Consider the following 56,698-nt stretch of genomic DNA (forward strand, 5'->3'; position numbering starts at 1 on the left):
CGCCTACCCTTCGGATATGAACAGAGTCCTGTCCCCTGAGCCTGAGGTGGACCCGACCGGCGAAGCAGCAGTCGAAGCAGCCCTGCTGGGCGTGGTTCCCGAGCTGCCCGGAAGACTTCCCGACGCGCTTCGCGAGGAACTGGTCGCATTCAGACGCGACCTGCACATGCATCCGGAACTGGGCAACCAGGAGTTCCGCACCACCGCAGCGATCAAGGCCCGCCTGGAGCAGGCAGGGCTGCGCCCCCGCACCCTGCCGATGGGCACCGGTCTCGTCTGCGACATACACCCCGGCCTCGCCGAGCGCTGGGACGGTGTCCGGCCGATGCTGGCGCTGCGCGCGGACATCGACGCGCTCCCCATCCCCGACACCAAGTCGGTGCCCTACCGTTCGACGGTTCCGGACCGGGCGCACGCCTGCGGACACGACGTGCACACCACCGTGGTGCTCGGCGCCGGGCTCGTTCTCGCCGATCTGGCCCGAGCGGGTCATCTCACGCGTTCCGTAAGGCTCCTCTTCCAGCCCGCGGAGGAGGTGCTGCCCGGCGGTGCCACCGACGCCATCGACGGCGGCGCGCTCGACGGCGTCGGCCGTATCGTCGCCGTCCACTGCGACCCCCGCGTCGACGCGGGACGCATCGGGCTGCGTCCCGGCCCCATCACCTCCGCTTGCGACCGCGTCGAGGTGAAGCTCAGCGGCCCCGGCGGCCACACCGCACGTCCCCATCTGACGACCGACCTGGTCACGGCCGCGGCGAAGCTCGTGACCGAGGTCCCCGCACTGCTCTCCCGCCGGGTGGACGCCCGCGCCGGAATGGCCCTCACCTGGGGGCGCATCGAATCCGGTCACGCGTGCAACGTCGTCCCGCAGCGCGCCGAACTCTCCGGCACGCTCCGCTGCCTCGACCTCACGGCATGGCGCGAGGCGCCCGACCTGGTGCACGCCGCCATCGACGAGACGGCCACGCTGCACCGGGCCAAGTCGGAGATCACATACGTCCGTGGCGTGCCGCCGGTCGTCAACGAGGCGGAGACGACAGAGCTGTTGCGTACGGCGATGACGGCACGCCGTGGCACGCCCACCGTCGAGGACACCGAACAGAGCCTCGGCGGTGAGGACTTCTCCTGGTACCTGGAGCATGTGCCGGGCGCGATGGCCCGCCTCGGCGTCCGCAGGCCGGGCGACCGGCACGCACGCGACCTGCACCAGGGCGACTTCGACGTGGACGAGACGGCGATCACGGTCGGGGTCGAGCTCTTCACGGCGGTGGCACTGCTGGACACGCCCGCGCCTTCGGAGCCGGGGGCCTAGCGCACGGGCCGAGGCCCGTCTCACGTCCGATGCCCCTGATGGGCCCGCCCGTTCGACGGCCGGGCCCATCAACCGTCTCCCGGTCTACGGCTGTTGAGCGCCCGCGCCTGTGCGCGTACCCGAACCGTCGCGCCCGTCGAGCCGTACGGACGGTTCACCGGTCGCCTCAGCGGACGGTTCAATGACGTCCATGACGAAGACGCGCGAAGTCCGCGCCCTGCTGCTGGGGGCGTGGAGCCTGGCGAGCTGGGAGGCGTCCGGCACGGACACGACCGTCTTCCGTCCGCTGGGCGACGACGGCATAGGACAGCTCATCTACGACGGCAGCGGGCGGATGTCCGTCCAACTCTCCGGCGTGGGCCGCCCCTTGTTCGCCGACGAGGACTGGCTGCGTGCCCGCCCGGACGAGATCGTGGCGGCGTGGCCGGCCTACTTCGCCTACTTCGGCACGTTCACCGTGGACACGGAGAGCGACCCGGCGACGGTGACCCATCACATCGCCTCCGGCACCTTCCCCAACCTCGCCGGCACCGACCAGGTGCGCACCTGCCGCTTCGCCGACGGCGACCGTCGGCTGACCCTCGGCGCCGAGAGCGCGTGGGGCAGCGTGCGCATCGTCTGGGAACGCGTCCGCTGACGCCGGACCGGGCTGTTCGCACCGATCCGATAACGGCATTCCCCGCTCCCCTTTACGTGAAATCTACGCGCGTTAATGTGTGCCCGAAGCCAGCGCCGGAAGAGGCGCTTCCATGAGCCGAAGGGGACGTCCTCTTGCGTCGGGTAACCAAGCTTGCAGCCGCGGTCACCACCACCGCGGCCCTCGCCCTGACCGCCACCGCGTGCGGTGAGAGTTCGACAGAGTCGGCCGCCAAGAAAGACAAGGGAGTCGGCCTGGCCTTCGACGTCGGCGGTCGTGACGACCACTCCTTCAACCAGGCGGCGGCGCGCGGCGTCGACAAGGCGAAGAAGGATCTGGGCGTCAAGTTCAAGGAGATGACGGCCAGCAACGACGAGACCGAGGCCGACCGCGAGCAGCGCATAACCTCGCTCGCGGAGGCCGGGTTCAACCCGGTCATCGGCGTCGGCTTCGACTACGGCAAGTCCGTCAACAAGGTCGCGAAGAAGTTCCCCAAGACCACCTTCGGCGTCGTCGACTCCCCGTCGGAGCAGAAGAACGTCGCCGGTCTGGTCTTCGCGGAGCACGAGGCGTCCTACCTCGCCGGTGTCGCCGCCGCGAAGAAGACCAAGACCAAGGAGGTCGGCTTCATAGGCGGCGTCAACAACGCGCTGATCCAGAAGTTCCAGGCGGGCTTCGAGCAGGGCGTGAAGGAGACCGACCCGAAGGTCAAGGTCACTTCGCAGTACCTGTACCCGACCAACACCAAGGGCTTCAACGACCCGGCCGCCGCCAAGGACAAGGCCAAGGGCATGCTCGACGCCGGCAACGACGTGATCTACTCCGCGGCCGGCCAGTCCGGTGTCGGCTCGATCGAGGAGATCAGCAAGAAGAAGGGCACCTGGGCGATCGGGGTCGACTCCGACCAGTACACCCAGCCCGGTCTCGCCAAGTACAAGGACGCGATCCTCACCTCCGCCGTCAAGAACGTGGACGTGGCCGTCTACGACCTGATCAAGAGCGTGGAGGACAAGAAGCCGATGAAGGGCACCACGTCCTTCGACCTCAAGGAGGACGGCGTCTCGCTCGCGACCTCCGGCGGCTTCATCGACGACATCCAGAAGGACATCGACAAGGCCAAGAAGGAGATCGTCGACGGCAAGATCAAGGTCAAGGACACCCCCGGCAAGTGAGCGCTCCCGCCGGCCGGGACTTCGAGTTCCGGCCGGCGGCGGCGGTTCCGTCCGCGGGGCGGGCGGTGCACCGGAGTCCGGGCTCGGGCGTATCCACAGGCGGCCACCTGCGGATACGCCCGTGAACGTCCCGTACGGCCCTCGGGCGGCACTCGTGTACGGAGTCCAGGGGCGGCGTCCAATGGGCGCGGCGCCCACGAACGGCGTCCACGGGCACCGAGTTCACGGGTACGGCACGGGCACCGGGCGAGGCCACCGGGCCCGCGTTCATGGGCGGTCCGGAGCGGCACCGGCCTGAGTGCGGCAGCGTCCGTACGGCCGGGGCGCGCACGGAGCGACGGGGGCTTCCAAAAGAGCCCAACCCCCCCACCGAGCAGCGGCGTTTCAGGAGAGTGCGTCATTACAACGTCCAGCAGCAGCCCCCCGGCCGCGGCCGGTGCGGCGGACCCGGAGAGCGGAGCGGCCTCCCGGCCGGCCGTCGAACTGCGCGGCATCACCAAGCGGTTTCCGGGCGTCGTCGCCAACCACGACATCGACTTCGCCGTCGGCCGTGGCACCGTGCACGCCCTCGTCGGTGAGAACGGCGCGGGCAAGTCGACCCTGATGAAGATCCTCTACGGCATGCAGAAGCCGGACGAGGGCACCATCACCGTCGACGGCGAGAAGGTCTCCTTCACCACGCCCGCCGACGCCATCGCCCGCGGAATCGGCATGGTGCACCAGCACTTCATGCTCGCCGACAACCTCACCGTTCTCGAGAACACCGTGCTGGGCGCCGAGGGGCTGTACGGCATCGGCACCCGCGCCCGTAAGAGGATCAAGGAGCTGTCGGACGCGTACCGGCTGGGCATACGTCCCGACGTGCTCGTCGAGGACCTGGGCGTCGCCGACCGGCAGCGCGTGGAGATCCTCAAGGTCCTCTACCGGGGCGCCCGTACGCTGATCCTCGACGAGCCGACGGCGGTGCTCGTACCGCAGGAGGTCGACGCGCTCTTCGAGAACCTCCGGGAGCTGAAGGCCGAGGGCCTCACGGTGCTGTTCATCTCGCACAAGCTGGGCGAGGTGCTCTCCGTCGCCGACGACATCACCGTCGTACGGCGGGGCACGACCGTCGCCTCGGTGAAGCCGGGGGAGACCACGCCGAAGCAGCTCGCCGAGCTGATGGTCGGCAGCGAACTGCCCTCTCCCGAGACCCGCGAGTCGACGGTGACGACCACGCCGATGCTGACCGTCGACGGGCTGCGGCTGTCCGCGACGGACGGCGACGGGCAGGCGCGATCGGTGCTCGACGGCATCGGGTTCACCATCCACAAGGGCGAAGTCCTCGGCGTCGCTGGCGTGGAGGGAAACGGGCAGGCCGAACTCGTCGAGGCCGTCATGGGGATGCGCGAGCCCGACGAGGGCACCGTCACCCTCGACGGCGAGGACGTCACCGCACGCTCCACACGTGAGCGCCGCGAGGGCGGCATCGGCTACATCCCCGAGGACCGCCACCGGCACGGGCTGCTGCTGGAGGGCACCCTCTGGGAGAACCGCATGCTCGGTCACGTCACCGAACGGCCCAACAGCAAGGGCAAGTTGCTGGACATCGCGGGCGCACGCACGGACACCAAGCGCATCGTCGCCGACTACGACGTCCGTACGCCCGGCATCGAGGTCACCGCGGCCTCGCTCTCCGGCGGCAACCAGCAGAAGCTGATCGTCGGCCGCGAGATGAGCCACCATCCCAAGCTGCTGATCGCCTCACACCCCACGCGTGGCGTGGACGTGGGCGCACAGGCGCAGATCTGGGACCAGATCCGGGAGGCGCGTCGCGAGGGCCTGGCCGTGCTGCTGATCTCCGCCGACCTCGACGAGCTGATCGGGCTGTCCGACACGCTGCGCGTGATGTACCGCGGGCGGCTCGTCGCGGACGCCGATCCGGCCACGGTCACCCCTGAGGAGCTGGGTTCCGCGATGACGGGCGCCGCACGCGGCCATCTCGAACACACCGAGGACGGCGACGTTCAGGACTCGGTGCGCGACGCCGTTCCGGGACAGCGGGAAGGAGGCGATGAGCGGTGAAGAAGTTCGACAAGGACCGGCTGCTTCTGGCGCTCGGCGCGCCCCTGCTGGCGATCGTCGCCGCGCTCGTGATCACGTCGGGCGTCATCATGACGACCGGCAAGGACCCGTTCCACGCGTTCTACGTGATGCTCGACTTCGGCTCGAAGAGCGACAGCCAGGTCTGGATCATCAACAAGGCCATTCCGTACTACCTTTCGGCGGTCGCCGTCGCCATCGGCTTCCGCATGAACCTCTTCAACATCGGGGTCGACGGCCAGTACCGCATCGGGGCCTTCTTCGCCGCGGTCGTCGGCGGCTCGCTGACGCTGCCCGGCATCATCCAGATCCCGCTCGTCATCGCCGTGGCGATGGTGGTCGGCGGAGTCTGGTCCAGCATCGCGGGGCTGTTGAAGATCACGCGGGGCATCCACGAGGTCGTCACCACGATCATGCTGAACTTCATCGCGGCCTCCACCATCGGCTTCTTCCTCCAGGACGGCAGGCTCGCGGAGAAGGACGGCAACCTCTTCCACACCCCCGACCTCCCGTCCTCCAGCCACTTCTTCACCATTCCGACCGACCCGGACCCGATCTACGGGACGATCGTCATCGGCGTACTCGTGGGCGCCGCCTACTGGTTCGTCCTCGGCCGCACCCGCTTCGGCTTCGACCTGCGGGCCGTGGGCCGCTCGGAGTCGGCGGCGTCCGCCAGCGGCGTCAGCGTGAAGCGGATGGTCGTCACGTCGATGGTGCTCTCGGGCGTCGTCGCCGGCCTGGTCGGCATGCCCACGCTGCTCAACGCCTCGTACAACTACGGCACCGACTTCCCCGCGGGCATCGGCTTCACCGGCATCGCCATCGCGCTGCTCGGACGCAACCACCCGGTGGGCATGGCGCTCGGCGCCCTGCTGTGGGGCTTCCTCGAACGCACGGGCACACAGCTGGAGTTCGAGGAGTACGCCCAGGAGATCGTCGGCGTGATGCAGGGCGTCATCGTCCTGTGCGTCGTCATCGCATACGAGGTCGTACGACGCTACGGGCTCCGCATGCAGCAGCGTCAGGTCGGCGAGGAGCTGGCCGCCCAGGCCCGTAAGAGCGAGAAGAAGGCGGAGGTGTCCGCGTGAGCACGAACATCACTGCCAAGGCCGACGGCGAAGGGACCGGACCCGGAGCCGGGGCCCGGGGCGCCGCGGGCGCGAACGGCAAGGGCGACGGCCGCAGTGCCGGGAACGGCAACGGCACCGCTGCCGGCCGTAAGCCGGGCGACGCCAAGCGCAAGCTCTCCTATCCGGTGGTGCTGCTGATCATCGCCGGTGGGCTGGTGGCGCTGTCGCTGCTGCGCATCGTCACGGGCGCCGACGAAGTCACCTCCAGCGGCCAGTATTCGAGCGCGCTGGCGGCGGCCGTGCCCATCGGCCTCGCGGGGCTCGGCGGGCTGTGGTCGGAACGAGCCGGCGTCATCAACATCGGCCTCGAAGGCATGATGATGCTCGGCACCTTCGCCGCGGGCTGGATGGGCTGGCAGCACGGCCCGTTGGTCGCGGCGCTCGCGGGCATCGTCGGCGGAGCGCTCGGCGGCCTGATACACGCCATCGCGACCGTCACCTTCGGCGTGGACCACATCGTCTCCGGTGTCGCGGTGAACATCCTGGCGCTGGGCGTAGTGCAGTTCCTCGCGAAGCTCTGGTTCGGAGCGGAGGGCAGCGCCGCCGCGGAGGCGGGCGGCAACGACAAGCAGTCGCCGCCGATGGAGGACATGCCGGTCTTCACCGTGCCGGGTCTGGCGGACGGACTTCAGGCGGTGGAGAAGCACCACTGGTTCCTCGTCTCCGACCTGGCAGGCATCCTCGGCGCCTTCGTCAGCAACGTGTCGTGGCTGACGGTGCTGGCCGTGGCGCTCTTCGCGGGCAGCTTCTTCGCGCTGTGGAGGTCGTCGTTCGGGCTGCGGCTGCGCTCCTGCGGCGAGAGCCCCGTAGCCGCCGAGACCCTCGGGGTCAACGTACTGAAGTACAAGTACGCGGCGGTCACGGTCTCCGGTGCGCTGGCCGGACTCGGCGGGGCCTTCCTCGCGATCGGCGTGCACATCTACCAGGACCAGCAGACGGGCGGACGCGGCTACATCGGCCTCGCCACCATGATCTTCGGCAACTGGCGTCCGGGAGGCGTCGCCATGGGCGCGGGCCTCTTCGGCTTCATGGACGCGCTCCAACTGCGCGCCGGAGGGCCGACGGTGCACGCCCTGCTGCTGCTCGTCGCCGTGCTGCTGGCGGCGCTCGCGCTGTGGAAGCTGCGCAAGGGCGGCATCGTGCAGGCGGCGCTCAGCGGCGTGATCGCCGTGGGCCTGCTGGTGTGGTATCTGATGACGGACACCGTCCCCCTGGAGTTCGTCGAGATGAGCCCGTACATCACCACCCTGCTGGTGCTCTCGCTCGCCGCGCAGCGGCTGCGACCGCCCAAGGCCATCGGCAAGTCCTACCGCCGGGGGCAAGGCACATGACGACTGCCCCGGTCGGCTCCGCGGATGTCGACTGGGCGTCGCTTCGGGCCGTGGCCCGGGACGCGATGTCCCGGGCCTACGTCCCCTACTCCGGATTCCCGGTCGGCGCGGCGGCGCTGGTCGACGACGGGCGCACGGTCCACGGCTGCAACGTGGAGAACGCCGCGTTCGGCGTGACGCTGTGCGCCGAGTGCGGCCTGGTCTCGTCGCTGATCGCATCGGGTGGCGGCAGGCTCACCGCGTTCACCTGCGTCGACCGGCACGGCGATGTGCTGATGCCGTGCGGACGCTGCCGTCAACTGCTGTGGGAACACGGCGGCCCCAAGCTGCTGATGGAGACCGCGAGCGGCGTCCGTACGCTGAACGACCTGCTGCCGGACGCCTTCGGCCAGGCCGATCTGCAACGCTGAGACTGCCGCACCGGGCACCGCACCGGGCAGCACCGCGCCGTGCCGCAAGAGCCCGGCGCATCACGCTCGTGGGCACCACCGTCCGCGCATCCGACCCCGCCCTACGGCCTGTCCTTACCCGCAGGGCGCTTCGCATGAAGGAGACTTCCGCTCTATGTCCATGGACGTCATCTCCGTCATCCGTACGAAACGGGACCGCGGCACGCTCACCGACGAGCAGATCGACTGGGTCGTCGACGCCTACACCAGGGGCGAGGTCGCCGACGAGCAGATGTCGGCGCTGGCGATGGCGATTCTCCTCAACGGCATGTCACGCCCCGAGATCGCCCGCTGGACCGGGGCGATGATCGCCTCCGGCGAGCGGATGGACTTCTCCGGCCTCGACCGGCCCACCGTCGACAAGCACTCCACGGGCGGCGTCGGCGACAAGATCACCTTGCCGCTGGCGCCGCTGGTGGCCGCCTGCGGTGCCGCGGTTCCGCAGCTCTCGGGCCGCGGTCTGGGGCACACCGGCGGCACCCTCGACAAGCTGGAGTCCCTGCGGGGCTGGCGCGCGTCGCTCGGCAACGACGAGATGCTGCGCGTCCTGACGGACGTGGGCGCGGTCGTCTGCGCGGCGGGCAGCGGGCTGGCACCCGCGGACCGGAAGCTCTACGCACTGCGCGACGTCACCGGGACCGTCGAGTCGATCCCGCTGATCGCCAGCTCCATCATGAGCAAGAAGATCGCCGAGGGCACAGACTCGCTGGTGCTCGATGTGAAGACCGGCTCCGGGGCCTTCATGAAGTCCGTGGACGACGCACGCGAACTGGCCTCCACCATGGTCGAGTTGGGCAACGACCACGGAGTGCGCACCCGTGCGCTGATCACCGACATGGCCACGCCTCTCGGCGGCACCGTCGGCCACGCCCTCGAAGTACGCGAATCCGTCGAGGTACTGGAGGGCGGCGGCCCCGCCGACGTCGTCGAACTCACCCTCGCCCTCGCCCAGGAGATGCTCACCGCCGCCGGACTGCCGGACGCCGACCCGGGCAAGGCCCTCGCCGACGGCACCGCCATGGACCACTGGCGCCGCATGATCGCCGCCCAGGGAGGCGACCCGGACGCCGAACTGCCCACCGCGCGGGAGCAGCAGCCCGTCATGGTCCCGGCGTCCGGCACCCTCACCAGGCTCGACGCCTACGCGGTGGGCGTCGCCGCCTGGCGCCTCGGCGCGGGCCGCGCCCGCAAGGAGGACCCCGTACAGGCGGGCGCGGGCATCGAACTCCACGCCAAGCCCGGCGACCCCGTCACGGCGGGACGCCCGCTGATGACGCTGCACTCGGACACCCCGGAGACGTTCCAGTACGCACTGGAGGCGCTGGCGGGCGCGTTCGACATCGCCCCGCAGGGCACGGAGTTCGCGATCACACCGATCGTGCTGGAGCGTGTGACGGGGTGACGGTGCGGGTGCGGTGCTCGTGCCGCTGACGGCGGGTGCCGGTGCCGGTGCCGTCAAGCCGCGCGACGTTCACTTTCGGGTGAGGGTGGCCGGTAGCGCCCTGCTCGTCCCTTTCGGCATGCTGGAGTCGGTGACGTACTGATGAAGGAGACCGCCATGAGCGCACTCACCGTCGACCACGGCCCGGCCGGAGGCCAGGAGTGGGACGACCTGGTCCAGGTCTGGGAGCAGACCGACGGGCCCGAGGGCAGCAGGGTGGAGATCATCGAGGGGATCGTCACCGTGTCGCCCGCGCCCGCCAACAGCCACAACAGCATCGCGTGGAAGATCCAGCGCCGTCTGACGGCCGCAATCCCCGAGGACTGGGGCATCTACCAGACGCTCGGCGTCGCCGTCCCCTCGCGCAGCGGTCTGTTCATTCCGGACCTGGCGGTTGTCCCGGAGGCCGCGCTGAACGAACCCGGCAACTACGTCCCCGCCGCCGCGGCCGAGTTGATCGTGGAGATCACCTCCCCCTCCAACGCGGGCCACGACCGGATCAGCAAGCCCGCCGCCTACGCACAGGCCGGAGTGCCGCTCTACCTGCTTGTGGACGGCCACGCCCCCGCAGGGCCGACCGTCACCCTCTACGGGGAGCCGACGGGCGACGTCTACCGCGTTCACACGGCGGTCAAGACCGGCGAGGAGATCAGGCTGCCCGCGCCGTTCGAACTCACCCTGGACACCGGGGACTTCCCCGCCGAGTGACATCCGGCCCGACCCGCCGGGGACCGCGCTCCTCAAGCGCGTACCGCGTCGTGCTGTGACCCATAACCCGCAACCCGTGACCCCTCAGGCCCGTGCCTCCCGAAGGCGCCGCCGGTGGACGGCCGCCGCGCTGCGGGTGCCGTAGAACGTCACGCCCGTGGCGAGGACCATCGCGGCCAGCGTCATCGTCACCGTCGCCGCCCAGCCCCCGGCCGCGAAGGCCGCCGCACCCAGGGCGCCGCCCAGTGAACTGCCCGTGTAGTACGTCATCTGGTACAGCGCCGACGCCTGTGCGCGCCCGCTTGTGGCCGTGCGGCTGACCGAGCCGGAGGCCACCGTGTGCCCCGCGAAGAAGCCCGCCGTGATCAGCACGAGCCCGGCGACGACCGCCGCCAGGCTGTCCATGAGGCTCAGCAGCAGTCCCGACGAGGCAGTGACGATGCCCGCGTAGATCGTGCCCCGACGTCCCAGTCGGGCGTTGAGGCGGCCCGCCGCGGCCGAAGTCGCCGTGCCCACCAGGTAGATGACGAACACGGAGCCCACGAGGCCCTGTGAGAGACCGAAGGGCTCGGCCGTCAGGCGGTAGCCGATCACCGTGTAGACGCCGCCGAAGACGACCATGAACAGCAGGCCGATGGCGTAGAGACGTGCCAGCAGCGGGTCGCGCAGATGTGCCGAGACCGTACGGGCCAGGCCCCGTGCGTTCAGCGCGCTCGGCCGGAAGTGGCGGGCCCTGGGCGCCAGCAGCCGGAACGCCGCCACGCACAGCAGCGATGACACCGCGACGGCGGCCAGTCCCATGCGCCAGCCCCACGCCTCGGTGACCCAGCCGGTGAGGACGCGTCCGCTCATGCCGCCGACGCTGTTGCCCGCGACGAACAGGCCGGTGGCGCCGACCAGATGTCTGCCGCGCACCTCGTCGGCGAGATACGCCATGGCCGAGGCCGGTACGCCCGCTATCGCCGCGCCCTGGAGGGTGCGCAGCGCGATCAGCGTGCCCATGTCCGGTGCGAAGGGCACGGCCAGGGCGAGCGCCACGGCGACCGACATCGACGCCGTCAGCATCCGGCGCCGCCCGAAGCGCTCGGAGAGGGCCGCCAGCGGCAGCACCGCCAGCGCCAGGCCGATCGTCGCGCCGGAGACCGTCCAACTGGCAAGGCCCGGATCGGCGTCGAGATCGCGGGAGATCTCCGGAAGCAGGGCCTGCGTGGAGTACAGCAGCGCGAAGGTCGCCAGCCCCGCGGCGAAGAGGGCGAGCCGCATCCTGCCGTGGCCGGGGTCGCCGGGGCTCAGCTTCGTCGCGTCGCCGTCGTCGCAGTGGTCGGAGCCTTCGGCGCGGGTGTCGCGGTCGGCCCGCTCTGCGCGGGCAGCGCGATCGTCACGGCGGTCGCGGTGGCGGTGGCGGTCGCGGTCGTCGCCAGAGTTGTGGCCCGGGGCCGGGCGGAAGTCGGGGGCGTTTGCGTCGGTGGCGGCGCCCGTATGGACGGACGCCCCGGTATCGGCGGATGGCATGCTTCGACGCTACGATTCCTCCACTGATGCGTCCAATGCACAGAACCAGCTCAACCGTTCCCCTCGTGCATCACTACTGCTGAGGCGGTCATGTCACCGGCACGCAACGAGAAAGACATCTCTGTCACATCGGACTGGGGAGCCTCGCTCACCCCGCGGCTGGCACAGTTCGCCGCCGTCGCCCGGCACGAGCACGTCACCCGTGCCGCGGCCGAACTCGGCGTCCCCCAGTCCACGTTGAGCCGCGCGATCACCCGGCTTGAGCACGATCTGGGCGTCGCGCTCTTCGCCCGCCACGGCCGCACCGTCTCCCTGACGCCCGCCGGGCGCACCTTCCTGGCCTCCGCGGAGCGGGCCCTCGCGGCGGTCGAGCAGGCCGCCGAGTCCGTACGGGCGGACGCCGACCCCGCGAAGGGCAAGGTCGCCTTCGGCTTCCTGCACACGCTCGGCTGGGAGACCGTCCCCGTGCTCATCCGTGCCTTCCGTGCCGAACACCCGCGAGTCCGCTTCGCACTCGTGCAGAACTACGGGGAGGCCATGCTGGAGCGGCTTCGCGCGGGCGAGCTCGACCTGTGCCTCACCTCGCCCGTACCGGAGGCGCCCGACCTGGTGGCACGCCGCCTCGACGAGCAGCGGCTGCGCCTCGTCGTACCCGACGACCACCCTCTCGCCGGCCGCCGCCGCGTACGTCTCGCCGAGGCCGCGGACGAGCACTTCGTCACCCTGGAACGCGGCTACGGAATGCGCCGCATCCTGGAATCCCTGTGCGCCGAGGCGGGATTCACCCCGCGGGTCGCCTTCGAGGGGGAGGAGGCCGAGACGATCAGGGGACTGGTCGCCGCGGGCCTCGGCGTCGCCCTGCTGCCCCCGCCGACCGTGCCGCGTCCCGGCGTGCGCGAACTGACCGTGACCGCGCCGCGCGCCGTGCGCGAGATCGGTGTCGCCTGGCTCGCGGGGCGCCCCGACACGCCGCCGGTAGCCGCGTTCAAGGGCTTTCTGCTCAGCCGTCGCGGGAGGCTTCTCCCGGGGTGACGACCGGCATACGTACCAGGAGGAGAACGTGAGCGCACACAACGGCCAGGATCGTGTCCATGCCGACGACCACGGCCGCGACCCTGGCCTCGGCCAGGACCACCACCACGAGGAACACGGCCACGACGACATCGACTGGGACGCCATGGCCGCCCACCTCGAACGGGAAGCCGAACTGCGCGTCCCCTTCGTGGAGGAGGCGCTCGCCTGGCTGCGCGGCCTGATGCTCGAAGGCGGCTGCGGACCGGACACGGCGGAGCGCGTGATGGACCTCGGCAGCGGCCCCGGGGTCTTCACGGTCCTGCTGGCACGTGCCTTCCCGCAGGCCGAAGTCGTCGCCGTCGACGGCGAACCGGGGCTGCTGCGGCGGGTGCGCGACCGTGCGGAGCGCGAGGGCGCCGCCTCGAACATCACCGTGCGGGAGGCCCGATTCCCGCAGGAACTGGGCGGGTTGGGCAGCGCCGACCTCATCTGGACGAGCAACGTCGTACACCACATCGGCGACCAGCAGGCCGCGCTCGACTCGCTGGCGGCAGCGGTCCGTACGGGCGGCCTGCTCGCCGTCGTCGAACGGGGCCTGTCGCCCCGCTATCTGCCCCGCGACATCGGACTCGGCCGCCCCGGGCTGCTGGCACGACTGGAGGCGGCGAACGAGGAGCGCTACACCGCCATGCGCGAGGCCCTGCCGGGTCATACGCGTGTCGTCGAGGACTGGGCGGCGATGCTGGCCCGCGCGGGCATGGCGCCTGCCGGGACGCGTACCTTCCTCACGGACCTGCCCGCGCCCCCTGCCGTCGGGGGCGCGTGCGCATCTCTACGACAGGCTGGCCCGCGCCAGGGACACGCTGGGCGAATGGCTGGACCCGGACGACGCCCGCGTACTGGAGGTCCTGCTCGATGAGGACTCACCGCAGGGCGTCCTCCACCGGCCGGACGCGTTCTATCTGACGGCCACGACGGTGCACGCGGCTCGCGCTGTGTGACAGGCGCGGGCAGGGGAGCGGGCGGGGGCCGAACTGGGGCCGCCCGTTTGGGAGTCCGCGCGCATGCCCACCCGCGCCGCTCCGCCCGAACGCGCCCCTAGCGCCGCAGGCTCTGTCCGAATCCCGTCGCAAGCGGCATACGCAGCCCGAGCGGCGGCGGTGCCGCCATCGCGTCGACGAGGGGGCGGGCGAAGTCGCGCCCGCAGACCGTGCCGAGGACGAAGTTCTCGGCCAGCGCCCTGACTTCCGCGTTGTGCTGGTGCAACCCGTGCCCGTCGGTGTGGACTTCGAAGCGGCACACGTCCGCGTTGGCCTTCTTCGCCCGCTCCGCGAGCCGGTAGGACAGTTCGGGATCGGTGTGCTCGTCGTCGGTGCCGTGCACGAACATCACCTGGCGGCCGAGGAGTTGGCGTACGGGCTCCCGTTCAGGACTGTCGGGGTCGTTCTCGGGGAGCCACAGCGACAGCGCCAGCACCGAGGAGACCATGGGGTGTCCGGCCGCGCGGAGTGCCGCACGCGCGCCGACATCGATGCCAACCAGGCAGACCGGGACGTCGCCGTAGCGCTTGACCACCTCCTCCACGGCCCACTCCGCGTCGCAGGCGGGGTGCGCCGCCTCGCCGTTCCAGCCGCGGTAGCGGTAGTGGACGACGTGTGCCACGAGCGACGTGTCCGGTTCGCCGTGGTGAGCGCCGCGTACGAGCCGCCGTGCGAGAGGCCGCACCACGGCCGCGGCGAACGCGGACCGCCGGCGGGCGCTGTGCTCCACGCCGCCGCCGGGCAGCAGCAGGACCACCGCGTGCGGGGCCGCCCCCGAGGCGTCCGCGCCCATCGCCCGCCCCAGCCGGGCCTCCCGCTCGGGCAAAGCTTGCTGAGCCATAGGGAAGACGATGGCAGAAGCCGGAGTGCACGTAGGGTGTCGCCGGATCACCATTGCGTATCGAAGCGCATGACGCTGCTCGTCGACGGCACAACTCCCGTACGCGAAACGGAAGTTAGGGTGCAGATGCCATCTACGCGCGTAGGAGCTAGAGTACGTGGATGACGAGCCAGACCCTCAACACGATTCCCACCCCGCAGCAGATCCGCCGCGCTCCCAAGGCGCTGCTCCACGACCACCTCGACGGTGGTCTGCGACCCGCCACCATCGTCGAACTGGCCGCCGAGACCGACTACGACGCGCTGCCCGCGACCGACGCGGAGAGCCTTGAGCGCTGGTTCCGGCAGGCCGCGGACTCCGGTTCGCTGGAGCGCTATCTGGAGACGTTCTCCCACACCGTGGGCATCATGCAGACCCGCGAGGCACTGACCCGGGTCGCCGCCGAATGCGCCGAGGACCTCGCGGCGGACGGCGTCGTCTACGCCGAGGTCCGCTTCGCCCCGGAGCAGCACCTGGAGAAGGGCCTCACCCTCGAAGAGGCGGTGGAGGCCGTCAACGAGGGCTTCCGCGAGGGCGAACGACGAGCCCGCGCCGCGGGCGCCCGCATCCGGGTCGGTGCGCTGCTCACCGCGATGCGGCACGCGGCACGTGCCCTGGAGATCGCCGAACTCGCCAACCGCTACCGCGAGTTGGGCGTCGTCGGCTTCGACATCGCCGGTGCCGAGGCGGGCCACCCGCCCACTCGCCACCTGGACGCCTTCGAATTTCTCAAGCGTGAGAACAACCACTTCACGATCCACGCGGGCGAGGCGTTCGGCCTGCCGTCCATCTGGCAGGCACTCCAGTGGTGCGGCGCGGACCGGCTGGGCCACGGCGTGCGCATCATCGACGACATCCAGGAGGACGGCACGGGGTCGGTGAAGCTGGGCCGTCTAGCGTCCTACGTGAGGGACAAGCGCATCCCGCTGGAGCTGTGCCCGTCGTCCAACTTGCAGACGGGCGCGGCCCCTTCGTACGAGGAGCACCCCATCGGGCTGCTGCGCAGGCTGCACTTCCGTGCCACGGTGAACACCGACAACAGGCTGATGAGCGGTACGAGCATGAGCCAGGAGTTCGAGCACCTGGTGAGGACGTTCCACTACACGCTCGACGACATGCAGTGGTTCACGGTCAATGCTCTGAAGTCCTCGTTCATCCCGTTCGACGAACGTCTCGCGATGATCAACGACGTGGTCAAGCCCGGCTATGCCGAGCTTAAGTCGGAGTGGCTCTTCCGCGAGTGACCTCGGGGCTTCACGGGCCCTGCGACGGCGGGGCCGCCCCGGTTGTCGCCGGGTGCGGCCCCGCTCGGTTCGTACGGGCTCGTGACCCGGCCGACGGGCCTGCGGCTCGACGACCTCATCCGCGGAGGCGGACCGTGGGCCGAGCCCGTAGACCGGTGTGTGCGGCTACCAGGCGGTGCGTTCGTCGCCGTTCGGCAGCAGGATCCACAGCGCCAGATAGATCAGGAACTGCGGGCCGGGCAGCAGGCAGGACACTATGAAGATCAGGCGCATCGTGTTGGGCTTCATCCCGAAGCGGTGTGCCAGTCCGGCGCAGACACCGCCGATCCAGCGGTCCTCGCGCGGGCGTACAAGTGCGGGCATGACGCGACTCCTTCACTGGGCGTCGTTCCTCGACGTCCGGTTTCCACGCTAGGAGGCACGCACACCCCGCGGCGTCGGTCTACGGTGCGATTCCGACCCTGGCCGCTCTCGGGGGAGCGCCCCCGGAGGTCTCGTCCCGCAGGGGGAGCGCGTCGTGCGCACCCGTACCGTGGACGGAGCCGCCCCACCCGGGCGTCCGCGCGGAACGGCGCCGCAGCCACGCCCGTATGAGCGGGAAGAGCAGCAGGGACGCCAGGCCCGCTCCGGCGGAGTTCAGCAGCACGGCGTCGACGTTCACGGAACGGCCCGGCACTCCCGACTGCAACAGCACCGTCGCGGACGAGATCAGCGCACCGGCGCCGACCGTACGGGCGCACACCACGGCGAGCGGGCGGTCCAGGTGCCCGCACGCCAGCGGCAGCAGCACACCCAGCGGAGCCAGCCGCGCCAGCCCACGGCCCAGGCGGGCGAGCGCCTCCAGAGAGCCCTCGTCGAGGTCGGCGCGGATCGTGGCGAACGGCTGGAGGTTCGCGGGCGCCACCCACGGCACCGGAAGGGGACGCAGCGCCAGCCATCCGACGACGGCCAGATACGCGACCAGCAGAACGAGCCCTGCTACGCGGAATCGGGGAGCGTGAGCGGCGGTACCGCCGCCACGGCCATGACGCTGCACATCACCAAGGACGCCGTGCTCCGGCGCGCGGTTCCGGTGCCCGTTCACAGCGGCGTACCGGCGTTGTCGGCCGCGTCGGGGCGCGTACGCAGATCGGTGTCGCACCTGAACCGGCGCAGCGGCTCGGCCTCTTGGGAGCCCCCAGGGCCCGCGCCGTCCTCGGCCTTCGCAGGACCGCCCATGATCACCGAACGGTCGGAACCGGCGGCGGCCGTGTCCGCGTAGGTGCAGACGATCTGCGCGAGCGCGAACGCCGGCAGGTCGCGCAGCGGTTCGCTCAGGCGCAGTGCCGCCGCGGGGTCGCCCTCGGACGGGCCGTGCACCTTCAGGGCGCGTGGCACGGCCGTCTTGAACCCGGCTGCCTCCTCCTCCGAGTCCGGCTGTTTACGCAGGGCGTCCAGCAGCCCGCGGGCGACGGGCAGCCGCTCCGAGTCGTCGCCGTCGGGCAGCGCCACGCGCCGGTCCACGGGGGAGACGCGCGAGCCGCACGCGAGATAGACCCGCACGGGAAGGTTGCCGCCGTCGCCGCTGTCGGAGCTCTCCCGGCCGCCTGGAAGCACACAGCTCACACGGGAGGGCGCCGCGCCCGCGTCGACGGGAACGGACGTCGAGCGGATACCGCACCCCGTGGTGAGCGTGCCGAGCAGTGCCAGCGCTGCGAGCACGAGGACGGGACGGCGGAGGGCGGTGGCAGCGGCGGTGGTGCTGTGTGGTGCGGTGCTTCTCAACGGTCCCCCCTCTTCCCCTCGCCGTTTCCGAAGCCTCTGCCCTTGCCGCGGCCTCTGTCGCCGCCGCCCTTGCCCTTGCTCTTGTCCGCCCCGCCCGGGCCTGTCGCGCCGCCGTCGCCCGGTCTGCCGGGCTCCGCCTCCCGTGCCTGACGCTCCTGGGACTCCCGTGGCAGCCGGAGGGTGAAGACGGCGCCGCCTCCGTGCTCGGTGTCGTTGCGTACGGAGATCGAGCCGCCGTGGATCTGAGCGTTCTCCTGGGCGATGGACAGCCCGAGGCCGCTGCCCTCCGATCTCGGCCTGGAGGCGCTGGCCTTGAAGAAGCGGTCGAAGACGTGCGGAAGCATCTCCTCGGGGATGCCGGGCCCCTGGTCGGCGACCTCGATCACCAGCTCGCCGGGGCCTCCCGCCGGGGGCTCCTCCGTACGCACCGAGACGCGGACCGGGGAACCGCCGTGCTTGAGGGCGTTGCCGATGAGGTTGGCCAGGATGACGTCGAGCCGCCGCGGGTCGAGGCGCGCCATCTGGCCCCGGTCGGCGTCGAGTTCGACGGCGTCGAGCCATGCGCGGGCGTCGATGCAGGCGGTGACCTGGTCCGCCACGTCGACGTCGTCGAGGACGAGCTTCGCCGTGCCCGCGTCGAAGCGCGTGACCTCCATCAGATTCTCCACCAGGTCGTTCAGCCGCCGGGTCTCGCTGACCACGAGCTGCACGGCAGGGGCGATCATCGGGTCGAGGTTTTCCTGCTCCTCCTCCAGCACCTCGGTGACCGCGGAGATCGCCGTCATCGGCGTACGCAGCTCGTGCGACATGTCTGCGACGAAGCGCCGCGAGGACTCCTCCCTGGCGCTGAGATCGGCGACCCGGTGCTCCAGCGACTCCGCGGTCCGGTTGAACGTGCGGGACAGCTCTGCCAGTTCGTCCGTGCCGGACACCTTCAGCCGGGTGTCGAGCTTCCCCTCGCCCAGCCGCCTCGCGGCGTCGGCGAGCCGGCGTACGGGCCGCAGCACTGTCGTGGCCGCCGCCTGCGCGAGCAGCATCGCGCCCACCAGCGCCAGCCCGGTGGCGATGCCCAGCGACCAGGCCAGGGAGTTGAGATCGTCCCGTTCCGGCGAGAGGGACTTGCGCATATAGCCCGACGGCGTGGGCCCCTCGCCGATCATCTTCGCGCCGCCCACCAGGAAGGGTTCGTTGCCGCCCTCCTCGGTGGTCCGCTGCCAGTACAGGTGGTACGGGTAGGAGTTGCCCGCGTCCACGGGGCGGCGCTTGGCGACCGCCGTACGCAGCCGCACCGGCACGTCCTTCATGGTGAAGCTGCCCGGGTCGGAGGCGACGGCGCAGCGGGTGCCGTCGGCGTTCCGCCCGGTGAGGAGAACCTCGTAGTTCTGCGACGTGCCGCTCATCTTCTCGGCGGCGTCCCGCAGTTGGCCGCAGTCGTAGCGGCGGGGAAGACTTCCGGCGCTGTCCTCCATGGACTTGCGGAAGTCGTTGAGCGCGGCGTTCTGCGTGCGGGTGAGCACGGCGTCCCTGTTGAGCCAGTAGGCGATCCCCGAGGCCGAGACCGCGGCGGTCAGCGCCACCAGCGCGAAGACGACGACGAGCCGCAGCCGCAGCGTCGGCAGCACCCCGGCGACCCAGCCGCGTATGCGCTCCTCGCGCTCCTGCTCCCGCTCGCTGTTCCGCTCGTGCCCCAGGTCCAGCGTCGGCTGCGCCGGCTCCGTCACTGCGGAGCGTCCAGCCGGTATCCGACGCCGCGCACCGTACGGATCAGGGTCGGCGACGACGGCACGTCCTCGACCTTCGCGCGCAGCCGCTGCACGCACGCGTCGACGAGACGCGAGTCGCCGAGATAGTCGTGCTCCCACACGAGCCGAAGAAGCTGCTGCCGCGACAGCGCCTGCCCCGGTCTCCTGCTCAGCTCCAGCAGCAACCGCAGCTCCGTGGGCGTCAGTTGAAGGTCCTCGCCGTTCTTCGTCACCGTCATCGCGGAACGGTCGATGACGAGACTGCCGAAGGTCGCCGCATCGTTGGACTCCCGCTCCCCGCGCCTCATCACCGCACGGATACGCGCGTCCAGCACCCTGCCCTGCACGGGTTTGACCACGTAGTCGTCCGCGCCCGACTCCAGCCCGACCACGACGTCGATGTCGTCGCTGCGCGCGGTGAGCAGGATGATCGGCAACTGGTCGGTGCGGCGGATACGGCGGCACACCTCGAAGCCGTCGATGCCGGGCAGCATCACGTCCAGCACGATCAGGTCCGGCCGCTGCTCGCGCAGCAGTTTGAGGCCGTCCTCGCCGGACGCGGCGGTCAGCACGCGGTGACCCTGCCGCGTCAGGCTCATCTCAAGAGCCGTACGGACAGCGTCGTCGTCCTCGATCAGCAACAGGAAAGGCACGCGGGCCATTCTGTCCCATGCCCCCCTCACACTTCGACCGTACGTAGCTGCCCGACCGGCAGTCCCGGCCCCGCCCCCACGCTCCGTCACCGGCGGGTCACCGCAGCTCACGCGGCGGGACACGGGCACCCGAGTCCTTGTGACACCGCTGTGACAGTCGGGGGACCTCTCGATGAAATCGACGGGGCAATGTGTACGTCATCAGCGAGCGACCAGGTTTGCCCGAGGGGGGCGCAAGATGAACACACTGCACAGCGACAACGTCAGCGCAGTAATTCACACGCGCCTGCACACCCCGTCGGTTCCCGCGAACCAGACGAACAAGGTCGCCGAGAAGTCCGGAATGACAGGGCGAGGGTGCGTCCGTTCTTCCGGGCGTGTACGGCCGCCGCACATCACCGCGGTGGAGGGCCTTCGAGGGGAGGCCCGCAGCACGGGGGACGGTGAGTACAGGGAGGAGCCGGGAGCACGGCAAGAGGCCGCGTCGGAGGCGGAGTTCACAGCCTACGTACGCGAGCGCCGCGCCTCCCTGTACGCCACCGCCTACCACCTCACGGGCGACCGCTTCGAAGCGGAGGACCTGCTTCAGAGCGCGCTGTTCTCCACGTACCGTGCGTGGCACCGGATCAGCGACAAGGCGGCGCTCGGCGGCTACCTGCGCCGCACCATGACGAACCTGCACATCAGCGCGTGGCGCCGCCGCAAGCTCAACGAGTACCCGACGGAGGAGCTTCCGGAGACCGCCGGCGACCAGGACGCCATGCGCGGCACCGAACTGCGCACCGTGCTCTGGCAGGCGCTCGCCCGGCTGCCCGAACTCCAGCGCACCATGCTGGTGTTGCGCTACTACGAGGGCCGTACGGACCCGGAGATCGCGGACATACTGAACATCAGCGTCGGCACGGTGAAGAGCAGCATCTGGCGCTCGCTGCGCCGCCTGCGCGACGACGAGGTTCTCAGCTTCGGCAGGGACCAGGAGGAGTGCTTCGGCGAACTGGTCGCCTGACCGCGAGGACCACTGAACACCTGAGGAACGAGGGCCGGGGGATGGGCCCTTGACGGGGGCCTCGGGAAGAGGGGCAGGGGAGCCCCTCGGGGGTGGAACGGGGGACACGGGGGAACAGAGGGGAAACACGGGGAAACCCCGTCCGGGGGGGACGGGACGAGAGAGCGGGGACGGGCAACCGGGGGGTCTGCCCGAACCCGCTCTCTCCCTTTCTGCGGTGTGCCTTCCGTGGTCTGTCTCTTCTACGGACTCTCCTCCCGCGCCCGGAGCCGGACGGCTCCGCCGCCGGCTCCAAGTCCGCCCGTAGCAGCGGCAGTTCGGTTTCGTGGCGCCCGGCTTCTCCGCGCTCCGCGCTCACATCGCCGTACGTGCCGTACGGGCCTCGCGCAGCCGCCTGATCCGTTCCGCCGCCTCGTCCCGTGCACACGGGTGCGCTCCCAGCTCCCGGTGCCGCGCCACGATCGCCTCTTCCGCCCGCAGCAGGCGCCAGCCCCGGCGCAGCAGGAACGGCGCGGACTTACGCCCCTCACGCAGATCGCGCAGCAGCCGTCGCCGGAACGTCGTCGACGGACGCCCCCGCAGACAGATCGCGTCGGCCAGCAGCCCCAGTTCGCGACAGCGGGCCGCTATGTCCGCCGCGAAGATGCCCTCGGCGATGAACAGCCGCGCGCCGTCCAGCGTGAGCGTCTCCTTGCCGACGCGGGCGCTCAGCGAGATGTCGTACAACGGCACCGTCGTACGCCCGCTCGCACACAACTCACGCACCGCGGCCACGGCCGCCTCCGCGTCCCACGACGCGGGCGAGTCCCAGTCCACGCCGTGGCCGTGGGGCAGCGGGGGCAACGTGGGGTCGCCGGCCTCCTTGTAGAAGTCGTCGAGCCGCATGACGGGCAGCCCGCTGCGCGCCGAGAGACGGGACTTCCCGGAGCCGGAGGGCCCGGTGAGCAGAATGACGCGCGGCCGGCGCGATATGTCGTGGGGGTCGGTCACGAGAGACCATTGTCGGTCATCGCGCGCCTGTGTGACCCCGCCGGACCGGGCAATGCCTCAGCCCTCTTCCCCTTCACGGCCGAGCACTTCGCTGATCTTTCTCTGCTCCGCGGGCATCCCCACGAACTGCGCTCGGTACTCGGCCGCGGCCAGCGCCTGTTCGAGGTCCCTCAGCTCCTGCGGACTGATCAGTACGGCAGCCACCTGCCCCCGATCAGTGATCGCGATCCGCTCGCGTGCCTGTGCCACTCGCTGTACGAGGCTGTCGAGCCGGTCTGCGGCCTGGGCCAGAGAGCAGGTCTCCGGCCCGGAGGTCTCGTCGTCCATGCGGAGGAACGTACAACTTTCGCCCGCTCGCCCGCTCATCCGAAGCTCGCCGCCAGGCTGCAACGCGCCCGTACGCAGGGCCGGTTCAGAATCCGGACGCGCCGTGGACGCAAGACCGGCCGAACCTCCGCCTGCGCGTGCTGCCGGGCGGAGGCAAGCGCACCGTCACACCCCGATCGGGTGCCAGACCGTCTTCGTCTCCAGGAAGGCGAGGAGCCGTGAGGTGCCGGGGTCGGTGGACCAGCCGGCGCGATCGGCTCGATTTTCCGGAGCCCTTACATCCGGTAGAGCCTTCGCGTACGCACTGTTACGGTCGTCGGGAGCGCGACAAGTAGCCCAACGGGGGGCATTCATGGGTCAGACCAAAGTCGACAGCGCCGAGCTGAACAAGGCGGCCGGTGAACTCGCCGAGATCCAGGTGGAGTTCCGCAGAGCGGACAACAAGGCCGACGACGTCGTACGTGACGCCGGCACCAAGCTGGGCAAGGCGGGTGGCTGGCAGACTGCCGCCGCCCTCGGCGACTTCGCCAACCGATGGAACGACCAGGTCAAGCATCTGCATCAGCAGATGCAGTCCGTGGCCGAGAAGCTGAAGTCTTCTGCCGACCAGTACACCAAGCGCGAGATCGAAGAGAACGCCAACATCCAGAAGATCCAGGCGGATTTCGGCTGACGAGGGGGGCAGCTCATGCTGACGTATGCGCAGGTGAACGGCGCCGATTTATCCGGAATCCAGCAGGCCGCACAGGAGTGGCGCCGGCTGAAGGCCGCGTACGAGGGTCTAGGCGACAGATACGAGAACCAGGTGCGGCGCCGTCTGCAACAGCACTGGGAAGGCAAGGCGGCCACCGAGGCCGGACACACCGTCGCCAAGAACAAGGAGCAGATCTCCGCCGCGGCCGGTGAGGCAGGAAGGATGTCGAAGCTGCTGGACGACATCCATCACGACCTGGACGAACACAAGAAGAAACTGCGCAAGTTCGCGGACGGTCTCGCCGAGCAGCATCTCCAGATCGATGCCCAGGGGCAGATCACCGACCACCACCCGACGAAGTCGGATCGGACCGCGCAGCACGACGCCGACTACGACAAGTGGTTGCAGGGGCGCAACCAGCTCATCCAGCAGAAGTACGGCGAACTCCAGCAGTTACTGAAGGCAGCTACCGAGGCCGACACCGCGGCTGCGGCCTCCCTCCGTGCCGACAACAACGGCGAGGACGACCACACCTTCAACAAGGACGGACACCAGACCCTCGACGAGGCCGTGAAGGCACAGCAGGACGCCCAGCACGCCTCGGACCTGCTGAAGCAGGGCCGCCGCCTGAGCCCCACCCAGATCGACGAATTGAGCACCCTGCTGGAGAAGAACGGCCAGGACCCGGTCTTCGCGCAGAAGTTCGCCCAGCAGACCGGAGCCCGGGGCACACTCGACAACTACATGACCCTGATGAACCCGCCTCCGACGGACGGCCGCGCGAGCAAGGCCCAGCTCCAGAGACTCCAGAAGAGCCTCGGCACCACCCTCGGCACCGCGACCCAGATCAACGACCCGGCGATGGACAAGTTCCAGCGGGACCTGCTCGCGGAGAACGGCCAGCACTTCGACCGCCACTCCGGCCCCGGCGGCCGCAACAGCCTCCAGGGCTACCAGATCACCGCCAGCCTGATGCGGCACGGCGAATGGGACGACGAAACGCTCAAGTCCTTCGGCCACGACCTCGTCAAGTACGAGAACGACAAGGTCAACTTCCTCGGCTCGGGCCGCGAAAGCGATTGGCCGCTCAACACCCACGACTACGGCCTCATCGGCCAGGACCCGATGTCCGGTTTCATGGACGGACTCGGCCACAACCCCGACGCGGCGACGGACTTCCTGAGCGGCAAGACCACGGGGACGGACGACGGGGACATCGACAACCTGGACTATTTGCTCAAGGACCGGGAGTGGCATGGAGGCGACGGCGACAAGGGCCACCTCGGCAATGCCCTGCACGCTGCCACCACCGGCCATCCGTACGACCAGCCGCCAGAGAACCCTCCCCCGCCGCGTACGCAGGAGCAGGCAGACCTCATGGGCCGGGTCGTAAAGGACGTCGCGGAGAATCAGGATCTGGCCAGCGGCCCTCTGTCCGACGGCCTGGGGAAGATGGGTGCCGAGTACATGGCGGACCTGAATCGCGGCCTCTACCTGGATAAGCATCTCGACGACAAGATCATGCCGATCCATGGCGCCGAGGTTCCGCTGAGGGAACATGAGGCAGCACGGTTCATGTACGCGGTCGGCAGCGACCCGGAAGGCAATGCGGCCCTGCACCTAGGACAGCAGCAGTACGCCGCCCAGCTCATCAGCTACCACGGTCACAACCCCGAGGCGTACGACTTGCCGCCCAAGGAGAAGATGGAACAGATCTCCAGAGTCGTCGGCAACAGCGAAGGAATCATCGCGACCGCCCGCAGCGACGAGATCTTGCGCGAGGGCATCGAAAAGGACAAGGAGTTCAACGACGCCCTCGAGTCCGGAGGCAAGTTCGCGGAAGGCGTCATTTCTGTCGGAGGCGCCGGGCTGGGCGCCGTGGGCGGTGGCGGCGTCGGGGCAGCGGCCGGTGGAGCCGCGGGCGCCGAGGCCGGAAAGCTCGTCATCGGCGGCATCGTCGACGCGGCGAAGCAGGACACCTCCATGCCGGCTTCATGGGATGCGGCAGGGGAGTACAACCAGCACCAGTCGCAGACCCATCAGAACATCACAAACAGCTTGGAACGAGCAGGAGTTCACCCGCCGCCGGGCATCTCGGAGGACGAATGGCGGACAGCCATCAAGGACGGTGTGGAAGACGGCTACGGCCTCGCCCGGGACGACGTGGACTCGTACGCCACAAACCGCCCAGAAGAAGCTGAGAAGTAGGCCCTGCCGGAGGGAGAATTCGTGCGAAGGTGGACGGCCGCCGCAGTCATCACGCTACTGCTGCCCTTAGCGAGCGCCTGCGGGAACAACACCGAGGAACTGCTCCCGCAGGCCAAGTGCGACGACAAGGTGTGGCAGAGCGATAAGGACTCCCGGAACGTCGTCGGGCTGCTGCCTGACGGTGTCGAGCGTCTCGAAGCACGCTTCCGTGAACCGGGCGGCATCGGCTACTCCGGTCAGTGTGTGTTCCTCTCCGAGGGCTCCCGGGTCCTGAAGGCCCGTGCATGGTTCGCCTCCAGGGGTAATCAGATCCCTGGAGCGGGGTCCGACCAGCGATTTTTGTCGTCCCAGGAGATGGACGGGCCGCCGAAGCCGATCTCCGCCTCGGCAGGTCTGTCCGGGATCTCCGGCGCGGGCAGCGCATCACTGGCCGCGCCCTGCTCTTATGCACGGCTGGGAGGTGAATCCCTCCTCAAGAACGGGAGGATGATTGTCACCGTCATCGCCGACGAAGCTCCCGACGCCGAAACGACTGAACAACGCGAACGTGCCGCTGATCTTGCGCTGTCCTTTCTGCGGCACGCGGTGAAGGAATGCGACCATCCCCCGTCTCTCCCCAAGACGGTGAAGGTGGGGTCGTAGGGCCGGGGGCCGTATGGGCCGGGATAAGCCAAGCCCGAACTCGCAGCTCCAGGCGGCCAGTTCGGGCATCGGCAGCCCTGCCTCCCGTGGTCACACCCCGATCGGGTGCCAGACCGTCTTCGTCTCCAGGAAGGCGAGGAGCCGTGAGGTGCCGGGGTCGGTGGACCAGTCCGCAGGACCGTCGCCCTCCGGGCGCAGCACCCGCTTGAGGTTCTCCGCCGCCGTCGTCTCCAGCTCCTTCGCCAGCTCCGCGTCGCCCGCCGCGCCCGCCAGATCCAGCGCGTTGACGTCCTGGTGGGCGGCGAGCGTCGTCGCGACCTCGCGGGTGCGGCCGGAGAGGACGTTGACCACGCCGCCCGGTACGTCCGAGGTCGCCAGGACCTCCGACAGCGACAGCGCGGGAAGCGGCGCCTTCTCGGACGGGACCAGCACGGCCGTGTTGCCGGTGACGATCACCGGTGCGAGTACGGAGGCCAGCCCCAGCAGGGAGGACTCCTGCGGCGCCAACACGGCGACGACGCCGGTGGGTTCGGGCGTCGAGAGGTTGAAGAACGGGCCCGCGACCGGGTTCGCGCCGCCCGCGACCTGGGCGATCTTGTCGGACCAGCCCGCGTACCAGACCCAGCGGTCGATCGCCGCGTCGACCTGGGCGGTGGCCGCGGCCGTCGACAGGCCCTCCGCCGCGGCGACTTCGGACGCGAACTGCTCCCGCCGCCCCTCCAGCATCTCCGCGACGCGGTAGAGGATCTGCCCCCGGTTGTAGGCCGTCGCTCCCGACCAGCCGCCGAACGCCTTGCGTGCGGCGGCGACCGCGTCGCGGGCGTCCTTGCGGGAGGACTGCGGTGCGTTGGCGAGCCAGTCGCCCTCGGAGTCGGTCACCTCGTACACCCGTCCGCTCTCGCTGCGCGGGAACTTGCCGCCGATGAAGAGCTTGTAGGTCTTCAGCACGTCGAGCCTGGCCGGTGCGCGGACCGAAGTCCTCGCCCCCGCCGATGACTTGGCCCCGGTCTTTCCGGGACTCGCCGCCCTGGCGGGCTTACCGGCCGCGGAGCGCCCGGACTTCGCGGTCTTCTTCGCTTCATCGGACATCGAGGTAAGCCTCCAGACCGTGCCGCCCGCCTTCGCGGCCGAAACCCGACTCCTTGTAGCCGCCGAAGGGCGACGTCGGATCGAACTTGTTGAACGTGTTGGCCCAGACGACCCCCGCCCGCAGCCTGTTCGCCATGGACAGGATTCGCGACCCCTTCTCCGTCCAGATGCCCGCCGAGAGCCCGTACGGCGTGTTGTTGGCCTTCGCCACGGCCTCGTCCGGCGTACGGAAGGTCAGCACGGAGAGCACCGGCCCGAAGATCTCCTCGCGGGCGATCCGGTGCGCCTGGCTCACGCCCGTGAAGAGCGTCGGCGCGAACCAGTAGCCGTTGGAGGGCAACTCGCAGGGCGCGGACCAGCGTTCGGCGCCCTCGGCCTCGCCGGAGTCGGCGAGCTCGGTGATACGGGCGAGCTGCTCCGCGGAGTTGATGGCGCCGATGTCGGTGTTCTTGTCCATCGGGTCGCCGACGCGCAGGGTGCTCAGCCGCCGCTTCAGCGCGTCCAGCAGCTCCTCCTGCACGGACTCCTGCACGAGCAGCCGGGAGCCGGCGCAGCACACCTGGCCCTGGTTGAAGTAGATGCCGTTGACGATGCCCTCGACGGCCTGGTCGATCGGTGCGTCGTCGAAGACGATGTTGGCGCCCTTGCCGCCCAGTTCGAGGGTGAGCTTCTTACGGGTGCCCGCGACCGTACGGGCGATCTCCTTGCCCACGGCCGTCGAGCCGGTGAACGCGACCTTGTCGACGTCCGGGTGCCCGACCAGAGCCGCACCCGTAGCGCCGTCACCGGTGACGATGTTGACGACGCCCTTGGGCAGGCCCGCCTGCCGGCATACGTCGGCGAAGAAGAGCGCCGAGAGCGGCGTCGTCTCGGCCGGTTTGAGCACCACGGTGTTGCCGGTCGCCAGCGCCGGGGCGATCTTCCAAGCCAGCATCAGCAGCGGGAAGTTCCACGGGATGACCTGCCCGGCGACGCCCAGCGGCCTCGGGTCGGGGCCCAGCCCGGCGTGCGCGAGCTTGTCCGCCCAGCCCGCGTAGTAGAAGAAGTGCGCGGCGACCAGCGGTAGATCGGCGTCCCGGGTCTCACGGATCGGCTTGCCGTTGTCCAGCGTCTCCAGTACGGCCAGTTCGCGTGAACGCTCCTGGATGATGCGCGCGATACGGAACACGTACTTCGCGCGTTCGCCGCCCGGCAGCGCCGACCAGGCCGGGAACGCCGCACGCGCGGCCCGCACCGCCGCATCGACGTCCTCCTCGTCTGCCTGCGCGACCTCGGAGAGCACCTCTTCGGTGGCGGGCGAGACGGTCTTGAAGACCTTGCCGGCGGCCGCCTCACGGAACCCGCCGTCGATGAACAGCCCGTAGGAAGGGGCGATGTCGACGATCGCGCGTGACTCTGGCGCGGGTGCGTACTCGAAGATCCGCTCTGTGCTCGTCCTCTGTGGCGTCTGTGCCTGTGCCATCTCTGCCTCAGTCCACCGTCACGTAGTCGGGACCGGAATAGCGGCCGGTCTTCAGCTTCTGGCGCTGCATCAGCAGGTCGTTGAGCAGGCTGGAGGCGCCGAAGCGGAACCAGTCCGGGCTCAGCCAGTCGGGCCCGGCCGTCTCGTTGACGACGACCAGATACCGGATGGCGTCCTTGGAGCTGCGGATGCCTCCCGCCGGCTTCACGCCGATCTGTGTGCCCGTGGCCGCGCGGAAGTCGCGTACGGCCTCCAGCATCAGGAGGGTGTTGGGGAGCGTGGCGTTCACGGCGACCTTGCCGGTCGAGGTCTTGATGAAGTCGGCGCCCGCGAGCATCGCCAGCCAGGAGACGCGGCGAATGTTGTCGTACGTCGACAGCTCGCCGTTCTCGAAGATCACCTTCAGATGGGCCGAACCTCCGCCGGGCCGTTTGCAGGCGTCCTTCACGGCCTGGATCTCCTCGAAGACCTTGCCGTAGTCGCCCGCGAGGAACGCGCCGCGGTCGATCACCATGTCGATCTCGTCGGCGCCCGCCGCGACGGCCTCCCTGGTGTCGGCCAGCTTCACGGACAGCGCGGCGCGGCCGGAGGGGAACGCGGTGGCCACGGACGCCACCTTGATGTCCTCGCCGCCGCCCGAGGCGAGGGCCTGCCTGGCGACGGCCGCCATGTCGGAGTAGACGCAGATCGCGGCGACTTGGGGCGTGCTGCGGTCGCTCGGGTCCGGGTTGGCGCCCTTGGCGCACAGGGAACGCACCTTGCCCGGGGTGTCCGCCCCTTCGAGGGTGGTCAGGTCGATCATCGAGATCGCGAGGTCGATGGCGTACGCCTTGGCCGTCGTCTTGATCGACCGTGTGGCGAGGGTCGCGGCGCGGGCTTCGAGGCCGACCGCGTCTACGCCGGGCAGGCCGTGCAGATAGCGGCGCAACGCGGCGTCGGAGGCGGTCACGTCCGCGAGCGCGGAGGCTGAGGCGGAGGACGCCGGGGCTTGGGGCGCCGAGCCTGGGGGCGCCGTGGCTGTGGACGCTGTGGACGCTGAAGACATGGTCACCAGAGGAGCATATCTACACGCGTAGCGCTGTCGGTAGGGGCCAATCGCATACGGGAGGAGGCGAGCGGGGGCGGGATGCGGGCGGCAGAAGGCGGGCGGCAGTCGGGCGGCCCGGGGCAGGCGGGGGCCGTGGCGGTTCGCCGCCGGACGGCGACGAAGGCGGCCAGGGGCGCGCAGATCGATGCCGAGCCGCAATGTCCGCCATACGGACGGTCCGGCAGAATCAGGCCTCATGAGTAGCGAGCCCCGACCCGAACGCGAGCGTGAGCCACGGAACGGGCAGGAGGACGAGGCCGCGCCCGGCGCAGGCACCGGCGAGGACGCAGGCACGGACGGCAACGCAGGCACCGGCGAGGACGCAGGCGCCACGACCGTGTCCGAGCCGAAAGGGAAGCCCGAGGCCGAGAAGCCGGAGACCGAGTCCGCGCGGGAGTCGGCGCGGGAGGCCGAGCCCGCCGCCGAGCCCGAGCCCCCCGCGTATGCCGATCGCTGCTACCGCTCGCCCGGCGCGATCGCCGGCGGGGTCCTGCTGCTCCTCCTCGCCGTGTGGCTCGGCACCGACGCCCTGCTCAACGGCGACAACCACACCCGTCTGACCGCTCTCTTCGGCCTCGTGTTCGCGGTCCCGCTCGTGGTGGCGTTCACGCTCCGCCCGGCCGTCTACGCGGGACCGCACCGGATGCGCGTACGCAATCCCTTCCGCACGATCACCGTCCCCTGGGGCAAGGTCGAGGCCCTGCGCGCCGGTTATTCCAGCGAAGTCTTCGCCGACGGCGCCAAGTATCAGCTCTGGTCGATCCCGGTCTCGCTGCGCGCCCGCAAGCGCGCGTCCCGCCGCACCGAACGCGCGGAGCGGGCCGCCGCCCGTGGTGTCGCCGTGACCGCCCCTGCCCGGCCCACGGGTCTCTTCGGGCTCGGCGGCGTGCCCGGCGGGGACGACGTGGGCGAGCAGCGTGCGCCCTCGGACCGTGCCATCGACGAACTGCGCACCCTCGCCGCGGACCACGGCGAGAACCCCGCCGCGCAGGGCGATGTCACCGTCCGCTGGGCTTACGAGATCGCGGCACCGGCCCTCGCGGGCGCCGTTGCGCTCGCGGTGCTGCTGGCCGTTTTCTGAGCACGCGCAATTCCGCGCCGAACACCGGGAATCGCGCCGTCTGTTGAGGGCGGGCGCTTTCGGCGCGGTGCCAGCGGCGCGTTCCCGTTCACGCCGTTCTCGCCCCTGTCCGTTAGCCCTCCGTCATCCCTCTGCCATCCCTTTCGTCAGCCGTCGCAAGGCCCGTAGGAGTACGGAACACCGGCCTCGTAGTGCGGCGACCCACGGCGCGCACCAGCACTCCGGCACCGCATCACAGCAGCTCACGGACGATCCCGCGAGACGCCCGCACGGCAGTCCCGCCGTTCGCTCGCGCGAGTGAATTCCCAATCGCGGGGCCCGGGTTGCCGAATCGGTTTCTCTCATCGGCGGCATAGCCCGCCACTTGATTCGGGCCGCGAATGCATATCGTCAGTCGAATCGAGTTCTCTTGTTCCGCTGCCGCTCGGCCGTGAATCTGAGCGCAAGCCCTTCGGGGGCTTTCGGCCAAGTCGGCCGGCAGCGAGAAAGCGAGAGACAGAAGTGAAGATCAAGAGAACTCTGGCAGTGCTGGGGGCGAGTGCCACGCTGGCGCTCGGGTTCGGCGGAGTGATGGCGCCTTCTGCCCAAGCACACACCACGGACCGCGGCTACGCGACCTACACGCAGACCGATCTGCGGACCGGTGCCGTACGCGGCGGGGCCGCTTTCGAGTCACCGGGCGGCACCGCCGTCCACCCGCCGGTCGCCGGAGCGGCCCTGCGCTGCTGGGACCCGTATCTCTCCGGCCGTACGTTCGCCGTCTCGTGCTCGGGGACGTACTGGCGCGTCTTCGCGGACTGCTCCAACAACCGCCGCTACATCACACCGGCGTTGAGCGGTGCGAAGCGGGTGGCCGTGTACTGCCCGGCCGGTACGCGAGCGGTGCGCGGCGGTGCATTCGGGCGCTGAGCCCGGGTCTGAGCCGTAGCCCCCGGCCCGTCGGAGACCTCGTACGAGGTCCCCGGCGGGCCTTCCTCGTCTCCTGTCCCGGGGCAGATCCCGCTCCGGCTTCGATTCCTGCCCCGGGCGGCGAGCGGCGGTCATGCGTACGAGGCCGTCAAGTCCCTGTCGAACAGCCACGGTTGCGGCATCAGAGAACGGAAAGGCATCGCGTGGGACGGCCGGCCCCGTGGCGACGCCGGAGACCGACCGGCCGCGCCGTCCGCGACAAGGGAGGGCACATGAGTGGAAGCGAGCGGAGAAGCGGTGGCGGGCCCATGGAGTGGAGCGGCAGCGTCGCAGCGCCGTGGATGCTGGTCAGCGGCGGGCTGCTGGCCGTGGCCTTCCTCGTACTGGCGTCCCTCTTCAGCGACCGCGTGCTCGTCTTCCTCGGCGCCCTCGCGGGCGCGGTCGCGCTGCTGGCCGTGGGCTCGGTGCGGGTGTCGGTGACCGGGCAGGACGTCACCGTCCGCTCGGTTGTCGTACCGCCGCTGCGGCGCCGCATACCGCTCAGCAAGGTCACGGAAGCCTTCGCCAGGAGCGCGCGGCCCATGGAGCTGGGCGGCTGGGGCTACCGCTGGCTGCCGAAGCGCAGCGCCGTCTCGCTTCGCGCGGGGGACGCGCTGTGGCTGCGGCTCGTGGGCGGCAGGGAGTTCGTCATCACCGTCGACGACGCCGAGCGCGCGGCCCGCGCCGTCAACGGCAATCTCTCCGCCCGGCCGCCGGGCGCCTGACCGCCGACGGAACAACCGCGGGGCGTACGGAGCGCACCGACAGCGACCAGCGAGGGTCCCCGCCCCCCTCAGAGCACGGTCAGAGCCCCGCCGCTGCGCCCAAGTCCGCTTTCAGCGCGGCCAGTAGCGACTCCGCGTCGGCACGCGCCTTCGCCAGCGCCGCCTGGTCCCGTACCGGGACGACGACCTCCAGATAGCACTTGAGCTTCGGTTCCGTACCGCTGGGACGTACCACCACGCGGGCTTTCTCCACGCCCGCCCGAGGGTCGCCGGCCAACTGGTAGCGCAGGCCGTCCGTCGGCGGAAGCCGGTCGGAGCCCTCGCTGAGGTCCTCGGCGGAGACGACGGCCAGACCCGCCAGCGAGACCGGCGGCGCCGACCGCAGCCGCTCCATCGCGGAGGCGATGCGGCCCAGATCGGCGACGCGCACCGAGAGCTGGTCGGTGGCGTGCAGCCCGTGCTCGACGGCCAGGTCGTCCAGCAGATCCGTCAACGAGCGGTCGGCCTGCTTGAGTTCGGCGGCCAGTTCGGCCACGAGCAGCGCCGCCGTGACGCCGTCCTTGTCGCATACGCCCTCGGGGTCGACGCAGTAACCCAGCGCCTCCTCGTACGCGTAGCGCAGTCCCTCGACGCGGCCGAGCCACTTGAAGCCGGTCAGCGTCTCCTCGTACGGCAGGTCGGCGGCGTGCGCGATCCGCGAGAGCAGCGACGAGGAGACGATCGTCGTGGCGAACGTGCCGTGAGCACGCTTGTGCACGAGATGCGTGGCCAGCAGCGCGCCCACGTCGTCGCCCCGCAGCATGCGCCAGCCGCCGTCGGCTGCCGGGTCGGGCACGGCGACGGCGCAGCGGTCGGCGTCCGGGTCGTTGGCGATGACGAGGTCCACCGGGCCGGTGGACGCGGACGTCTCGCACGCCGTGTCGAAGGCGAGGTCCATGGCGCCGGGCTCCTCCGGGTTGGGGAAGGAGACCGTCGGGAAGTCCGGGTCGGGCACGGCCTGGCGGCGCACCGCGACCGGCTCGGGGAAGCCCGCGCGGCGGAAGGCGGCGAGCACGGTGTCCGAGCCCACGCCGTGCAGAGCGGTGTGCACGATCCGCAGGTCCCGGGGCGTGCCCTCGGTCAGCACCGCGCCCGTACGGGCCAGATAGCTCTCGACGATGTCCTCGCCGAGCACCTCCCAGCCGGACTCGGGGAGCGGCACGCCCGCGAGGGGGCCGACCGCGTCGATTCGTGCGGCGATGGCCGCGTCGACGGGCGGGACGATCTGCGAGCCCGCACCGCCGAGATAGACCTTGTAGCCGTTGTCGCGCGGCGGGTTGTGGCTGGCGGTGACCATGACGCCGGCGGCGGCCCTCAAGTGCCGTACGGCGTAGGCGAGTACGGGCGTGGGCAGCGGACGCGGCAGCAGCACGGCACGCAGTCCGGCGCCGGTCATCACGGAAGCGGTGTCGCGGGCGAAGTCGTGGCTCTTGTGGCGGGCGTCGTAGCCGATGACGACGAGCCCGGGGCGCTCCCCGGCTCCTTCTTCGGTCCCGTCCCCGGCCTCGTGGGCGCCCGGCCGACGTTCGTCTGCGGACCCGGGCCGCCCCCGCCGCTGTGCCCGCTGCTGTGCTCGCTCCTGTGCCTCGTCGTGCAGGTACGCGGCAAGCCCGGCCGCCGCACGGATCACGACGGAACGGTTCATCCGCATCGGCCCGGCGCCCAGTTCACCGCGGAGCCCTGCCGTACCGAACTGGAGGGTCCCCGCGAAGCGCGCCGCCAGCTCCGCCCGGTCCTCGACCTCGATGAGCTTCGCCAGCTCCTCACGGGTCTCCGGGTCCGGGTCCTCTGCGTGCCAGTCCCGGGCGCGGGCGAGAAGTTCCGTCACATCGTCCTGCACAGCTCTGCCTCTCTCTTCCGTACCGCGGTACGACGGCCCCGCCGTGGCGCGGAGCCGGTGCCCGCCGGCGGTCACCGGTACGCGGGGTGCCGGTGTGCCCGAGCCCCAGGCGCCGGACCGGTCACATCCGGTTCAGCACCCGCGCCAGCAGCGACCCCATGCGGGCGGCCGATTCACGGCCCGCCTGAAGCACTTCCTCATGGTTGAGAGGTTCACCCGTCATGCCCGCGGCGAGATTCGTCACGAGAGAGATGCCCAGCACCTCGGCCCCCGCCTCGCGTGCCGCGATCGCCTCCAGCACGGTGGACATCCCCACCAGGTCCCCGCCGATCGCACGGACCATGTTGATCTCGGCGGGCGTCTCGTAGTGGGGCCCGGGGAACTGGACGTAGACGCCCTCTTCGAGTGACGGCTCGACCTCCTGGCAGAGGGCGCGCAGCCGGGACGAGTACAGGTCGGTGAGGTCGACGAAGTTGGCGCCGACGATGGGGGAGGTGGCTGTGAGGTTGATGTGATCCTTGATCAGCACGGGCTGCCCGGGGACCATGTCGCCGCGCAGACCGCCGCAGCCGTTGGTGAGCACGACGGTCTTGCAGCCCGCGGCCACGGCCGTACGGACCCCGTGCGTGACGGCGGCGACACCGCGGCCCTCGTAGTAGTGGGTCCGGCCGAGGAAGACCAGCACCCGCTTGTCGCCCAGCTCATGGGAGCGCACGGTGCCCGCGTGGCCCTCCACGGCAGGCGGGGGGAAGCCAGGCAGCTCCGTCACCGGGAACTCGGACTCGGGCGCCCCGAGCGCGTCCGCGGCGGGCACCCATCCGGAGCCCATCACGAGGACGACGTCGTGGCTGTCCGCACCGGTCAGCTCCCGCAGCCGGACGGCTGCGGAATCGGCGGAACGGTACGGATCGTCGGCGGTGTTCGATACGGATTCGTTCACGCGATGAGCGTAGCGGTTTCGAGCCTACGCGCGTAGAGGACTCCGTAGGTACGTGTGCTCGCGTGGCGCATTCACGGCGGCGAAGCGGGACCCGGGTGCACGCCCGCGCGGGGACGGTCCGAGGAGTCGCGGCGGGCGCCGGAAACGCCTTGACGTGCTGCTACGTGCGTCGGTGCGGGGCGCGGCCGGGCCGGTGGCGAGCGCGGGGGCGTGTCCCGGTGGGCCGGAGCCCCTTCGCGGTCCCCTCGGCAAGGTCGTGAGCGAGGCCGAAACGCACACTGCCGGAATTCCTCGGTCCCTCGCCGGAGTACGAGAAACGCGTCGGCCTCCGCGTGCGGCCCGGCCGCTCCGGCCCCTTCTCTCGCCGTACGGTGCCGCGACGACGGTGACCTTCCTGACGGGCCGTCGGGCCGCCGGGTCGTCAGGTCGTCGGTCGTCAAGCCGTCAAGCCGCCGGGCGGTCGTGCTGCCGGGCCGTCAGGCCGCGGGCGGCTCCGGTCCGAGCGGGCGCACGGACGCGTGCGGCTCAGCAGGGCCGCTTGCGGATCTCCATCACGTAGTCGTGGGGTGCGCCCGCGGATTCGGCCGCGTCCGCGATGTCGCCGAGGTAGCGCGCGGAGGGGAGGCCGCCCTCGTAGCCGTTGAGGACGTAGCACCAGGCCGTCACTTCGCCGTCCAGCGTGTGGACCCGCAGCTTCGTACGCCGGTAGATGCTCATGCCGACGCCCTCCCAGCGGTCCAGCGACTCCTCGTCCATGGGCGCGATGTCGTACAGCGCCACGAAGATCTCCGACGCCGGCGCCTCGACGACCGTGGCCAGCGCGCCCTCCCAGCCCATCTGCTCGCCGCCGAACGTCAGCCGCCAGCCGGTGACCCATCCGGTGCCGCGCAGCGGGGAGTGCGGGGCTCGGCGCGACATCAGCCGCGCGTCGAGGTTCGCGGCGTAAGCGGCGTAGAGGGACATGACGACGAGGGTACGGGAGTCCCTCGCCGGGTCGGTGGTGGCGAGTGGGGTGGCGCATCCGTACCTCGACCACCGGCCGGCCCGGCCCCTGAACACCCCCTTGATCGGGCCCTGGAGCGGCACCGTGCACGGCTGAGTGAACGGCTCCCGTACGGCGCTGGGGCGGGCTCCCGGACCGTCGCCCTCATGGCCCCCGCACCCGCCCGGCCCCGCCCGTGCGGGACAATGGGCCATGTGACTCGGATCGTGATCATCGGTGGCGGACCCGGCGGCTATGAGGCCGCACTCGTAGCGGCGCAGCTCGGCGCCGAAGTGACCGTCGTGGACTGCGACGGCCTGGGAGGCGCGTCGGTCCTCACCGACTGCGTGCCCTCCAAGACCCTGATCGCCACGGCCGAGGTCATGACGAACTTCGACTCCTCCTACGAGGAGCTGGGCATCCGCGTCGAGGACAGCACGCACGACCCGGACGACCCCGCCCGCGTCGTGGGCGTCGACCTCGGCAAGGTCAACCGCAGGGTGAAGCGCCTCGCGCTGGCGCAGTCCCACGACATCGTCGCGGCCGTGACGCGTGCCGGCGTAAGGGTGCTGCGCGGCCGGGGAAGGCTGGAGCCCTCGCGGGCGCCGGACGGTTCGCGGCAGGTCGTGGTCACGCCGACCGGCGACGCCGCGGGCGAGCCCGAGGAGCGGCTGGCGGCCGATGCCGTGCTGGTCGCGACCGGCGGTCATCCCCGTGAGATCCCGGACGCCAAGCCGGACGGCGAGCGGATCCTCAACTGGAAGCAGGTCTACGACCTCGACGAGCTGCCCGAGGAGCTGATCGTGGTCGGCTCCGGAGTCACCGGGGCCGAATTCGCGGGCGCCTACCGGGCGTTGGGCTCGCACGTCACCCTCGTCTCCTCCCGTGACCGGGTGCTGCCCGGTGAGGACCCGGATGCGGCGGCCGTGCTGGAGGACGTCTTCAGGCGGCGCGGCATGAATGTGATGGCGCGTTCCCGTGCGGCCTCCGCGAGGCGCGTCGGGGACAAGGTCGAGGTGGAGTTGCAGGACGGCCGCACCATCACGGGAAGCCACTGCCTCGTCGCCGTCGGCGCGGTCCCCAACACCGCGGACATGGGCCTGGAGGAGGCCGGGGTGCGGCTGAAGGACTCCGGGCACATCTGGACCGACAAGGTCTCCCGTACGTCGGCGCCCGGTGTGTACGCGGCGGGCGACTGCACGGGCGTGTTCGCGCTCGCGTCGGTCGCGGCGATGCAGGGCCGTATCGCGATGTACCACTTCCTCGGGGAGACGGTCACGCCGCTCAATCTGAAGGCGGTCTCGTCGAACGTCTTCACCGATCCGGAGATCGCCACCGTCGGCTACAGCCAGGCGGACGTGGACGAGGGACGGATGGACGCCTGGTCCGTGAAGCTGCCGCTGCTGCGCAATCCGCGGGCGAAGATGCAGGGCATCAGGGACGGTTTCGTGAAGCTGTTCTGCCGGCCGGGCACGGGCATCGTGGTCGGCGGGGTCGTGGTGGCTCCGCGGGCGAGCGAGCTGATCCATCCGCTGTCGGTGGCGGTGGACAACAACCTCACGGTGGGGCAGATCGCCAACACCTTCACCGTGTACCCGTCGTTGACCGGCTCGATCGGCGAGGTCGCGCGGCAGTTGCACACGCGGAAGACGGCTCAGGACGGCTGAACCGTCCGGACAGTTCGTCCGTTTCTTTCTATATCATGCGGCAAGTTCAGCTATGGGCAGCTTCCAATAATCGACGAAAACTGCTGAAAGCAGACGGTCGTTGGGGTTACTGTCAGTTCCGTGTTCGCTGCAGAACGTCGCCAACTCATCCTGGAAATGGTGCGCGCCAACGGAGCCGTCTCGCTCCGTGAGCTCGCCCGCGTCGTCCAGACCTCCGAAGTGACCGTGCGCCGGGACGTACGGGCCCTGGAGGCAGAAGGGCTGCTGGACCGCCGGCACGGCGGAGCGGTACTGCCCGGAGGCTTCACCCGCGAGACCGGCTTCCCTCAGAAGTCGCATACGGCGACCGCGGAGAAGACGGCGATCGCCGATCTCGCCGCCGGACTCGTCGAGGAGGGCGAGGCCATCGTGGTCGGTGCGGGCACCACCACGCAGGAGCTCGCGCGCCGCCTGGCCCGTGTGCCCGGCCTGACGGTGGTGACCAACTCCCTGCTCGTGGCACAGGCGTTGGCGCACGCCAACCGTGTCGAGGTGGTGATGACGGGAGGCACTCTGCGCGGCTCCAACTACGCGCTGGTCGGCAGCGGAGCCGAGCAGTCACTGCAAGGGCTGCGTGTCTCGCGTGCCTTCCTCTCGGGCAGCGGGCTGACCGCGGAGCGCGGCCTGTCCACCTCCAACATGCTCTCGGCCAGCGTCGACAGGGCCCTGGTGCAGGCCGCGTCGGAGGTCGTCGTCCTCGCGGACCACACCAAGCTCGGTACGGACACGATGTTCCAGACGGTCCCCACGGACGTCATGACGCGCCTGGTGACCGACAAGCCGCCGCCCCAAGAGGACCGCGCCGGTACGGAGTTGCAGGCGCTGGCCGACCAGGGCGTGCAGATCACCGTCGCCGGGATGTCACCGGGTGGAGCCGCCGAGGCGCAGGCTCCGGTGCCGGGCGGACCCGGGGGGCGCGGCAGCCGCGGGGAGAAGTCTCAGGAAGGGGCGGGCAGACGCGATGTGCCGATGCCCGGCCAGCGGCGCAATGTGCCGCCGGGCGGCGGCAGTTCGGCACCGCCGCAGTTGCGCAGCGCGCCGTCGCTTCCCGAACAGCCGTCCGTGGGCGGGCGCGTGGCGGATCTCGCTCCCAGGCGCCGCTGAACTCCCGCCCGTAGCCGTACGAATGACGAGCAGGGCGAGTTCCGGCCCTGTACGCGAGACGAAGCGCAGACAGGAAGCGCAGATCAGGAAGAGCAGAAACGAAGCGCCCGCCGCGCCCCGATGAGGGAGCGGCGGGTGCCTGCGGTGTGCCCGCGTCTGGTTCAGCGGTCCCGGACCGCGCTCACCGTGCTCAGTCCTTGATCTCGCAGATGACGGTGCCTGCGGAGAGGGAGTTGCCGACCTCGGCGCGGAGGTCCTTGACGGTGCCGGTGCGGTGGGCGTTGAGGGGTTGTTCCATCTTCATCGCTTCGAGCACGACGACGAGTTCGCCTTCTTCGACGTGCTGGCCCTCTTCGACGGCGACCTTGACGATGGTGCCTTGCATGGGGGAGGCGAGGGCGTCGCCGGATGAGGCGCTGCCGGTCTTCTTCGCCGCCTTCCGCTTCGGCTTCTTCCCGGCGCCGGCGGCGGGTGCGGCCGTGACGCCCAGGGAGGAGGGAAGGGAGACCTCCAGGCGCTTGCCGCCGACTTCGACGACGACGGTCTCACGTGTGCCCTCGTCGTCTTCGGTGTCGGTGCCCGGCGCGGTGAACGGGGCGATGTCGTTGACGAATTCCGTCTCGATCCAGCGGGTGTGGACGTCGAACGGGGCGTCTTCGCGACCGTTGACCTCGGGGGCGAAGGCGGGGTCGGTGACGACGGTGCGGTGGAAGGGCAGGGCGGTGGCCATGCCCTCGACGGTGAATTCTCCCAGCGCCCGCGCGGCTCGTTGCAGGGCCTGGCGGCGGGTGGCGCCGGTGACGATCAGCTTGGCCAGCAGTGAGTCCCAGGCGGGGCCGATGACCGAGCCGGACTCCACGCCCGCGTCCAGCCGCACGCCGGGGCCCGAAGGCGGGGCGAAGGTGGTGACGGTGCCGGGCGCGGGGAGGAAGTTGCGGCCGGGGTCCTCGCCGTTGATACGGAACTCGAAGGAGTGGCCGCGCAGTTCGGGGTCGTCGTAGTCGAGGCGTTCGCCGTCGGCGATGCGGAACATCTCGCGGACGAGGTCGATGCCGGTGACTTCCTCGGTGACGGGGTGTTCGACCTGGAGGCGTGTGTTGACTTCGAGGAAGGAGATGGTTCCGTCCTGGCCGACGAGGAATTCGCAGGTGCCGGCGCCTTGGTAGCCGGCCTCCCGCAAAATGGCCTTCGACGCGCGGTACAGCTCGGCGTTCTGCTCCGCCGTCAGGAACGGGGCGGGGGCTTCCTCCACGAGCTTCTGGTGGCGGCGCTGGAGCGAGCAGTCGCGTGTGGAGACCACGACGACGTTGCCGAACTTGTCGGCCAGGCACTGGGTTTCGACGTGGCGGGGCCGGTCGAGGTAGCGCTCGACGAAGCATTCGCCGCGGCCGAAGGCGGCGACGGCTTCGCGGACCGCCGAGTCGTAGAGTTCCTCGACTTCGTCCAGGGAGCGTGCGACTTTCAGGCCGCGTCCGCCGCCGCCGAAGGCGGCTTTGATGGCGATGGGCAGGCCGTGTTCCTCGGCGAAGGCCACGACTTCGCTTCGGCGCCGGAGACGGGGTCTTTGGTGCCGGCGACCAGCGGTGCGCCGGCGGCCTGGGCGATGTGGCGGGCGGCGACTTTGTCGCCGAGCTGGCGGATGGCGTCCGGAGGCGGGCCGATCCAGGTGAGGCCGGCGTCGAGGACGGCCTGGGCGAAGTCGGCGTTCTCGGAGAGGAATCCGTAGCCGGGGTGGATGGCGTCGGCGCCGGAATCGGCCGCGGCCTTGAGCACCTTGCTCATGTCGAGGTAGCTGGCCGCGGGGGTGTCACCGCCCAGAGCGAACGCCTCGTCCGCGACCCGGACATGCAGTGCGTCCCGGTCAGGTTCGGCATAGACGGCGACGCTCGCGATCCCCGCATCCCGGCAGGCACGGGCGACGCGAACAGCGATTTCGCCGCGGTTGGCGATGAGCACCTTGCGCACGATGTCTCCCTACTTGGCGCTGCGCCGCAAGAGGATTAGAAGTGGTGAGTGTGCTCAGAGAGTTTAGGTACTGGCGACACCACCAGCCGAGGCGCCCACGGGCGTGAGCTTTCCCACACGGACCGTGACGTGCGGCCGTCACGGTCCTGCGTGTTCCCCGTCATCCCAAGGTACGCCGGGATTCGTGTGAAGCTCGGGGATCTTCGGATGTGGTCAAGGTCTCCGCAGCGCACAGCCTGGCGGGTGCGCCGGTCTTTGTGGGGTTCCTATGAAACGCGGGGGGAAACTTTGCTTCGCGCCGGGGCTCTTGCCCGCTGTGATACCCGTAAGTAGCGTTCGCGGTGCCATGGCGACGTACTCCAGGTAACGAAACACATCGGTCATGGCCGGTGAAAAGCGGAAGAGGGTGGGCGAGGTGGGGCTCCGACGGTCGGTGGCCGCAGCCGCGGCGCTGATACTGGTGATCGAGGCGGTCGGCATCGTTCTGCTGAACATCTTTCTCGGCATGGTCGTCGACGAACAGCAGATGTCCATGGCCGGGCTCGAACCTCGCTCGATGTCGCTGTCGGCGGTGGTGGCGGGCGCGCTCTTCGGGGCGTATCTCCTGCTCTGCGCGCTGGTGTTGGCCCGTACCGCGATCCGCGACAAAGCGCCCGCCGGGCTGCTGCGCATCGTGCTGATCAGCGCCGCCGTGGTGCACGGACTGCTGGGGGCCGCCTCGGTGGGACTGGTCGGCTGGGTGGCGTTCCTGTTCATGATGGTGGTGCTGGGGCTGATCGTCTGGTCGCTGCTGTCGTACAGCGTCGAAGAGGGCGTGGCGGAAGGCGGTTCGGGGACTGCCCCGGCCGACTCGGCCCCCTCCGGTCCCTCGGACGCACCGGGCGGCCCGCATCCGGAGCCGTCGGCGCCGTAGGACGGCTGTTCGCCGCGCCGTGGTCAACCGGCGTATGTGCCATGCCGTTCGGGCCGCACCGATCTGCCGCCCCCGAGGGTCGCTACGCGGTGCGGACGCTCACGACCACAGATCGGTGACGGCCACGTCGAGCCGCGCGAGGAGTTCGCGGAGCAGCGGCAGCGACAGCCCGATCACGGTCCCGTGGTCGCCCTCGATGCCCTTGACGAACGGCGCCGAGTGCCCGTCGAGCGTGAACGCGCCTGCCACATGCACGGGTTCGCCCGTGGCCACATAGGCGGCGATCTCCTCGTCGGTCGGCTCGCCGAAGTGAACCGTGGTCGAAGCCGTCGCCGAAGTCTCCCTGCCGTCAAGGGTGTCGATCACGCAGTGCCCGGTCCGAAGTACGCCGGAGCGCCCGCGCATCGCCTTCCAGCGGGCGGTCGCCTCCTCGGCGTCGGCGGGCTTGCCCAGGGGCTCTCCGTCCAGTTCCAGCACCGAGTCGCAGCCCACGACGAGCGCGTCCGCCGCCTGCGGAAGTGCGGCGACCGCGCGGGCCTTCGCCTCGGCCAGTACGCGGGCGAGTTCGCCCGGGGTCGGCGCCGACAGCGCGTCCTCGTCGACTCCGCTGACGATCACCTGGGGTGCGAAACCGGACTGCCGCAGCAGCCCCAGCCGGGCGGGGGAGGCGGATGCGAGAACGAGGCGGCGTGCGGGAGTCGCCGGTCGCCGCTGTGCGGAGCGCGAAGTCGGGGAGGCCATGCCCGCAATCGTAGGCAACGGTCGACGTAGGCCGCTCGCCCTCCGGTCAGGCCGGCGGCCGGGCGGGGCCGGGTGTGCGGCAGTGCCCCGCGCTCACGCCGATCACGAGGGTCACGGGATCGCGAAGGTCACGAGGGTCATGGGATCGCGAAGGTCCAGCGTCACGCGATCACGAGTGGGTCGCGTGATCATGCCCTACGCCCCAACGCCCGTGCCCTGCCCGTGAGTACGAGCGTGCGCGGGCGTACGACCATCATGCGTCCGGTGCCCGTCATGCGTCCGGCCGCACGTTGGCAAGCACGAAGGACGCGATGATGACGACGGGCAGCAGCCAGTAGAGGCGCCGCAGCATCGCCAGGGTCGCGCGCATCTCCTTCGGAGGCTCGTCACGGGGGTCGGACCACAGCATGATTCCCATGCTGCGTGGGGCGCGGCGGGGCGCGCCTGAGTACGCGTACTCATTCGTGCCCGGCCTTCCGGCCGTCCGGCTCGCAACGGAGCGGAACCCGCCCCGGCGGCGGCCCGGTCGAGCAGGGCTTGCGCGCCGCCGCCCGCGGGGCCGGACGCAGGCACCTCAGGCAGGCCAGTACGTCGTACGCCACGCCTTGGGCCCCGGATGCGGCACGCGCCTGGGCACCGTACGAGCGGGGTCGGACCACTCCTGAGCAGTACGCACGGCAGGCGCCTCGGACGCCATCGCGGCCGCCCGCGCCCGCACCACCGCGAGCGCGGCTGCCAGCTCCTCGGGGGTCGGATTGCCCCGCACCACCTTGACCGGCGGCATGGGCGGGTGCTCTCCGCGCTCCTCCGTCGTCTCCGTCGTCGGGTCGAGCATGGCGAACGGCCTCCTCACAGCGGGATGTTGCCGTGCTTCTTCGGGGGGAGCTGTTCCCGCTTGGAGCGCAGCGTGCGCAGACCACGGGTGATGTGGCGGCGGGTCTCGGACGGCATGATCACAGCGTCCACATACCCGCGTTCGGCCGCGGCATACGGATTCAGCAGCGCGTCCTCGTACTCTTGCGTCAACTCCGCGCGCAGCGCCTCGCGTTCGTCCTCGTCCTCCACGCCCGCGAGCCGCTTGCGGTAGAGGATGTTGACCGCTCCCTGCGCTCCCATGACGGCGATCTGCGCCGTGGGCCAGGCGAAGTTGAGGTCGGCGCCGAGGTGCTTGGAGCCCATGACGTCGTACGCGCCGCCGAACGCCTTCCGCGTGATGACCGTGACCAGCGGCACCGTCGCCTCCGCGTAGGCGTAGATGAGCTTGGCGCCGCGGCGGATGATGCCGTCGTACTCCTGGTCGGTGCCCGGCAGGAAGCCCGGCACGTCGACGAAGGTGATGACGGGGACGTTGAAGGCGTCGCAGGTGCGCACGAAGCGCGCCGCCTTCTCGCTCGCGTCGATGTTGAGGCAACCGGCGAACTGAAGCGGCTGGTTGGCGACGACGCCCACCGACTGGCCCTCGATCCGCCCGAAGCCGGTGATGATGTTCGGCGCGAACAGCGCCTGCGTCTCCAGGAATTCGCCGTCGTCCAGCACGTGCTCGATCGCGGAGTGCATGTCGTACGGCTGGTTCGCGGAGTCGGGGATCAGCGTGTCGAGTTCGCGGTCCTCGTCGGAGGTCTCCAGGTCCGCCTCCTCGGGGAAGACGGGCGGCTCGGAGAGGTTGTTGGAGGGCAGGTAGGACAGCAGCGCCTTGACGTACTCGACGGCGTCCTTCTCGTCGCCCGACATGTGGTGCGCGACGCCCGAAGTGGCGTTGTGCGTACGGGCTCCGCCCAGCTCCTCGAAGCCGACGTCCTCGCCGGTCACCGTCTTGATGACGTCGGGCCCGGTGATGAACATGTGCGAGGTCTGGTCGACCATCACCGTGAAGTCGGTGATCGCCGGCGAGTAGACCGCGCCTCCCGCGCAGGGGCCGACGATGAGGCTGATCTGCGGTACGACACCCGAAGCGTGCACGTTCCTGCGGAAGATCTCCGCGAACAGGCCCAGCGCGACGACGCCTTCCTGGATACGGGCGCCGCCGCCGTCGTTGATGCCGATGATCGGGCAGCCGTTCTTCAGCGCGAAGTCCATGACCTTGACGATCTTCTCGCCGTAGACCTCGCCGAGGGAGCCGCCGAAGATCGTGAAGTCCTGCGAGTAGACGCACACGGGACGGCCGTCGACCGTGCCGTATCCCGTGACGACGCCGTCGCCGTACGGACGGTTCTTCTCCAGGCCGAAGTTGGTCGAGCGGTGGCGTGCGAACTCGTCCAGCTCCGTGAAGCTTCCCTCGTCGAGCAGCAGGTCGACCCGCTCACGCGCGGTCAGCTTGCCCTTCGCGTGCTGCTTCTCCACCGCTCGCTGCGAGCCCGCGTGAGTCGCCTCGGCGGCACGGCGTTCGAAGTCCGCGATCTTCCCCGCGGTCGTGTGGATGTCAGGGCTCTCCTGCTCGGACTGCTCGGACATCGGCGTGGGGCTCCTACTCGTCAGCGTGCGGCTACCGGTTCGTAGGCTATCCGCGAAGAGCCCTTTCGGCGGTGCGGCGTTGGCCACACTGGGGCTTCGGGGCCAGTACGTACGGGTGCGGTCGTCGAAGGGCCCGCTCGTACGGACCGTTCTCGCGGATCGTTCTGACGGGCAGTGCGTACGGCCTGTGCGCCTGGGCGGTGCGGATACGAGCGCCGGGCGGCGTCCCCGACGGCGGGCCTACGCTGGCGCCATGACGCCGAACCCGTCCGGCAACCCGGGCAGCCGCTGGTCCGATCTCGACCGTCCGCCGCTCAACGCCGCTTCGCTGCGCCGTGCGTTGACCGGAGCGGACAGCATGTGGACGTCGCTGGACGTCGTCGAGAGCACCGGCTCGACGAATACGGATCTCGCCTCCCGTGCGCGGGAGGGCGGCGCGCGGGAGGGTGCCGTACTCGTCGCCGAGGAGCAGACCGCCGGACGGGGACGCCTGGAGCGGGGCTGGAGCGCTCCCGCCCGCTCCGGGATCTTCGTCTCGATGCTGATCGTGCCGCGCGTGCCGCAGCAGCGCTGGGGATGGGTGCCGCTGCTGGCGGGGGTGGCGACGGCCACCGCGCTGTCCCGCACGGCGGGGGTCGACACCAAGCTGAAGTGGCCCAACGACGTGCTGGTCGACGTACGGGGCGAGGAACGCAAGACCGGCGGCATCCTCGCGGAGCGCACGGACGTGGCATCGGAGGACGCGGGGGGAGCGGCCGGTGGCGGCGCTGCCGGCGGCGGCGCCGGGATCGTCCTCGGCATCGGGCTCAACGTCACGCTGCGGGAGCAGGAGCTTCCGGTGCCCGCCGCGGGCTCGCTCGTCCTCGCAGGCGCCCGCGAGGCGGACCGCGATCCGCTGCTGCGCTCGGTGCTGCGTTCCGTGGAGGACTGGTACGGGCGCTGGACCGCCGCCGACGGCGACCCGCTCTCGGCCGGTCTGCTGGAGGCGTACGCGGCGGGGTGCGTCACGCTCGGGCGCCGGGTACGGGCGGAGCTGCCCGGCGGCGAACGGCTCGTCGGCGAGGCGGTGGCGGTCGACAGCGACGGACGCCTCGTGATCGGTACGGAGAGCGGTGTTCAACGTCCGGTCGCGGCAGGGGACATCGTGCATCTGCGCGGCGACCGTGGCGACGGCGCGGACGGCGGTCCGGAAGGCGGCTCCACGGAGAGCGGCCCCGACGACGACGGCCCCGATGAAGGCGGCCCCGAGGAGAGTGGCCCCGACGGCGGCGCCCGGCAGTGACCGGCCGGCTTCCGGCGCTCCCGCGCTGAGCCCTCTCCGGGGGGCGCAGGGGCGCACGTCACGCGCACTGTATGTGTTCCGCCGAGCCGGTGGTCCGCTTCTGATGGTCCGTTCGCAGAGGGGCCAGTTCAGCGCACTGCTGCCGTATTGTTGGCACGCGGCGGAGGGGACACGGATGTGACGCGTCCCGGTGATCCCCGGAAGATCTCAGCAAGAGAACGGAAGGGCAGTGCGCAGGGACGACCGGACCTGGCAAGGGGCGGACAGTGGCCGACGATGAACCGGACATTCCCGCGCGTACGTCCGGGTCGCAGTCGGAGCCGGAGCCGGCAGGCGAACAGCCGGCGGAGGGCGGCGCGCCACGGGAGCAGCCCGGGGAGCCGGGACAACCGGAACCAGCGCAGACGCCCGGCGCCACCGGCTCACCCGCCGCACCCGCGGCGAGCGGACAGACCGGCACGCCCGGCGCTACGGGTCCCGTAGGCGCGGACCTCCCGCCCGTCCCCGAGGAGGACGAGGACGACCCCAGCGCCCTGCGTATCGAGCAGCTCATCCTCGGCTCGAAGCGGCAGTACACGCCCTTCCAGGCGGCCCGCGCCGCAGGTGTCTCCATGGAGCTGGCCTCCCGCTTCTGGCGTGCGATGGGCTTCGCCGACGTGGGCCAGGCCAGGGCGCTGACCGAGGCGGACGTACTGGCGCTGCGACGGCTCGCCGGGCTCGTGGAGGCGGGGCTGCTGAGCGAGACGACGGCGGTGCAGGTCGCCCGGTCGACGGGGCAGACCACGTCGCGGCTGGCGGACTGGCAGATCGACTCGTTCCTGATGGGGCTCACGGAGCCGCCCGAGCCGGGGATGACGCGCAACGAGGTCACATATCCGCTCGTCCAGCTCCTCCTGCCGGAGCTTGAGGAATTCCTGGTGTACGTGTGGCGGCGCCAGCTCGCCGCCGCCACGGGCCGGGTCGTACAGGCGATGGACGACGAGGACACCGTCGCGCGCAGGCAGGCCATCGCCTTCGCCGACCTCGTCGGTTTCACACGGCTGACGCGCCGCCTGGAGGACGACGAACTGGGCGAGCTGGTCGAGGCGTTCGAGACCACGGCCGCCGATCTGGTCGCCGCGAACGGCGGCCGGCTGATCAAGGCGCTGGGTGACGAGGTCCTCTACGTCGCCGAGGACGCCGGCACCGCCGCCGAGATCGGGCTGCGGCTGATCGAGACCATGGCGAACGACCCGACGATGCCCGAGCTGCGCGTAGGCATCGCCTTCGGCACGATGACGACGCGCATGGGCGACGTCTTCGGCAACACCGTCAACCTGGCGAGCAGGCTGACATCGATAGCGCCCAAGGACCGGGTGCTCGTGGACGGGGACTGCCGCGCGGAGCTGGTCGGCGCCGGAGCCGCCCCGGAGTCGGAGAAGGAGACCGAGGACCTCTCCGGTTACCGCTATGCGCTTCAGCCGCTGTACCAGCGGCCGGTGCGCGGCCTCGGCGTCGTCGAACCGTGGATGCTCAGCCGCCGCTGACGGCGCCCGTCGGCGCTTGAGGGGCCGCTCCCCGGCGCCGGGCGGTGACGCCGAGGCCCGTAGGGTGATCCGCGCCGATCCTGAGCGTGCGCCGGTGCGGGCGCACGTCGATCCTGAGCGCGTCGACACCCGGAGGGACCCGTATGAGCACGGTGAGCGAAGAGCGTTACGGCGAGTCGATCGTGGTCCGCAAGGACGCCGGGGCCGCACCGCACGTGGCCGAGCTGGTGCTCGACCGTCCCGAGGCCCTCAACGCCGTCTCCTCCGAGGTGGCCGCGGGCCTCGCCGAGGCGTGCACGGCCCTCGCCGACGACCGTGACGTACGAGTCACCGTGCTCACCTCCAGCAACGACCGGGCGTTCTGCGTGGGCGCCGACCTCAAGGAACGCAACTCCCTCACCGACGCCGAGCTGGGCCGCCACCGCCCGACGGCACGCGCCGCGTACACGGGCGTACTGGAACTGCCGATGCCGACGATCGCAGCAGTGCACGGCTATGCGCTCGGCGGCGGCTTCGAACTCGCCCTCTCCTGCGACCTGATCGTCGCCGACCCGAGCGCGGTGCTCGGGCTGCCCGAGGTCTCCGTGGGCGTCATCCCGGGCGGCGGCGGTACGCAGCTTCTGCCGCGCCGGGTGGGTGCCGCACGCGCGGCCGAGCTGATCTTCACCGCACGCAGGGTCGAGGCGGCGGAGGCCCGCGAACTGGGCCTGGTCGACCGGTGGGCGGACCCCGGAGAGGACCGGGCGGAGGCGCTGGCGCTGGCCGCCCGTATCGCGGGCAACTCCCCGGTGGGGCTGCGGGCCGCCAAGCGTGCGCTGCGTACGGGCTGGGGGCTGGACCTGCGGGCCGGGCTGGAGGTCGAGGACGCGGCCTGGCGCACCGTCGCCTTCTCCGGGGACCGCACGGAGGGCGTGGCCGCCTTCAACGAGAAGCGGAAGCCGCGGTGGCCGGGCGAGTGACCGGCTGAAGCGCCGCTTTTCGAGGAGGGGCGCGGAGCGAGGGGCAACCCGTACGGGCGGTCCGTTCCAGGCCCGTTCCGGCGGACTTCCCTTGCCCGCCGTTACATGTGCGGCCGCGACGCATGCACCGTGCTGGGACCGCCCGTAGGAGCAACCGTCACGAGAAGATTGTCCGGACTGGTCCTAGCCTGGCAGTCATGGGAGACGACATACGTCTGCGGGCCGTGGCGGAGCTTGCGCAGGCCATGGCGGGAGCGCAGCGCTTCTGCGAGGCGCATCCCCGCCACTCCACGCTCCGCGAGGTCGCGCACGCCGCCGCCCTGCGCGCGTGCGAGGCCATGGACGGCAGCTTCGCCGCTCTCTCCGTCTGGGACCGTGCACGCGGGCGGCTGGACGTACTCGTCAATGTCGGCGAACTGGCGCCCGGCGAGAGCGAGTTCCCCGAGGACGAGTCCTACCCGGTGCACGACTTCCCGGAGATCACCGAGCCGCTGCCCGAACGTCGGCGCGTGGACGGCGGCGACGAGCCGTCGGCCTGGATCGAGACCGCGGACGCGGAAGTCACCGACGCGGGCGCCGGTGAAGGCGTCGGCGGCGGCCCTTCGGCGCGCGCCGCCGCACTGCGCCGCCGTGGACGTGGCTGCTGCGTCGTCGCTCCGATAGTGCTGCGAGGCCGAGCCTGGGGCGCGCTCTATGTGGCCCGCGCTCCCGGGGAGCTGCTCTTCGACCGCGCCGACGCGCACTTCGCGGCCATACTGGCCGAGATCATCTCCGCCGGGATCGCACAGAACGAGCAGTTGGAAGAGGTGCGGCGGCTCGCCTTCACCGACCAGCTCACCGGTCTGGCCAACCGCCGTGCCGTCGAGGGCAAGCTGGACGACGGCCTCCAGCGCCACCGCGAGGACGGCACCGTGGTGAGCCTCGTCGTCTGCGACGTCAACGGACTCAAGCGCGTCAACGACGAGTTCGGGCACGCGGCCGGAGACCGGCTGCTGGAGCGCTTCGGGATGGTGCTGTCGCTCTGTGGCGCGAAGCTGCCGGGGGCGCTGGCGGCGCGACTGGGGGGCGACGAGTTCTGCCTGCTGACCGTGGGGCCGCCTGCCGATGACGTCGTGAAGGCCGCCGACGAGGTGTGCCGCAAGGCGCTGGGACTGCGCGGCGGGGAGGGCGTCTCGTGCGGTGTCGCGTCCACGGGGGACCCGATCGGGCCCGCGCGGTCGGCGGCCCGCCTCTTCCGCCTGGCGGACGCCGCACAGTACCGGGCGAAGGCGGCACGTGCGCTACGGCCGGTGGTCGCGGGCCGCGACGGCGGCCCCGAGGACCCGGTCGTGCGTCTCGCGGACGCCTCCGAGGCGGAGGAGATCGCGCCGGCGCCGACGCCAGGGGACCGCAGGCACTTCCGCGGCCAGACCGCGAAGCCGGACGAGGAGGAGGGCGGCTCTCCGGGTGGCCCCGATCGGCCCGGGGCGCCGGGAGGACCGGCGACGTCGGCCGCAGCTCCGTACCCGGTCGATCCGCGAGCGGGGAACGGCCGCTTCGACGGCGCTGCGGAGGCGGAGGGCGGTACGGAGAGGGACGGCCGTACGGAGAGGGACGGCCGTACGGGGGCCGAGGGGCGTATCGAGAGGGACGGCACAGAGCCGGACGGCCGCGCGGAGTCGGACGGCCGCGCCGAGGCGGCGGTGAGGCCCGGCCCCCGGGTCGTGAGCGGCTGAACTGAGGCCCCGCCGAAGCCCCCGCCGGAGGCGCGGAACCGCCGCCGGGAGGCCGATCGCGGGCGTCGCGCCTCCGGCTGCCGTGCATCGGCCGCCCGCAGCTCGTGGGGGCAAATCCCGTACCGGGTAACGGAGTTGACGTTCGGCGGCCCGTCCGCGGGAGCCCGTGGCGGCCCTCGGAGAAGAGTCGTAGCGGACCCCGGCCGTGACAGGAATCGATTCACTCTCTAGGGTGCCTGAATATGAGTATGCACACCGTGGTGCTGGGAGACTCCGGCACGACCCCCGAAGACGTCATCGCCGTCGCCCGGGACGGCGCCCGTGTGGAGCTGTCGGCGCAGGCGGTGGCGTCCCTCGACGCCTCGCGCAGGCACATCGAGGAGCTGGCGGCCAAGCCCGAGCCCGTCTACGGGGTCTCCACGGGCTTCGGTGCCCTCGCCGTACGCCACATCAGCCCCGGCCTGCGTGCGCAGCTCCAGCGCAACATCGTCCGCTCGCACGCCGCCGGTATGGGTCCGCGTGTGGAGCGTGAGGTCGTACGTGCGCTGATGTTCCTGCGCCTGAAGACGCTGGCGTCCGGGCACACGGGCGTAAGGGCCGAAGTCGCCCGCTCCTTCGCGGAGTTGCTCAACGCCGGGATCACCCCCGTGGTGCACGAGTACGGCTCGCTCGGCTGCTCCGGCGACCTCGCGCCGCTCTCCCACTGCGCGCTGACGCTCATGGGCGAGGGCGAGGCCGAGGGCCCCGACGGGACCGTGGCACCCGCCGCGGAACTTCTCGCCGCTCACGGCATCACACCCGTAGAGCTGCGGGAGAAGGAGGGCCTCGCCCTCCTCAACGGCACGGACGGCATGCTGGGCATGCTGCTACTCGCCTGCGCCGACCTCGCCCGGCTCTTCACGTCCGCGGACATCACCGCCGCGCTCACGCTGGAGGCGCTCCTCGGCACCGAGAAGGTCCTCGCACCCGAGCTGCACGCCATCCGGCCGCACCCCGGCCAGGCCGCCTCGGCCGCCAACATGCTGAAGGTGCTTGCCGGTTCGGGCCTCACGGGTCACCACCAGGACGACGCGCCCCGTGTGCAGGACGCCTACTCGGTGCGCTGTGCGCCGCAGGTCGCGGGCGCCGGGCGCGACACCCTCGCCCATGCCCTCACCGTCGCCCGGCGGGAGCTGGCCTCGGCCGTGGACAATCCGGTGGTGCTCGCGGACGGGCGTGTCGAGTCGAACGGGAACTTCCATGGCGCGCCCGTCGCCTACGTGCTCGACTTCCTCGCCGTCGCCGCCGCCGATCTCGCCTCCATCGCGGAACGCCGTACCGACCGTCTTCTCGACAAGAACCGCTCACACGGCCTGCCGCCCTTCCTCGCCCACGACGCGGGCGTCGACTCCGGGCTCATGATCGCCCAGTACACACAGGCCGCGCTGGTCAGCGAGATGAAGCGGCTGGCGGCACCGGCGTCCGTCGACTCGATCCCGTCCTCGGCGATGCAGGAGGACCACGTCTCGATGGGCTGGTCCGCGGCCCGCAAGCTGCGGGGGGCCGTGGACGCGCTCACCAGGGTCGTGGCCGTCGAGCTGTACGCGGCGGCACGGGCGGTCGAACTGCGCGCCGCCGACGGCCGGTCGACGCCTGCCGCCGCGTCGCGGGCGATCGTGGACGCGCTGCACGAGGCCGGGGTGGACGGGCCGGGACCCGACCGCTTCCTCTCGCCGGACCTGGCGGCGGCCGAGCAGTTCGTACGTACGGGAGCGCTGGTGCGGGCGGCGGAGTCGGTGACCGGCGAACTCGCCTGAGAGACAAGGGAGTTCGGGGGTACGGGAGTCCAGCGCACGGGAGTCCAGGGCCCGGGAGTTCGGGCGCGCCCGAGAGGGCCTGGGGTCGGGCGCCCGGACGTGCGGTGTAAGGCCGGGATCAGACCCTCGGGCCGTAGGACGCGCGGCGGCGGGCGCGGACGATCAGTACGGCGCCCGTACCCGCGAGGCCCAGGGAGCTGAGGACGAAGGGACTGGTCAGACCGTCCTCACCGGCGTCGGCAGCGGCGGAGGACGCATGTGCGCGGCCGTCGGCCCAGTCCGTTTCGGACGCCGCGCCCGAGCCGAGGTCCGTACCGGGGACGGACTCGGCACCCCGCCCCGAACCCTGGCCCTGACCCAGTTCCTGAGCCGAGGTACGGCCCTGGCCGGGGGCCTCCGGCGTGGCCTTCGCCGAGGGTACGAACCAGAGCGCGCACAGGACCGCACCGGCTGCGGTGGCCGTCATCAGGGACCGGCGGTGAGCGGAGATGCTGGATCGTCCGGCTGCGGGCACGGAGCAAGTCCTTCCGAGTACGGTGGTGCGCCGCGCGCACCATGAACTGACGGCACGGTGGCCGATGTTATAGACAGCCGCGGGTCGTACGGAAGCCGAGCCTCCGTTCCGTCCTACGCTCCGGACATGGCTGCCGACGAGACACCTCGCTCCGAACCGTCCGACACCTCCGTACAGCCCTCGCCGCACATCCGGCTCCGTGTCGACCTGGTCGTCGAGATCGCCGACGCGGAAGCCCTGACCGGGTCGGCACTCGAACGTATCGCCAATGACGACCTGATGCCGGACGAGGAGCGCTCGCACGCCGAGGAGATCGTCGCCTCGGACGCGGGCGAGGCGCTCGCGTGTCTCGTGGACCCCTTCGACCTCGTACGGGAACTGCCGGGTGTCGAACTCGCGCACGCCAGTTGGGGCAGCGAGGAGATGACCGCCGCCGAGTCGGAGTCCTTCTCCTTCCTGGAGGGCGCGGACGGCTTCGACGACGCGGACGCTCTCGAAGACGGGTACGCCGACGAGGCCGGCAACGCCGAATCAGCCGTCCACGACACCGCCGACACCGCCGACACCGCCACCGACGGCTCCGACGGCGACCCATACGAGCGCCCCCGTGAGGTCCTTCAAGGACACGCGGGCGCCCGCCGCTGAGACCGGGCCGTACCTCGGCCTGCAACCTGGGCCGGTAGCCCGGCCCACAGCCTGTCCCACACCCCGTCCCATGACGCGGCCCCCGAACACGGCCCGTCCCCGTTCCACGACCGAACGGGGACGGGCCGTCGCCTTCATCTGGCGCCGAAGCGTTTCCCCAGTTCACAGCGGATTTTCCGGGGATTCCCGATGAGCACGTGTCCTGGAACACAGTTTTGTAACCAGTGGAACCGGTCACCAGCCCGGGAGCGTTCCTTCCCGTAGAGCTGGGTCCACACATGTCCGGGTTGGTCCGGCGGGGGGTGTACGCGGCGAAATCGGGGAGTTCGGGAACTGACGCAATGGGAGAAGTCTGTGACGACGCTGGGTAGGCACCGCAAGGCTGTTTCAGCGACGGCCGTGGTGCTCGGCGGTGTACTGGCCCTGGGGGCCTGCGGTTCGTCCGGCGGCGGCGATGCGAAGAACGCCAACGCCGAGGCGCACGGCAAGAAGACTTCGGAGGCCCGAATAAAGATCGCCTCCAAGGACGGCTCGGAAGGCGCGAGCATCAACACCGGCGGCGACGTCTCGGTGAGCAAGGGCAAGCTGACGGCCGTGAAGCTGACCGCCGTCGAGGGCGGCACCAGCGTCGCCGGCACGATGTCGGGCGACGGCAAGTCGTGGAAGCCGGCTCAGCAACTGGAGCGGGCCACCCAGTACAAGATCACCGCGAAGGCCGAGGACCGGGGAGGCCGCAAGGCCGTCGAGAACTCGACCTTCACCACCGTCTCTCCCGACAACAGCTTCATCGGCACCTACGCGGGAGAGGACGGCCAGACCGTCGGTGTGGGCATGCCCGTGTCGATCAACTTCGACAAGGCGATCACCAACAAGAAGGCCGTCCAGTCCGCGATCAAGGTGAACTCGACCAGCGGCCAGGAGGTCGTCGGGCACTGGTTCGACGACACCCGCCTCGACTTCCGCCCGCAGGACTACTGGAAGCCCGGCTCCAAGGTCACCCTCGACCTCAAGCTCGACGGTGTGAAGGGCGCCCAGGGCATGACGGGCGTGCAGAACAAGCGGGTCACGTACAACATCGGCCGCTCGCAGGTCAGCACCGTCGACGTCAACAGCCACCAGATGACCGTCGTACGCGACGGCCAGAAGCTGAAGACCATCCCCATCTCGGCCGGCAGCGCCAAGAACCCCACGTACAACGGGAAGATGGTGATCTCCGAGAAGCACAAGGAGACCCGGATGGACGGCGACACGGTGGGCTTCGGCCGCAAGGGCGAAGAGGGTTACGACATCAAGGACGTCCCGCACGCCATGCGCCTGTCGACGTCCGGGACCTTCATCCACGGCAACTACTGGGGCGCGCCCTTCGGTTCGGGCAACACCAGCCACGGGTGCGTGGGCCTGAAGGACACCAGGGGCGCGCACGACAACAGCACCGACGGCGCCTGGTTCTTCTCCAACTCGCTGGTCGGCGACGTGGTCGAGGTCAAGGGCTCGCCGGACAAGACCGTGCAGCCGGACAACGGCCTCAACGGATGGAACATGAGCTGGGCCCAGTGGAAGGCGGGCTCGGCCGTCTGAACCAGGCGCGGGCGCCAAGGCCCGTTGCGGACGTACGCATGAGACGCGGGGCGGGGGCCCGACAGCCCCCGCCCCGCGTCTCTGCCTGTCTGCTTCCGTCTGTCTGCTTCCGTGTGCGCCTGATCGGCGCTTCCGCTCTACGGGTTCAGCCGCATCCATGGGTTCGCATCCCTGGGCTCAGCCGCCGAGCTGGAGCACCACCGTGTCGTTGAACGCCTTCAGGTCGTCGGGCTTACGGCTCGTCACGAGCGTGTACGTCCCCTCGTCGACGACGGCCTGCTCGTCGACCCAGTGGGCGCCCGCGTTGCGCAGGTCGGTCTCCAGGCTCGGCCACGACGTGAGCCTGCGGCCGCGTACGACGTCCGCCTCGATCAGCGTCCACGGGGCGTGGCAGATCGCCGCGACGAGCTTGCCCGTCTCGCAGAACGTCTTCACCAGGCTCACGGCGTCGTCGTCCAGGCGCAGCGCATCCGGGTTCGCGACACCGCCGGGCAGCACCAGCGCCCCGTACTCCTCGGCCGAGGTCTCGTCGACGGTCTGGTCCACCTGGAAGGTGTCGCCCTTGTCGAGGTGGTTGAACGCCTGGATGCGGCCCGGCGTCGTGGACACCAGCCGGGGCGTGTGCCCGGCGTCCTTAACGGCCTTCCACGGCTCTGTCAGCTCGACCTGCTCGACCCCCTCCGGGGCCATCAGAAAGGCGATGCGCATTCTGGCCACTTCCTTCCGCGCCGCGCACGGCGCGACGAGGACTCTCGCTTTCCCCGTCCGGGTCCCCGGCGCCGCGCGGGTCATGCCCGGTGCGGTGGCACGCGGAGGGTGCGCGGCCGAAGTGCCGTCGGCCTCAGGCCGTCCTGTCCGCCTCGTCGAGGGCGCGGTGCACCGTCGACAGCAGTACGGCCCCCGCGGCGACGCTCACCGCTCCGAGTACGAACGGCACATGCGCGTCGTAGTGCTCTACGAGCTTGCCCGCGGCGAAGGGCGCGAGGCCGCCGCCGATGAAGCGCACGAAGCCGTAGGTGGCGGAGGCGACCGGCCGCGGCACCGGCGCGATGCTCATCACGGCAGTGGTGACAAGGGTGTTGTTGACGCCGATGAACGCTCCGGCGGCGATCACCGCGCCGATCACGACCCAGCGCTCGTCCGGGAAGGCACCGATCAGCGCCAGGTCCGCGGCCATGAACAGCAGGTTCCCGTAGAGGGTGCGCGGGGTGCCGAACCAGCCGCGCAGCGCGGGCGCCCCGAACACCGCGAAGACGGCGACGAGCAGGCCCCAGGCGAAGAAGACCCAGCCGAGTTCGATGGCGGAGAGGTGCATCAGGAACGGCGCGTAGCCGAGCATCGTGAAGAAGCCCCAGTTGTAGAGCAGCCCGGTCACGCTGGTGGTCGCGAGAGCGCGGTGCCGTAGCGCGGCGAGCGGTTCGACGAGCGACTCGGGACGCTCGGGCGCCTTCGTGCGGGGGAGGAGCACGGCCGTGGCCACGAGCGCGACGGCCATCAGCACCGCGACGCCGAAGAACGGCCCGCGCCAGCTCACATGCCCGAGCAGACCGCCCAGGAGCGGGCCGGTGGCGATGCCGACGCCGAGTGCCGTCTCGTAGAGGACGATCGCGCCCGCGAAGCCGCCGCTGGCCG

50 protein-coding genes and 2 pseudogenes (1 of these 52 only partly in view) are annotated in these 56,698 nt (G+C 70.7%); 29 read left to right on the plus strand and 23 right to left on the minus strand.

Going from position 1 to position 56,698, the window contains the following annotated elements; translation table 11 throughout:
* Positions 1-16 precede the first annotated feature (16 nt).
* From MMA15_RS18005 to MMA15_RS18045, 9 genes are all read left to right on the plus strand, one after another.
* Positions 17-1,312 carry an amidohydrolase gene (locus MMA15_RS18005; RefSeq protein WP_241061040.1) on the plus strand — a complete coding sequence of 432 codons (1,296 nt, stop codon included), beginning with the start codon at positions 17-19 and terminating at the stop codon, positions 1,310-1,312.
* A gap of 190 nt (positions 1,313-1,502) precedes the next feature.
* Positions 1,503-1,949: a lipocalin-like domain-containing protein gene (locus MMA15_RS18010; protein WP_241061041.1), complete on the plus strand. Its 447-nt coding sequence runs from the start codon at positions 1,503-1,505 to the stop codon at positions 1,947-1,949.
* Between the two features lie 134 nt (positions 1,950-2,083).
* Positions 2,084-3,121 carry a BMP family lipoprotein gene (locus tag MMA15_RS18015; protein ID WP_241061043.1) on the plus strand — a complete coding sequence of 346 codons (1,038 nt, stop codon included), beginning with the start codon at positions 2,084-2,086 and terminating at the stop codon, positions 3,119-3,121.
* 483 nt (positions 3,122-3,604) lie between these two features.
* Positions 3,605-5,185, plus strand: coding sequence for an ABC transporter ATP-binding protein (locus MMA15_RS18020; RefSeq protein ID WP_241063267.1), 1,581 nt, complete (start codon positions 3,605-3,607; stop codon positions 5,183-5,185).
* Entirely contained in the window at positions 5,182-6,291 is a 1,110-nt protein-coding gene (locus tag MMA15_RS18025) for an ABC transporter permease (RefSeq protein ID WP_241061045.1), read from the plus strand. Before MMA15_RS18020 ends, MMA15_RS18025 begins: the two co-directional genes overlap by 4 nt.
* Positions 6,288-7,664, plus strand: a complete 1,377-nt coding sequence (locus MMA15_RS18030) for an ABC transporter permease (protein WP_241061047.1) — start codon at positions 6,288-6,290, stop codon at positions 7,662-7,664. Before MMA15_RS18025 ends, MMA15_RS18030 begins: the two co-directional genes overlap by 4 nt.
* Positions 7,661-8,074, plus strand: a complete 414-nt coding sequence (locus MMA15_RS18035; protein WP_241061048.1) for a cytidine deaminase — start codon at positions 7,661-7,663, stop codon at positions 8,072-8,074. The genes MMA15_RS18030 and MMA15_RS18035 overlap by 4 nt, the downstream gene beginning before the upstream one ends.
* A 160-nt stretch (positions 8,075-8,234) precedes the next feature.
* Positions 8,235-9,515, plus strand: coding sequence for a thymidine phosphorylase (locus MMA15_RS18040; RefSeq protein ID WP_241063268.1), 1,281 nt, complete (start codon positions 8,235-8,237; stop codon positions 9,513-9,515).
* A 156-nt stretch (positions 9,516-9,671) separates the two neighbouring features.
* Entirely contained in the window at positions 9,672-10,262 is a 591-nt protein-coding gene (locus MMA15_RS18045; protein WP_241061050.1) for a Uma2 family endonuclease, read from the plus strand.
* Between the two features lie 84 nt (positions 10,263-10,346).
* Here the strand turns inward: MMA15_RS18045 and MMA15_RS18050 are convergent, their stop codons facing one another.
* Positions 10,347-11,774, minus strand: coding sequence for an MFS transporter (locus MMA15_RS18050; RefSeq protein ID WP_372498265.1), 1,428 nt, complete (start codon positions 11,772-11,774; stop codon positions 10,347-10,349).
* Between the two features lie 90 nt (positions 11,775-11,864).
* Here MMA15_RS18050 and MMA15_RS18055 point away from each other — a divergent pair, with 90 nt between their 5' ends.
* Positions 11,865-12,806, plus strand: a complete 942-nt coding sequence (locus MMA15_RS18055) for a LysR family transcriptional regulator (protein WP_241061052.1) — start codon at positions 11,865-11,867, stop codon at positions 12,804-12,806.
* A gap of 28 nt (positions 12,807-12,834) precedes the next feature.
* Complete coding sequence (locus tag MMA15_RS18060) at positions 12,835-13,707, plus strand: class I SAM-dependent methyltransferase (RefSeq protein ID WP_308290558.1); 873 nt, start codon at positions 12,835-12,837, stop codon at positions 13,705-13,707.
* Positions 13,708-13,886: 179 nt separating this feature from the next.
* Here the strand turns inward: MMA15_RS18060 and MMA15_RS18065 are convergent, their stop codons facing one another.
* Entirely contained in the window at positions 13,887-14,669 is a 783-nt protein-coding gene (locus MMA15_RS18065; protein ID WP_241061054.1) for an alpha/beta hydrolase, read from the minus strand.
* Between the two features lie 161 nt (positions 14,670-14,830).
* Here MMA15_RS18065 and MMA15_RS18070 point away from each other — a divergent pair, with 161 nt between their 5' ends.
* The gene (locus MMA15_RS18070; RefSeq protein ID WP_241061056.1) at positions 14,831-15,952 is read left to right on the plus strand and encodes an adenosine deaminase; all 1,122 of its coding nucleotides are present in this window, start codon (positions 14,831-14,833) and stop codon (positions 15,950-15,952) included.
* A gap of 165 nt (positions 15,953-16,117) precedes the next feature.
* On the opposite strand, the gene MMA15_RS18075 is transcribed toward MMA15_RS18070, so the two are convergent.
* From MMA15_RS18075 to afsQ1, 5 genes are all read right to left on the minus strand, one after another.
* Complete coding sequence (locus tag MMA15_RS18075) at positions 16,118-16,315, minus strand: PspC domain-containing protein (protein ID WP_241061058.1); 198 nt, start codon at positions 16,313-16,315, stop codon at positions 16,118-16,120.
* 79 nt (positions 16,316-16,394) lie between these two features.
* Positions 16,395-16,988: a VanZ family protein gene (locus tag MMA15_RS18080; RefSeq protein ID WP_241061060.1), complete on the minus strand. Its 594-nt coding sequence runs from the start codon at positions 16,986-16,988 to the stop codon at positions 16,395-16,397.
* 44 nt (positions 16,989-17,032) lie between these two features.
* Complete coding sequence (locus MMA15_RS18085; protein ID WP_241061062.1) at positions 17,033-17,716, minus strand: hypothetical protein; 684 nt, start codon at positions 17,714-17,716, stop codon at positions 17,033-17,035.
* Positions 17,713-19,536 (minus strand): ATP-binding protein, encoded by a 1,824-nt coding sequence (locus tag MMA15_RS18090; RefSeq protein ID WP_372498266.1) that lies wholly within the window; start codon positions 19,534-19,536, stop codon positions 17,713-17,715. The genes MMA15_RS18085 and MMA15_RS18090 overlap by 4 nt, the downstream gene beginning before the upstream one ends.
* Complete coding sequence (gene afsQ1 / locus MMA15_RS18095) at positions 19,434-20,111, minus strand: two-component system response regulator AfsQ1 (protein ID WP_241061064.1); 678 nt, start codon at positions 20,109-20,111, stop codon at positions 19,434-19,436. The genes MMA15_RS18090 and afsQ1 overlap by 103 nt, the downstream gene beginning before the upstream one ends.
* 238 nt (positions 20,112-20,349) lie before the next feature.
* Here afsQ1 and MMA15_RS18100 point away from each other — a divergent pair, with 238 nt between their 5' ends.
* Positions 20,350-21,117, plus strand: coding sequence for a SigE family RNA polymerase sigma factor (locus tag MMA15_RS18100; protein WP_241061066.1), 768 nt, complete (start codon positions 20,350-20,352; stop codon positions 21,115-21,117).
* A 354-nt stretch (positions 21,118-21,471) separates the two neighbouring features.
* Here MMA15_RS18100 and MMA15_RS18105 read toward each other — a convergent pair whose 3' ends face one another.
* Positions 21,472-22,107 (minus strand): ATP-binding protein, encoded by a 636-nt coding sequence (locus MMA15_RS18105; RefSeq protein ID WP_241061068.1) that lies wholly within the window; start codon positions 22,105-22,107, stop codon positions 21,472-21,474.
* 57 nt (positions 22,108-22,164) lie between these two features.
* Complete coding sequence (locus MMA15_RS18110; RefSeq protein ID WP_241061070.1) at positions 22,165-22,434, minus strand: type II toxin-antitoxin system Phd/YefM family antitoxin; 270 nt, start codon at positions 22,432-22,434, stop codon at positions 22,165-22,167.
* A gap of 352 nt (positions 22,435-22,786) precedes the next feature.
* On the opposite strand from MMA15_RS18110, the gene MMA15_RS18115 reads away from it, so the two are divergent.
* The 3 genes from MMA15_RS18115 to MMA15_RS18125 are packed head-to-tail and all read left to right on the plus strand — an operon-like array spanning position 22,787 to position 25,978.
* Positions 22,787-23,107, plus strand: coding sequence for a type VII secretion target (locus MMA15_RS18115; RefSeq protein WP_241061072.1), 321 nt, complete (start codon positions 22,787-22,789; stop codon positions 23,105-23,107).
* 15 nt (positions 23,108-23,122) lie between these two features.
* Positions 23,123-25,336 carry a DUF6571 family protein gene (locus MMA15_RS18120; RefSeq protein ID WP_241061074.1) on the plus strand — a complete coding sequence of 738 codons (2,214 nt, stop codon included), beginning with the start codon at positions 23,123-23,125 and terminating at the stop codon, positions 25,334-25,336.
* Between the two features lie 21 nt (positions 25,337-25,357).
* On the plus strand, positions 25,358-25,978 hold the full coding sequence (locus MMA15_RS18125) for a hypothetical protein (protein WP_241061076.1): 621 nt from the start codon (positions 25,358-25,360) through the stop codon (positions 25,976-25,978).
* A gap of 90 nt (positions 25,979-26,068) precedes the next feature.
* On the opposite strand, the gene MMA15_RS18130 is transcribed toward MMA15_RS18125, so the two are convergent.
* From MMA15_RS18130 to deoC, 3 genes are read right to left on the minus strand one after another with little or no spacing between them, the layout of a single operon-like run.
* Entirely contained in the window at positions 26,069-27,067 is a 999-nt protein-coding gene (locus MMA15_RS18130; RefSeq protein ID WP_241061078.1) for an aldehyde dehydrogenase family protein, read from the minus strand.
* A complete protein-coding gene (locus MMA15_RS18135; protein ID WP_241061079.1) occupies positions 27,057-28,529 on the minus strand; it encodes an aldehyde dehydrogenase family protein in 1,473 nt (490 codons plus the stop codon). Before MMA15_RS18135 ends, MMA15_RS18130 begins: the two co-directional genes overlap by 11 nt.
* A 7-nt stretch (positions 28,530-28,536) precedes the next feature.
* Positions 28,537-29,574 (minus strand): deoxyribose-phosphate aldolase, encoded by a 1,038-nt coding sequence (gene deoC, locus MMA15_RS18140; protein WP_241063271.1) that lies wholly within the window; start codon positions 29,572-29,574, stop codon positions 28,537-28,539.
* 238 nt (positions 29,575-29,812) lie between these two features.
* Here deoC and MMA15_RS18145 point away from each other — a divergent pair, with 238 nt between their 5' ends.
* The 3 genes from MMA15_RS18145 (at position 29,813) to MMA15_RS18155 (ending at position 32,370) form a co-directional block, all read left to right on the plus strand.
* Complete coding sequence (locus MMA15_RS18145; RefSeq protein WP_277400382.1) at positions 29,813-30,697, plus strand: PH domain-containing protein; 885 nt, start codon at positions 29,813-29,815, stop codon at positions 30,695-30,697.
* A 501-nt stretch (positions 30,698-31,198) separates the two neighbouring features.
* Positions 31,199-31,606 carry a hypothetical protein gene (locus MMA15_RS18150; RefSeq protein ID WP_241061081.1) on the plus strand — a complete coding sequence of 136 codons (408 nt, stop codon included), beginning with the start codon at positions 31,199-31,201 and terminating at the stop codon, positions 31,604-31,606.
* Positions 31,607-31,878: 272 nt separating this feature from the next.
* Entirely contained in the window at positions 31,879-32,370 is a 492-nt protein-coding gene (locus tag MMA15_RS18155) for a hypothetical protein (protein WP_241061083.1), read from the plus strand.
* A gap of 79 nt (positions 32,371-32,449) precedes the next feature.
* Here MMA15_RS18155 and MMA15_RS18160 read toward each other — a convergent pair whose 3' ends face one another.
* The 3 genes from MMA15_RS18160 to MMA15_RS18170 all read right to left on the minus strand — a co-directional run bounded on the left by MMA15_RS18160 (position 32,450) and on the right by MMA15_RS18170 (position 36,152).
* Positions 32,450-34,249 carry a phospho-sugar mutase gene (locus MMA15_RS18160; RefSeq protein ID WP_241061085.1) on the minus strand — a complete coding sequence of 600 codons (1,800 nt, stop codon included), beginning with the start codon at positions 34,247-34,249 and terminating at the stop codon, positions 32,450-32,452.
* Positions 34,250-34,370: 121 nt separating this feature from the next.
* Positions 34,371-35,189 carry a purine-nucleoside phosphorylase gene (locus MMA15_RS18165; protein WP_241061087.1) on the minus strand — a complete coding sequence of 273 codons (819 nt, stop codon included), beginning with the start codon at positions 35,187-35,189 and terminating at the stop codon, positions 34,371-34,373.
* Positions 35,190-35,714: 525 nt separating this feature from the next.
* On the minus strand, positions 35,715-36,152 hold the full coding sequence (locus MMA15_RS18170) for a gamma-glutamylcyclotransferase family protein (protein WP_241061089.1): 438 nt from the start codon (positions 36,150-36,152) through the stop codon (positions 35,715-35,717).
* Between the two features lie 225 nt (positions 36,153-36,377).
* Between MMA15_RS18170 and MMA15_RS18175 the strand changes: the two genes are divergently transcribed.
* Complete coding sequence (locus tag MMA15_RS18175; protein ID WP_241061092.1) at positions 36,378-37,838, plus strand: NAD(P)H-quinone dehydrogenase; 1,461 nt, start codon at positions 36,378-36,380, stop codon at positions 37,836-37,838.
* 156 nt (positions 37,839-37,994) lie between these two features.
* Positions 37,995-38,981 carry a DeoR/GlpR family DNA-binding transcription regulator gene (locus tag MMA15_RS18180; RefSeq protein ID WP_241063273.1) on the plus strand — a complete coding sequence of 329 codons (987 nt, stop codon included), beginning with the start codon at positions 37,995-37,997 and terminating at the stop codon, positions 38,979-38,981.
* Positions 38,982-39,171: 190 nt separating this feature from the next.
* On the opposite strand, the pseudogene MMA15_RS18185 reads toward MMA15_RS18180, so the two are convergent.
* Positions 39,172-40,946, minus strand: a pseudogene (locus MMA15_RS18185) (acetyl/propionyl/methylcrotonyl-CoA carboxylase subunit alpha).
* Positions 40,947-41,361: 415 nt separating this feature from the next.
* On the opposite strand from MMA15_RS18185, the gene MMA15_RS18195 reads away from it, so the two are divergent.
* Positions 41,362-41,859 carry a hypothetical protein gene (locus MMA15_RS18195; protein ID WP_241061098.1) on the plus strand — a complete coding sequence of 166 codons (498 nt, stop codon included), beginning with the start codon at positions 41,362-41,364 and terminating at the stop codon, positions 41,857-41,859.
* A gap of 99 nt (positions 41,860-41,958) precedes the next feature.
* On the opposite strand, the gene MMA15_RS18200 is transcribed toward MMA15_RS18195, so the two are convergent.
* From MMA15_RS18200 to MMA15_RS18215, 4 genes are all read right to left on the minus strand, one after another.
* Entirely contained in the window at positions 41,959-42,600 is a 642-nt protein-coding gene (locus MMA15_RS18200) for a nucleoside triphosphate pyrophosphatase (protein ID WP_241061100.1), read from the minus strand.
* Between the two features lie 271 nt (positions 42,601-42,871).
* Positions 42,872-43,009 carry a morphogenic membrane protein MmpB gene (gene mmpB, locus MMA15_RS18205; protein WP_241061102.1) on the minus strand — a complete coding sequence of 46 codons (138 nt, stop codon included), beginning with the start codon at positions 43,007-43,009 and terminating at the stop codon, positions 42,872-42,874.
* A gap of 165 nt (positions 43,010-43,174) precedes the next feature.
* Positions 43,175-43,384 carry an acyl-CoA carboxylase epsilon subunit gene (locus tag MMA15_RS18210; RefSeq protein ID WP_241063274.1) on the minus strand — a complete coding sequence of 70 codons (210 nt, stop codon included), beginning with the start codon at positions 43,382-43,384 and terminating at the stop codon, positions 43,175-43,177.
* Positions 43,385-43,449: 65 nt separating this feature from the next.
* Positions 43,450-45,051, minus strand: a complete 1,602-nt coding sequence (locus MMA15_RS18215) for an acyl-CoA carboxylase subunit beta (RefSeq protein WP_241061104.1) — start codon at positions 45,049-45,051, stop codon at positions 43,450-43,452.
* A gap of 253 nt (positions 45,052-45,304) precedes the next feature.
* Between MMA15_RS18215 and MMA15_RS18220 the strand changes: the two genes are divergently transcribed.
* From MMA15_RS18220 to hutH, 5 genes and pseudogenes are all read left to right on the plus strand, one after another.
* A complete protein-coding gene (locus MMA15_RS18220) occupies positions 45,305-46,333 on the plus strand; it encodes a biotin--[acetyl-CoA-carboxylase] ligase (RefSeq protein WP_241061106.1) in 1,029 nt (342 codons plus the stop codon).
* Positions 46,334-46,599: 266 nt separating this feature from the next.
* On the plus strand, positions 46,600-47,859 hold the full coding sequence (locus MMA15_RS18225; RefSeq protein ID WP_241061108.1) for an adenylate/guanylate cyclase domain-containing protein: 1,260 nt from the start codon (positions 46,600-46,602) through the stop codon (positions 47,857-47,859).
* Positions 47,860-48,002: 143 nt separating this feature from the next.
* The gene (locus MMA15_RS18230; RefSeq protein ID WP_241061110.1) at positions 48,003-48,818 is read left to right on the plus strand and encodes an enoyl-CoA hydratase/isomerase family protein; all 816 of its coding nucleotides are present in this window, start codon (positions 48,003-48,005) and stop codon (positions 48,816-48,818) included.
* 197 nt (positions 48,819-49,015) lie between these two features.
* Positions 49,016-50,227 (plus strand): annotated as a pseudogene (locus tag MMA15_RS18235) (GGDEF domain-containing protein); the annotation flags it as partial.
* 554 nt (positions 50,228-50,781) lie between these two features.
* Positions 50,782-52,329: a histidine ammonia-lyase gene (gene hutH / locus MMA15_RS18240; RefSeq protein ID WP_241063275.1), complete on the plus strand. Its 1,548-nt coding sequence runs from the start codon at positions 50,782-50,784 to the stop codon at positions 52,327-52,329.
* A 118-nt stretch (positions 52,330-52,447) separates the two neighbouring features.
* Here hutH and MMA15_RS18245 read toward each other — a convergent pair whose 3' ends face one another.
* Positions 52,448-52,843, minus strand: coding sequence for a hypothetical protein (locus MMA15_RS18245; protein ID WP_372498267.1), 396 nt, complete (start codon positions 52,841-52,843; stop codon positions 52,448-52,450).
* A gap of 126 nt (positions 52,844-52,969) precedes the next feature.
* Here MMA15_RS18245 and MMA15_RS18250 point away from each other — a divergent pair, with 126 nt between their 5' ends.
* Together MMA15_RS18250 and MMA15_RS18255 are read left to right on the plus strand one after the other, a co-directional pair.
* Positions 52,970-53,488, plus strand: a complete 519-nt coding sequence (locus tag MMA15_RS18250; RefSeq protein ID WP_241061112.1) for a hypothetical protein — start codon at positions 52,970-52,972, stop codon at positions 53,486-53,488.
* Between the two features lie 354 nt (positions 53,489-53,842).
* Positions 53,843-55,066: a L,D-transpeptidase gene (locus MMA15_RS18255; RefSeq protein ID WP_241061114.1), complete on the plus strand. Its 1,224-nt coding sequence runs from the start codon at positions 53,843-53,845 to the stop codon at positions 55,064-55,066.
* Between the two features lie 177 nt (positions 55,067-55,243).
* Here the strand turns inward: MMA15_RS18255 and MMA15_RS18260 are convergent, their stop codons facing one another.
* Entirely contained in the window at positions 55,244-55,774 is a 531-nt protein-coding gene (locus MMA15_RS18260; RefSeq protein WP_241061116.1) for a type 1 glutamine amidotransferase domain-containing protein, read from the minus strand.
* 133 nt (positions 55,775-55,907) lie between these two features.
* A protein-coding gene (locus tag MMA15_RS18265; RefSeq protein ID WP_241061118.1) for an MFS transporter crosses the window boundary here: on the minus strand, positions 55,908-56,698 show its 3' portion. It continues 514 nt past the right edge of the window; the window shows 791 of its 1,305 coding nt (coding positions 515-1,305); its start codon lies off the right edge, out of view; it ends in the stop codon at positions 55,908-55,910.

It is taken from the genome of Streptomyces marispadix (assembly GCF_022524345.1).
Classification (GTDB): Bacteria; Actinomycetota; Actinomycetes; order Streptomycetales; family Streptomycetaceae; genus Streptomyces; species Streptomyces marispadix.

Excerpts from the sequence above, each read along its gene's own strand:
- MMA15_RS18115 (WP_241061072.1), top strand. The coding sequence starts at position 22,787 with ATGGGTCAGACCAAAGTCGACAGCGCCGAGCTGAACAAGGCGGCCGGT.
- MMA15_RS18145 (WP_277400382.1), top strand. The coding sequence starts at position 29,813 with ATGAGTAGCGAGCCCCGACCCGAACGCGAGCGTGAGCCACGGAACGGG.
- MMA15_RS18230 (WP_241061110.1), top strand. The coding sequence starts at position 48,003 with ATGAGCACGGTGAGCGAAGAGCGTTACGGCGAGTCGATCGTGGTCCGC.
- MMA15_RS18170 (WP_241061089.1), bottom strand. The coding sequence starts at position 36,152 with ATGTCCCTCTACGCCGCTTACGCCGCGAACCTCGACGCGCGGCTGATG.
- MMA15_RS18215 (WP_241061104.1), bottom strand. The coding sequence starts at position 45,051 with ATGTCCGAGCAGTCCGAGCAGGAGAGCCCTGACATCCACACGACCGCG.
- MMA15_RS18220 (WP_241061106.1), top strand. The coding sequence starts at position 45,305 with ATGACGCCGAACCCGTCCGGCAACCCGGGCAGCCGCTGGTCCGATCTC.
- deoC (WP_241063271.1), bottom strand. The coding sequence starts at position 29,574 with ATGTCTTCAGCGTCCACAGCGTCCACAGCCACGGCGCCCCCAGGCTCG.
- MMA15_RS18110 (WP_241061070.1), bottom strand. The coding sequence starts at position 22,434 with ATGGACGACGAGACCTCCGGGCCGGAGACCTGCTCTCTGGCCCAGGCC.
- MMA15_RS18100 (WP_241061066.1), top strand. The coding sequence starts at position 20,350 with ATGAACACACTGCACAGCGACAACGTCAGCGCAGTAATTCACACGCGC.
- MMA15_RS18130 (WP_241061078.1), bottom strand. The coding sequence starts at position 27,067 with ATGTCCGATGAAGCGAAGAAGACCGCGAAGTCCGGGCGCTCCGCGGCC.
- MMA15_RS18055 (WP_241061052.1), top strand. The coding sequence starts at position 11,865 with ATGTCACCGGCACGCAACGAGAAAGACATCTCTGTCACATCGGACTGG.
- mmpB (WP_241061102.1), bottom strand. The coding sequence starts at position 43,009 with ATGCTGTGGTCCGACCCCCGTGACGAGCCTCCGAAGGAGATGCGCGCG.
- MMA15_RS18175 (WP_241061092.1), top strand. The coding sequence starts at position 36,378 with ATGGGCCATGTGACTCGGATCGTGATCATCGGTGGCGGACCCGGCGGC.
- hutH (WP_241063275.1), top strand. The coding sequence starts at position 50,782 with ATGCACACCGTGGTGCTGGGAGACTCCGGCACGACCCCCGAAGACGTC.
- MMA15_RS18005 (WP_241061040.1), top strand. The coding sequence starts at position 17 with ATGAACAGAGTCCTGTCCCCTGAGCCTGAGGTGGACCCGACCGGCGAA.
- MMA15_RS18200 (WP_241061100.1), bottom strand. The coding sequence starts at position 42,600 with ATGGCCTCCCCGACTTCGCGCTCCGCACAGCGGCGACCGGCGACTCCC.
- MMA15_RS18040 (WP_241063268.1), top strand. The coding sequence starts at position 8,235 with ATGGACGTCATCTCCGTCATCCGTACGAAACGGGACCGCGGCACGCTC.
- MMA15_RS18260 (WP_241061116.1), bottom strand. The coding sequence starts at position 55,774 with ATGCGCATCGCCTTTCTGATGGCCCCGGAGGGGGTCGAGCAGGTCGAG.
- MMA15_RS18135 (WP_241061079.1), bottom strand. The coding sequence starts at position 28,529 with ATGGCACAGGCACAGACGCCACAGAGGACGAGCACAGAGCGGATCTTC.
- MMA15_RS18045 (WP_241061050.1), top strand. The coding sequence starts at position 9,672 with ATGAGCGCACTCACCGTCGACCACGGCCCGGCCGGAGGCCAGGAGTGG.
- MMA15_RS18250 (WP_241061112.1), top strand. The coding sequence starts at position 52,970 with ATGGCTGCCGACGAGACACCTCGCTCCGAACCGTCCGACACCTCCGTA.
- MMA15_RS18065 (WP_241061054.1), bottom strand. The coding sequence starts at position 14,669 with ATGGCTCAGCAAGCTTTGCCCGAGCGGGAGGCCCGGCTGGGGCGGGCG.
- MMA15_RS18180 (WP_241063273.1), top strand. The coding sequence starts at position 37,995 with ATGGTGCGCGCCAACGGAGCCGTCTCGCTCCGTGAGCTCGCCCGCGTC.
- MMA15_RS18010 (WP_241061041.1), top strand. The coding sequence starts at position 1,503 with ATGACGAAGACGCGCGAAGTCCGCGCCCTGCTGCTGGGGGCGTGGAGC.
- MMA15_RS18070 (WP_241061056.1), top strand. The coding sequence starts at position 14,831 with ATGACGAGCCAGACCCTCAACACGATTCCCACCCCGCAGCAGATCCGC.
- MMA15_RS18120 (WP_241061074.1), top strand. The coding sequence starts at position 23,123 with ATGCTGACGTATGCGCAGGTGAACGGCGCCGATTTATCCGGAATCCAG.
- MMA15_RS18050 (WP_372498265.1), bottom strand. The coding sequence starts at position 11,774 with ATGCCATCCGCCGATACCGGGGCGTCCGTCCATACGGGCGCCGCCACC.
- MMA15_RS18035 (WP_241061048.1), top strand. The coding sequence starts at position 7,661 with ATGACGACTGCCCCGGTCGGCTCCGCGGATGTCGACTGGGCGTCGCTT.
- MMA15_RS18210 (WP_241063274.1), bottom strand. The coding sequence starts at position 43,384 with ATGCCGCCGGTCAAGGTGGTGCGGGGCAATCCGACCCCCGAGGAGCTG.
- MMA15_RS18155 (WP_241061083.1), top strand. The coding sequence starts at position 31,879 with ATGAGTGGAAGCGAGCGGAGAAGCGGTGGCGGGCCCATGGAGTGGAGC.
- MMA15_RS18075 (WP_241061058.1), bottom strand. The coding sequence starts at position 16,315 with ATGCCCGCACTTGTACGCCCGCGCGAGGACCGCTGGATCGGCGGTGTC.